Annotated in this window: 52 protein-coding genes and 1 tRNA gene; 23 read left to right on the forward strand and 30 right to left on the reverse strand. The window is 65.6% G+C overall.

Annotated elements, in window-relative coordinates; all coding sequences use genetic code 11:
• Positions 1 to 84: transfer RNA gene (locus tag QZ184_RS01520), tRNA-Ser, on the reverse strand.
• 127 nt (positions 85 to 211) lie between these two features.
• Between QZ184_RS01520 and QZ184_RS01525 the strand changes: the two genes are divergently transcribed.
• Positions 212 to 382, forward strand: coding sequence for a hypothetical protein (locus QZ184_RS01525; RefSeq protein WP_010317547.1), 171 nt, complete (start codon positions 212 to 214; stop codon positions 380 to 382).
• A gap of 5 nt (positions 383 to 387) precedes the next feature.
• Here QZ184_RS01525 and QZ184_RS01530 read toward each other — a convergent pair whose 3' ends face one another.
• Together QZ184_RS01530 and nrdJ are read right to left on the reverse strand one after the other, a co-directional pair.
• Positions 388 to 585 carry a hypothetical protein gene (locus QZ184_RS01530; RefSeq protein WP_010317545.1) on the reverse strand — a complete coding sequence of 66 codons (198 nt, stop codon included), beginning with the start codon at positions 583 to 585 and terminating at the stop codon, positions 388 to 390.
• A 106-nt stretch (positions 586 to 691) separates the two neighbouring features.
• The gene (nrdJ, locus tag QZ184_RS01535) at positions 692 to 3,028 is read right to left on the reverse strand and encodes a ribonucleoside-triphosphate reductase, adenosylcobalamin-dependent (RefSeq protein ID WP_296417864.1); all 2,337 of its coding nucleotides are present in this window, start codon (positions 3,026 to 3,028) and stop codon (positions 692 to 694) included.
• Positions 3,029 to 3,209: 181 nt separating this feature from the next.
• Between nrdJ and QZ184_RS01540 the strand changes: the two genes are divergently transcribed.
• The 5 genes from QZ184_RS01540 to QZ184_RS01560 all read left to right on the forward strand — a co-directional run bounded on the left by QZ184_RS01540 (position 3,210) and on the right by QZ184_RS01560 (position 8,735).
• Positions 3,210 to 5,396, forward strand: coding sequence for a mechanosensitive ion channel domain-containing protein (locus QZ184_RS01540; RefSeq protein ID WP_296417818.1), 2,187 nt, complete (start codon positions 3,210 to 3,212; stop codon positions 5,394 to 5,396).
• Complete coding sequence (locus QZ184_RS01545; protein ID WP_296416532.1) at positions 5,380 to 6,042, forward strand: class I SAM-dependent methyltransferase; 663 nt, start codon at positions 5,380 to 5,382, stop codon at positions 6,040 to 6,042. Before QZ184_RS01540 ends, QZ184_RS01545 begins: the two co-directional genes overlap by 17 nt.
• Before the next feature lie 22 nt (positions 6,043 to 6,064).
• Positions 6,065 to 7,708, forward strand: coding sequence for a peptide chain release factor 3 (locus QZ184_RS01550; protein WP_247478799.1), 1,644 nt, complete (start codon positions 6,065 to 6,067; stop codon positions 7,706 to 7,708).
• Between the two features lie 78 nt (positions 7,709 to 7,786).
• Positions 7,787 to 8,011, forward strand: coding sequence for a hypothetical protein (locus QZ184_RS01555; RefSeq protein WP_247478797.1), 225 nt, complete (start codon positions 7,787 to 7,789; stop codon positions 8,009 to 8,011).
• 37 nt (positions 8,012 to 8,048) lie between these two features.
• Positions 8,049 to 8,735 carry a CPP1-like family protein gene (locus QZ184_RS01560; RefSeq protein WP_296417821.1) on the forward strand — a complete coding sequence of 229 codons (687 nt, stop codon included), beginning with the start codon at positions 8,049 to 8,051 and terminating at the stop codon, positions 8,733 to 8,735.
• On the opposite strand, the gene QZ184_RS01565 is transcribed toward QZ184_RS01560, so the two are convergent.
• From QZ184_RS01565 to QZ184_RS01575, 3 genes are all read right to left on the reverse strand, one after another.
• On the reverse strand, positions 8,732 to 8,890 hold the full coding sequence (locus QZ184_RS01565) for a hypothetical protein (RefSeq protein WP_296417823.1): 159 nt from the start codon (positions 8,888 to 8,890) through the stop codon (positions 8,732 to 8,734). The two genes, QZ184_RS01560 and QZ184_RS01565, sit on opposite strands and share 4 nt — an antisense overlap.
• A gap of 79 nt (positions 8,891 to 8,969) precedes the next feature.
• Complete coding sequence (gene hslO / locus QZ184_RS01570; protein ID WP_010317531.1) at positions 8,970 to 9,887, reverse strand: Hsp33 family molecular chaperone HslO; 918 nt, start codon at positions 9,885 to 9,887, stop codon at positions 8,970 to 8,972.
• Between the two features lie 37 nt (positions 9,888 to 9,924).
• Positions 9,925 to 10,569, reverse strand: coding sequence for an ABC transporter ATP-binding protein (locus QZ184_RS01575; protein ID WP_043706045.1), 645 nt, complete (start codon positions 10,567 to 10,569; stop codon positions 9,925 to 9,927).
• 69 nt (positions 10,570 to 10,638) lie between these two features.
• Between QZ184_RS01575 and QZ184_RS01580 the strand changes: the two genes are divergently transcribed.
• Positions 10,639 to 11,097, forward strand: coding sequence for a DUF3531 family protein (locus QZ184_RS01580; RefSeq protein ID WP_296417825.1), 459 nt, complete (start codon positions 10,639 to 10,641; stop codon positions 11,095 to 11,097).
• A 3-nt stretch (positions 11,098 to 11,100) separates the two neighbouring features.
• On the forward strand, positions 11,101 to 11,847 hold the full coding sequence (locus QZ184_RS01585; RefSeq protein WP_247478789.1) for a 16S rRNA (uracil(1498)-N(3))-methyltransferase: 747 nt from the start codon (positions 11,101 to 11,103) through the stop codon (positions 11,845 to 11,847).
• A 15-nt stretch (positions 11,848 to 11,862) separates the two neighbouring features.
• On the opposite strand, the gene QZ184_RS01590 is transcribed toward QZ184_RS01585, so the two are convergent.
• The gene (locus tag QZ184_RS01590) at positions 11,863 to 12,246 is read right to left on the reverse strand and encodes a hypothetical protein (RefSeq protein WP_010317527.1); all 384 of its coding nucleotides are present in this window, start codon (positions 12,244 to 12,246) and stop codon (positions 11,863 to 11,865) included.
• A gap of 126 nt (positions 12,247 to 12,372) precedes the next feature.
• Between QZ184_RS01590 and QZ184_RS01595 the strand changes: the two genes are divergently transcribed.
• Entirely contained in the window at positions 12,373 to 13,137 is a 765-nt protein-coding gene (locus QZ184_RS01595; protein ID WP_247479713.1) for a DUF92 domain-containing protein, read from the forward strand.
• Here the strand turns inward: QZ184_RS01595 and QZ184_RS01600 are convergent.
• The 7 genes from QZ184_RS01600 to QZ184_RS01630 form a co-directional block, all read right to left on the reverse strand.
• A complete protein-coding gene (locus QZ184_RS01600; protein ID WP_296417827.1) occupies positions 13,134 to 13,895 on the reverse strand; it encodes a sigma-70 family RNA polymerase sigma factor in 762 nt (253 codons plus the stop codon). The two genes, QZ184_RS01595 and QZ184_RS01600, sit on opposite strands and share 4 nt — an antisense overlap.
• Positions 13,896 to 13,973: 78 nt before the next feature.
• Entirely contained in the window at positions 13,974 to 14,651 is a 678-nt protein-coding gene (locus QZ184_RS01605; RefSeq protein ID WP_296417829.1) for a GDSL-type esterase/lipase family protein, read from the reverse strand.
• Positions 14,652 to 14,659: 8 nt separating this feature from the next.
• A complete protein-coding gene (locus QZ184_RS01610) occupies positions 14,660 to 16,195 on the reverse strand; it encodes a phosphonate ABC transporter (protein ID WP_296417831.1) in 1,536 nt (511 codons plus the stop codon).
• Positions 16,192 to 16,941, reverse strand: a complete 750-nt coding sequence (locus QZ184_RS01615; protein ID WP_296416074.1) for an ATP-binding cassette domain-containing protein — start codon at positions 16,939 to 16,941, stop codon at positions 16,192 to 16,194. The genes QZ184_RS01610 and QZ184_RS01615 overlap by 4 nt, the downstream gene beginning before the upstream one ends.
• Before the next feature lie 90 nt (positions 16,942 to 17,031).
• On the reverse strand, positions 17,032 to 17,268 hold the full coding sequence (locus QZ184_RS01620) for a hypothetical protein (RefSeq protein WP_010317515.1): 237 nt from the start codon (positions 17,266 to 17,268) through the stop codon (positions 17,032 to 17,034).
• Positions 17,269 to 17,307: 39 nt separating this feature from the next.
• Positions 17,308 to 18,258: a putative selenate ABC transporter substrate-binding protein gene (locus QZ184_RS01625; RefSeq protein ID WP_296417832.1), complete on the reverse strand. Its 951-nt coding sequence runs from the start codon at positions 18,256 to 18,258 to the stop codon at positions 17,308 to 17,310.
• Between the two features lie 34 nt (positions 18,259 to 18,292).
• Positions 18,293 to 19,471: a pyridoxal phosphate-dependent aminotransferase gene (locus QZ184_RS01630; protein ID WP_296417834.1), complete on the reverse strand. Its 1,179-nt coding sequence runs from the start codon at positions 19,469 to 19,471 to the stop codon at positions 18,293 to 18,295.
• Positions 19,472 to 19,552: 81 nt separating this feature from the next.
• Between QZ184_RS01630 and QZ184_RS01635 the strand changes: the two genes are divergently transcribed.
• The 4 genes from QZ184_RS01635 to QZ184_RS01650 all read left to right on the forward strand — a co-directional run bounded on the left by QZ184_RS01635 (position 19,553) and on the right by QZ184_RS01650 (position 23,249).
• Entirely contained in the window at positions 19,553 to 19,942 is a 390-nt protein-coding gene (locus tag QZ184_RS01635; RefSeq protein ID WP_296417836.1) for a VOC family protein, read from the forward strand.
• A 10-nt stretch (positions 19,943 to 19,952) separates the two neighbouring features.
• Positions 19,953 to 20,552 (forward strand): uracil-DNA glycosylase, encoded by a 600-nt coding sequence (locus QZ184_RS01640; protein ID WP_247478771.1) that lies wholly within the window; start codon positions 19,953 to 19,955, stop codon positions 20,550 to 20,552.
• A 37-nt stretch (positions 20,553 to 20,589) separates the two neighbouring features.
• Positions 20,590 to 21,813, forward strand: a complete 1,224-nt coding sequence (gene ispG / locus QZ184_RS01645) for a (E)-4-hydroxy-3-methylbut-2-enyl-diphosphate synthase (protein ID WP_010317506.1) — start codon at positions 20,590 to 20,592, stop codon at positions 21,811 to 21,813.
• Positions 21,814 to 21,914: 101 nt separating this feature from the next.
• Positions 21,915 to 23,249: a S41 family peptidase gene (locus QZ184_RS01650; protein WP_029626349.1), complete on the forward strand. Its 1,335-nt coding sequence runs from the start codon at positions 21,915 to 21,917 to the stop codon at positions 23,247 to 23,249.
• A gap of 63 nt (positions 23,250 to 23,312) precedes the next feature.
• Here QZ184_RS01650 and QZ184_RS01655 read toward each other — a convergent pair whose 3' ends face one another.
• Both QZ184_RS01655 and mfd read right to left on the reverse strand, forming a co-directional pair.
• Entirely contained in the window at positions 23,313 to 23,501 is a 189-nt protein-coding gene (locus QZ184_RS01655; protein ID WP_296417839.1) for a hypothetical protein, read from the reverse strand.
• A 64-nt stretch (positions 23,502 to 23,565) separates the two neighbouring features.
• Positions 23,566 to 27,117: a transcription-repair coupling factor gene (mfd, locus tag QZ184_RS01660; RefSeq protein WP_296417840.1), complete on the reverse strand. Its 3,552-nt coding sequence runs from the start codon at positions 27,115 to 27,117 to the stop codon at positions 23,566 to 23,568.
• Between the two features lie 62 nt (positions 27,118 to 27,179).
• Between mfd and QZ184_RS01665 the strand changes: the two genes are divergently transcribed.
• Positions 27,180 to 27,938, forward strand: a complete 759-nt coding sequence (locus QZ184_RS01665; protein ID WP_296417842.1) for a hypothetical protein — start codon at positions 27,180 to 27,182, stop codon at positions 27,936 to 27,938.
• Here the strand turns inward: QZ184_RS01665 and QZ184_RS01670 are convergent.
• Positions 27,892 to 28,665, reverse strand: a complete 774-nt coding sequence (locus QZ184_RS01670; protein WP_296417844.1) for a hypothetical protein — start codon at positions 28,663 to 28,665, stop codon at positions 27,892 to 27,894. The genes QZ184_RS01665 and QZ184_RS01670 overlap by 47 nt on opposite strands.
• A gap of 62 nt (positions 28,666 to 28,727) precedes the next feature.
• Between QZ184_RS01670 and QZ184_RS01675 the strand changes: the two genes are divergently transcribed.
• The 5 genes from QZ184_RS01675 to QZ184_RS01695 all read left to right on the forward strand — a co-directional run bounded on the left by QZ184_RS01675 (position 28,728) and on the right by QZ184_RS01695 (position 32,662).
• The gene (locus QZ184_RS01675; protein ID WP_296416068.1) at positions 28,728 to 29,456 is read left to right on the forward strand and encodes a DUF475 domain-containing protein; all 729 of its coding nucleotides are present in this window, start codon (positions 28,728 to 28,730) and stop codon (positions 29,454 to 29,456) included.
• Positions 29,457 to 29,461: 5 nt separating this feature from the next.
• Positions 29,462 to 29,809 carry a DUF6464 family protein gene (locus QZ184_RS01680; RefSeq protein ID WP_296416067.1) on the forward strand — a complete coding sequence of 116 codons (348 nt, stop codon included), beginning with the start codon at positions 29,462 to 29,464 and terminating at the stop codon, positions 29,807 to 29,809.
• Positions 29,809 to 30,456: a hypothetical protein gene (locus tag QZ184_RS01685; RefSeq protein WP_296417848.1), complete on the forward strand. Its 648-nt coding sequence runs from the start codon at positions 29,809 to 29,811 to the stop codon at positions 30,454 to 30,456. Before QZ184_RS01680 ends, QZ184_RS01685 begins: the two co-directional genes overlap by 1 nt.
• Positions 30,457 to 30,610: 154 nt before the next feature.
• Positions 30,611 to 31,894 carry a DEAD/DEAH box helicase gene (locus QZ184_RS01690; RefSeq protein ID WP_296417866.1) on the forward strand — a complete coding sequence of 428 codons (1,284 nt, stop codon included), beginning with the start codon at positions 30,611 to 30,613 and terminating at the stop codon, positions 31,892 to 31,894.
• A gap of 6 nt (positions 31,895 to 31,900) precedes the next feature.
• Positions 31,901 to 32,662, forward strand: a complete 762-nt coding sequence (locus QZ184_RS01695; protein WP_296417849.1) for a J domain-containing protein — start codon at positions 31,901 to 31,903, stop codon at positions 32,660 to 32,662.
• Here QZ184_RS01695 and fmt read toward each other — a convergent pair.
• The 11 genes from fmt to QZ184_RS01750 all read right to left on the reverse strand — a co-directional run bounded on the left by fmt (position 32,659) and on the right by QZ184_RS01750 (position 42,941).
• The gene (gene fmt, locus QZ184_RS01700; RefSeq protein WP_296417852.1) at positions 32,659 to 33,690 is read right to left on the reverse strand and encodes a methionyl-tRNA formyltransferase; all 1,032 of its coding nucleotides are present in this window, start codon (positions 33,688 to 33,690) and stop codon (positions 32,659 to 32,661) included. The two genes, QZ184_RS01695 and fmt, sit on opposite strands and share 4 nt — an antisense overlap.
• A 9-nt stretch (positions 33,691 to 33,699) precedes the next feature.
• Positions 33,700 to 35,073: a TldD/PmbA family protein gene (locus tag QZ184_RS01705; protein WP_296416063.1), complete on the reverse strand. Its 1,374-nt coding sequence runs from the start codon at positions 35,071 to 35,073 to the stop codon at positions 33,700 to 33,702.
• Between the two features lies 1 nt (position 35,074).
• Positions 35,075 to 36,427: a TldD/PmbA family protein gene (locus tag QZ184_RS01710; RefSeq protein ID WP_083797941.1), complete on the reverse strand. Its 1,353-nt coding sequence runs from the start codon at positions 36,425 to 36,427 to the stop codon at positions 35,075 to 35,077.
• A gap of 204 nt (positions 36,428 to 36,631) precedes the next feature.
• Positions 36,632 to 37,729, reverse strand: a complete 1,098-nt coding sequence (gene acsF, locus QZ184_RS01715; RefSeq protein ID WP_010317488.1) for a magnesium-protoporphyrin IX monomethyl ester (oxidative) cyclase — start codon at positions 37,727 to 37,729, stop codon at positions 36,632 to 36,634.
• Positions 37,730 to 37,807: 78 nt separating this feature from the next.
• Complete coding sequence (locus QZ184_RS01720; protein ID WP_010317487.1) at positions 37,808 to 38,239, reverse strand: DUF2996 domain-containing protein; 432 nt, start codon at positions 38,237 to 38,239, stop codon at positions 37,808 to 37,810.
• A gap of 45 nt (positions 38,240 to 38,284) precedes the next feature.
• Entirely contained in the window at positions 38,285 to 38,806 is a 522-nt protein-coding gene (locus QZ184_RS01725) for a hypothetical protein (RefSeq protein WP_296417855.1), read from the reverse strand.
• Positions 38,807 to 38,826: 20 nt separating this feature from the next.
• On the reverse strand, positions 38,827 to 39,465 hold the full coding sequence (locus QZ184_RS01730; protein ID WP_247478755.1) for a flavin prenyltransferase UbiX: 639 nt from the start codon (positions 39,463 to 39,465) through the stop codon (positions 38,827 to 38,829).
• 3 nt (positions 39,466 to 39,468) lie between these two features.
• On the reverse strand, positions 39,469 to 41,751 hold the full coding sequence (locus QZ184_RS01735; RefSeq protein ID WP_296417857.1) for an RNB domain-containing ribonuclease: 2,283 nt from the start codon (positions 41,749 to 41,751) through the stop codon (positions 39,469 to 39,471).
• 118 nt (positions 41,752 to 41,869) lie between these two features.
• Entirely contained in the window at positions 41,870 to 42,181 is a 312-nt protein-coding gene (locus QZ184_RS01740) for a TMEM165/GDT1 family protein (protein WP_010317480.1), read from the reverse strand.
• Positions 42,182 to 42,186: 5 nt separating this feature from the next.
• On the reverse strand, positions 42,187 to 42,561 hold the full coding sequence (locus tag QZ184_RS01745) for a TMEM165/GDT1 family protein (RefSeq protein WP_010317478.1): 375 nt from the start codon (positions 42,559 to 42,561) through the stop codon (positions 42,187 to 42,189).
• On the reverse strand, positions 42,561 to 42,941 hold the full coding sequence (locus tag QZ184_RS01750) for a YkgJ family cysteine cluster protein (RefSeq protein WP_010317476.1): 381 nt from the start codon (positions 42,939 to 42,941) through the stop codon (positions 42,561 to 42,563). Before QZ184_RS01750 ends, QZ184_RS01745 begins: the two co-directional genes overlap by 1 nt.
• Positions 42,942 to 43,057: 116 nt before the next feature.
• Between QZ184_RS01750 and QZ184_RS01755 the strand changes: the two genes are divergently transcribed.
• The gene (locus QZ184_RS01755) at positions 43,058 to 43,165 is read left to right on the forward strand and encodes a photosystem II reaction center protein Ycf12 (RefSeq protein WP_010317475.1); all 108 of its coding nucleotides are present in this window, start codon (positions 43,058 to 43,060) and stop codon (positions 43,163 to 43,165) included.
• A 76-nt stretch (positions 43,166 to 43,241) separates the two neighbouring features.
• Here the strand turns inward: QZ184_RS01755 and recJ are convergent, their stop codons facing one another.
• Entirely contained in the window at positions 43,242 to 45,182 is a 1,941-nt protein-coding gene (recJ, locus tag QZ184_RS01760) for a single-stranded-DNA-specific exonuclease RecJ (RefSeq protein WP_296417859.1), read from the reverse strand.
• Between the two features lie 101 nt (positions 45,183 to 45,283).
• Between recJ and QZ184_RS01765 the strand changes: the two genes are divergently transcribed.
• Positions 45,284 to 46,045: an HAD-IA family hydrolase gene (locus tag QZ184_RS01765; protein WP_296416083.1), complete on the forward strand. Its 762-nt coding sequence runs from the start codon at positions 45,284 to 45,286 to the stop codon at positions 46,043 to 46,045.
• Between the two features lie 5 nt (positions 46,046 to 46,050).
• Positions 46,051 to 46,386, forward strand: coding sequence for a DUF565 domain-containing protein (locus QZ184_RS01770; protein WP_029626346.1), 336 nt, complete (start codon positions 46,051 to 46,053; stop codon positions 46,384 to 46,386).
• Between the two features lie 64 nt (positions 46,387 to 46,450).
• Here the strand turns inward: QZ184_RS01770 and rpmF are convergent, their stop codons facing one another.
• On the reverse strand, positions 46,451 to 46,627 hold the full coding sequence (gene rpmF / locus QZ184_RS01775) for a 50S ribosomal protein L32 (RefSeq protein WP_010317471.1): 177 nt from the start codon (positions 46,625 to 46,627) through the stop codon (positions 46,451 to 46,453).
• 193 nt (positions 46,628 to 46,820) lie between these two features.
• Here rpmF and QZ184_RS01780 point away from each other — a divergent pair.
• The coding region (locus QZ184_RS01780; protein WP_363159432.1) for an AAA family ATPase at positions 46,821 to 47,563 on the forward strand (743 nt) is incomplete at its 3' end.

Here is a 47,563-nt window from a genome sequence, read left to right on the forward strand (position 1 = left end):
GGAGGGGGTGGGATTCGAACCCACGGAAGCTTTCACTTCGCTGGTTTTCAAGACCAGAGCCATCAACCACTCGACCACCCCTCCAGGGACGACCTTGGGTCCTCCTCATTGTTCCATGGCCCCGCTCAACTCGCTGGTCTCAGGGCTGAGATGGCTGAGACGGATTGGCATGGTTGGTTTAGAGCGCGGCGACCGAGAGGTCGTCTGATCCATGGCCGTTCTGTCCACCAACCTGCTGGCCGTGCGCACCCGTGAGCTGGCCGACATGATTGAGACCCTGCCGGTCAGTCTCAGCCCGGATCACCAGTACGAGCGTTGCTGCGAGTTGCTTGAGCAGGTCGCCGTCGCCCTGGACCTGCTGTCGGCTGCGACTCCTGGCTGAGGGGCTCAGGCCTCGAAGCCGAAGCTTTGGCGCTGCCTGGGGTTCAGCAATTGTTTGGTGACGTGTTTTTGGGCGTGCATCATCTCGGCCATCTGCTTGGCGAGGTGCTTGAGCAGCTCGAGGTCGTCCATCGCATCGATCGAGCGCTTGATCCGCTCGAGTTCGAAGTTGGATTCCAGGGACAGAGAAGTGGGGGCTGTCACGCGGATCAAACTGTGTGAACGAATGTTAAGTAGCGCAGTGGCTTGCTGTGGCTGCCACAAAAAAGCCGCCCCCCAGCAGGAGGCGGCTCTAGGCGCTGGTGAGCGCCTAGTTCTCAGGTTTGGCCAGCGGCAGCAGGCACTTATCGGAGTCGCAGCCCGCGGGACCGGCCTCCATCAGTTCGCCACCGTCGTAGCGCTGCAGGGCTTCGAAGAAGTCGTTGGTGCTGCGGCGGCTGACCACGGCGGCCTGGAGTTCTTCGTAGGTGTCCTGGTTGATCGGCTCAAAGGGCAGACGCGGGAAGGTGGCGTTGGCGTCGAAGCGGGCCAGCAGCGCGGCTGAGATGTAGCCCTGGCCGTTGTCGATCGCGCCGTGGATCGCATCGGTCAGCGGTTCGATCTCGTTCTCGCGGAACTCCACCGTCGCTGAGGTGTTGTGGGCGGTGTAGTGCTGCTGCACCTGCATGTAGAAGTCGAACTGGGCCATGGCCGAGAAGTTGTTGATCTCGACGGCATCGGCGCCGGGGATGTTGGCCCAGCTCACCTCGGTGGGGATTTCCACCAGCCATTCGGTGCAGCGGGGATCGAAGGCGTCATCGAGCAGGCGACCCTCTTCGTCCTTGTCGGACTGGGACGGAACGATCGAGTAGCCGTAGTCCATGCAGGCCAGGGCGACCGGGTCGTTCTTGCGGAAGGTGATCCGGCGGATGAAGCGCTGGGCCTTGGGGGGGTGCCAGCCGGGGGAGGCACCGGTGAGCAGGCTCTTGGTGCCGGCGGGCTGGACCGTGGTGCAGCGGTTGGGACGGCGCAGGCCGTGGCGATCGCAGTAGTCCCAAACGGCCTTGTTGACGATCTCTTTCCAACGGCTGAGGTACTCCGCTTCCTTGGCCTTGAAGGCCCGGCCTTCCTCGCTGTCCGGGCGACCGGCTTCCCACCAGGTCAGCCAGGGGGTGCCGAAGGCATGCACGAAGAAGTCGAACAGGCCGGTGAAGCTCACGCCAACGATCGGATCCCAGGCGCGGCTTTGGCGGTAGCGCTCCACCTCAAAGCGGTGGTTGAGCAGGCAGGCCACGGCCAGGCCGCCGGCGGTGAAGGCTTCTTCCTGGGCCACCAGATCGTCGGGGTCGATCCGGTTGAGGTGAATCTCAGCGAGGTTGCAGTGGAAGTCGGCGCCCAGGATCTCGCCGCAGGGGTTCAGGCCGTAGCGCCCCAGGCGATGCTCGAGCTCTTCGGCGCTGATCTCGGGGTGGTTGGTGGTCAGCCAGCGGGCGGCCTCTTCCCGGCCTTGATCGCAGTAGACGTCGATGAACTCCTTGCGCAGCTCAGGGGTGGAGAGCAGGTCGGCGTTGGAGCGGGCGATGGCCTCAGGGGCGAACTGAATCGCACCTTCGCCGGAGTGGAACTGCTTGGTCACCGCCTCAAGAACGGTCTGGCGGTCCGGCCGGGTGTGGAAGACCCGGGTGTGGTTCGCCATGCGCAGGGCATCGCGCTCGGGGTCGATGCGCCAGTTGCCATCGCTGTCCTGCTGCCAGAGGTTGTCCTTGGCGTTTGAGGCGGCGCTGTCATCAGCGCTGAACTGGCGCATGCCGGCGCTGCGGCGGATGTTGCCCGCGACGATGGTGACCGCGGCCTCGTCAATCAGCAGGCAGCACTCGACCGAGGTGAGTCGACGGCCCTGGGCCTTGTTCAGGATTTGGGCAACGCGGCCGTAGAGGTCCTTGAGCTTGACCGGGTTGGCCATGCCGCCGAAGCCCTTCAGGGTTTCGCCGACGGGCCGCACGTCGGAGAGGTCAACGCTGACTTCGATCGGGGTGTTGGCATCGAAGCGCTCGTCGCTGCAGAGCTCGAGCAGGAGCTGATAGCTGTCGACCCAACCGCGTCGGGTGTCGCCAACCTTGACCTGAACGGTCTGACCGTTGATCTGGTGGGTCGTGTTGTCTTGGCGCTGGCCGGCCGGTGTGACACCGATGTCGCTGACGCCCGTCACCTTGATGGTGTTGCGGACGGCGGGGAGGCGATCAATCAGGTGGGGCTCAATGATGGCGCCGGTGCCGCAGCCCATCATCGCCAGGTCCATCATCAGACCGAAGGCTTCCCAATCCACCAGGTTGGTGGAGGTGCAGTTGTAGGAACCGGAGAAGTTGTTCTCCTGTTCAATCCAGGGAGTACCGCCGATCCACAGCCAGCGTCCGGAAGGCAGAGCTTTTTGCTCCTGCTGCATCCGGCGCAGCAGGGCGACTTCCTGATCATTGAGGTTGCCGAGTTTGCGCAGGCCAGAGAGGTTGCGCTCGGCTACTTCGTTCCAGCTCTCGCGGCCGCTCGGTGTTTTGCGGCTGTAGGTCCGGTAGAAGACGGGGTTGGCCGCCGGCGCAGTGGCCGGAAAGTCAGGTCTGGGGCTGTTCAGGGCGCTGGTGCTGCTTGCCGCACTGGCTCCAGGAACTGACACGGTCACGGGCGTCGATCTCTAAGCGTGCCGGCACCCTAACGCCACTGGTGGGGTCTGCAAGCAGCCGTTGCCACCAGTGGCGGTGCATCCCCCTCTGTGCCGTTCTGTGGCCTTTGTGGGACAGGGATGTGGCAAATCTGGAATTTTCGCCAGATTGCAGATTCCAGTCCCCATTGGCCTGATGCGCTGCCGCCGCTCCCCCTGGTGGATGACCCTGGTGATCGGGGTGCTTGTGGTGCTCCAGTCCTGGTTGCCGGCCCAGGCCGTCACCGGTAGGACCCGGGCGCTGCTGTTTGAGCCCAACGCCCGGCTGATTCCGATTGAGCAGCAACCCTTTTATGGGGAGCTGCTCCGAGATGCCGGCTCCTGGTCTGATGTGGTGCTGGGTCAGGTCGTGGGCAGCAGTCCGAGAGCGACCCTGCTCAATTTCTATGCGGTCATGGCCGAGGTGGGGGACCGCGCCGACCGCCTTGGTCGCTACAGCGCTCTGGTGGAGGCACGCCGCGATGGGGAGGACCGGCAGGAGCAGATCGATGACACCAACCTGCTGTTTGATCTGGCGGTGAGGGCCCTGGATGCCTCCGTCTTCCCCCAAAGCGTGCGGGGTGGCATGGCGGATGAGGCCGCCATCCAGCTGAAGCATGTTCTGGATTACGTCTTCACCCACAGCGTTGAACCCATCTCCATTCCGGACTCCGCAGGGATGAAGGCGCTGAACGATCAGCGGACCAAGCCGGTGGATGCCTGGCGCATCCCAGGTACGGCGATCACGTTGACCTCAGATCTTGTTGGCGATCCTGAGAACAACCTCTACGTCTTTTCCGCCGACACGGTGAGACAAATCCACGCGATGTACGAGGAGATCAGGGACTATCCCCCGATTCAGCAGCCGTTTGCGACACCTCATTTTTATCACGACTTTATTCTGACTCCCGGTTACTTGGTGCCACCGGATTGGTATCTCCGTTTCCCCAGATCTTGGCGCTCCGTTTTTGAAATCCCTGTTCTTGACCAAACGCTCTTTCAGGTCGTTTGTGCCATTGCTGTCATCAGCATTTATCTCCTGGCCGCAGGCTGGTTGATACGCCTTCTGGTCGATAGCTATCGCGATCGTCCCCTGGTTGATTCCCTCCCCGCAAAGCCAGGGCCGAGGGTTCAGGACGGAATTGCTTGGCGCCGATTCTTCTTCATTCTGCCGGTGCTGCCGTTGACACGCCTGGCTGAATATCTCATTGACGATAAGGTCAACTTCACGGGATTGCCGCTCGTTGTTGTCACCTATGCCTTCTACGTGATCTGGTTTGTCACCGCGGGATTGGTGGTCTTTTTGTTCTTTGAGGCGCTCGGACGAACCGGCTCGGAATTCTTGACCCGGGTGCGCGGCTCTGGCTCGGAGTGGCGGCTGCAGCGGGTCTCCAGTTTCTTGATGCCCCTCTGCCGGGCACTGGGTGGCTTAATCGCGGTAGCCATCTTCTATCGACTGTTGATCCTGCTGGGCTTGCCGGCCAGCACGGTGTTGGCCTTTTCGGCCGTTCCCGGTCTGGCGATTGGTTTGGGCGCTTCCAAGTTGCTGGGCAACCTGTTTGCTGGTCTTTCGATTCAGACCGACCGGCCCCTGCGGGTCGGTGAGTTCTGCCGGGTTGGCGACAGCCTTGGCTACATCACCAAGATCGGTTTGCGCTCGCTTGAGCTGCAAACCCTCGAGAGCCGGGTCACGATTCCGAACTCCATCGCCGATGAGGCGACCATCGTCAATTACTCCAGGAGGAGCCATCGGCCGGACCGACGGCCAATGCAATCGCTGGAGCTGCGGTTGGATCTCGATGGGGCTTTCTCTCCTTATCAACTCGAGGAGGTCTTGCATCAAACCCGTCGCTCCCTTGAGGCGCGCCAGGACCTGCATCACCCCTTGGTCACCCTGGAGCGCAGTGCAGATGGTGCGGCCCAGTCCCTGGTGGTGGTGGCCATGGTCGAGCTGCATGGCTGGCCCGCCTACCTGCGCCTGCGGGATCACCTGCTTCTCCAGCTGGAGGAACTGATCGAGCGGGCTCAGTTGTCGGAGATTGCCCTGGGGATTGCCTATGGCACGACGCCTGAGCAACTCCAACGGGTTCCGGCGTTAATGCAGAAGGCTGTCGAGGTGGATTCTGAACTGCGCTTCCTGGCCTGCCGGCTGGAGCGCATTGCCGCCTTCAGCTACGACCACGTTCTGGAGTTCAGCTCCCTCCACAGCGAGCACGATGCTTTCGAGGACAGCCTTCATGAGCTGAACCGCAGGATTATCGAAACCCTGGCGGCCGAGGGGATTGAGATCCCCTTCCCGACCCAAACCCTGATGCTCAACCCTTCCGATGCAGCGCACCCCTGAACCGGAATTGATGGATGCCCCCGAGCAGGCATCCGCCTACGCCGCTGCGGATTTCAGTGCTGGGGATCAGGCCCTGATCGAGCGGATCCAGGCGTTGTTCCCAAGCGGTCTGGGCCCGCGCGTTCTGGATCTGGGTTGCGGTCCGGGCAACATCAGCTTCCGCCTGGCCCGAGCGGATTCCGCGGCGGAGGTGATCGGTCTGGATGGGGCTCCGGCGATGCTCCAGCTCGCGCAGCAGAGTCTGGAGAAGGAGCCGGCTCTCGCCAAGCGGCTCTCGTTTGTTTGTCTCTGTCTGCCTTCGCTGGCCCTGCCCAAGGGCTGCAGTGGCTTGGTGAGCAACAGCCTGCTCCATCATCTGCACGACCCGCTGGTGCTCTGGCAGGCCATTGCCCAGGCCGCTGCCCCGGGTGCACGGGTCTATGTCAAGGATCTGCGGCGCCCCCCCAGTCCGGAGGCCGCAGAGCAGTTGCGTCAGCGCTACCTCGCCGATGCCCCGGCGGTGCTGCAGCACGACTACCTGGCGTCCCTGCATGCGGCCTTCACCGCCGCTGAGGTGGAGCAGCAACTGCACCGCTGCGGCCTGGACCAGCTGCAGGTGGCGGAGGTGGACGACCGTTACCTCGAGATCTGGGGGCAACTGCCGTGAGCTCACCTGTCAGGCTGGCGCCATGACCAGCAGCAGCGTGAGCACCACCCCCGAGCTCGAGGCCCTGGCGGAGGCCGTCTCTCGCCGCCGCAACTTCGCGATTATTTCCCACCCCGACGCGGGTAAGACCACCCTGACCGAGAAGTTGCTCCTTTACGGGGGTGCGATTCAACAGGCCGGTGCCGTGAAGGCCAAGGGGGAGCAGCGCAAGGTCACCTCCGACTGGATGGAGCTGGAGAAACAGCGGGGAATCTCGATCACCTCAACCGTGCTGCAGTTCGACTACAGCGGCAGCACGATCAACCTGCTGGATACCCCCGGCCACCAGGACTTCTCGGAGGACACCTACCGGACCCTGGCCGCTGCGGACAACGCGGTGATGTTGGAGGACGCGGCCAAGGGCCTCGAGCCCCAGACCCGCAAGTTGTTTGAGGTCTGCCGGATGCGTCGCATCCCGATCTTCACCTTCATCAACAAGATGGATCGCCCGGGCCGTGAGCCCCTGGAGCTGCTGGATGAGATCGAGCAGGATCTCGGCCTGGCCTGTTGGCCAGTGAATTGGCCGATTGGCAGTGGCGACCGCTTCCGGGGCGTGATCGATCGCCGCAGCAAGGAGGTGATCCTGTTTCAGCGGGCCGAGCGGGGCCGGGCCTCAGAAGAAAAGGTCCTCAGCGTCGATGAGGCCCGCGGCACTGGCGCGGTGGAAGACGAGCTGCTCGATGCGGCCCTGGAGGAACTGGAGCTGCTGGAGGCCGCTGGCAACGAACTGGATTTGGAGTTGGTCCATGCCGGCGAGCTCAGCCCTGTCTTCTTTGGCTCGGCCATGACCAACTTCGGGGTGCGTCCCTTCCTGGATGCCTTCCTGGAGCTGGCCCAGAAACCCACCCCCCGCTCCAGCAGCGCCGGTGAGATTGAACCGGTGCGCCCCGGGTTCAGCGGTTTCGTCTTCAAATTGCAGGCCAACATGGACCCCCGCCACCGCGACCGGGTCGCTTTTGTGCGGGTCTGCAGCGGCAAGTTTGAGAAGGACATGACGGTGCAGCACGCCCGCACCGGCAAGGCCATCCGTTTGTCCCGTCCCCAAAAACTGTTTGGACAGGACCGGGCTGTGGTGGAGGACGCCTACCCCGGTGACGTCATTGGTCTGAACAACCCGGGGATGTTCGCCATTGGCGACACCCTGTACCTCGGCTCCAAGGTCGAATACGAGGGGATTCCCTGCTTCAGCCCGGAGATCTTTGCCTGGCTGCGCAACCCCAACCCCTCGGCCTTCAAGAGCTTCCGCAAGGGGGTCAACGAGCTGCGGGAGGAGGGTGCCGTGCAGATCCTCTACGACACGGACCAGAGCAAGCGTGATCCGATCCTGGCGGCGGTGGGTCAACTCCAGCTGGAGGTGGTGCAGTACCGCCTGGAGAACGAGTACGGCGTGCAGACCCGCCTCGAGCCCCTGGGTTTCTCGGTGGCCCGCTGGGTCGTGGGCGGCTGGGCCGAGCTGGAGAAGGTCGGGCGGATCTTCAACTGCAAAACCGTCCGCGATGCCTGGGATCGTCCGGTGCTGCTGTTCAAGAACGACTGGAACCTCAATCAATTGGCGGAGGATCACCCGGACCTGGAGCTCAGCGCCGTCGCGCCCGTGGTGAGCGGTGTGGAGCCCATTGCGCTGTAGCCCCTCTGCAGGGCTCGCGGTTGCTTGTCTGGGAGCGCCAGAATCAGCTGCAACGAAATATCACAGGCTGATTGGCTGATGCCTGGTTCTCTTTGGCTGGTTCGCCCCAGGACCGATGGGGGCAACGATTACGTCAATTTTGTCCGTGGCGGCATGGGCATTGAGATGAGAGAAGGGAGTCACCTGCCGCCGCAGATGCCCCTGTTGAAACGTCGCTGTTGGCTTGAGCTCGATGAGGCTGCCCGCCAGCGCATCCTGCTGCTGCGCCAGCAAGGGTTCCAGTCCAGCGAGCCCCTGTTCTGACTACGCTCAGGAATGCAATCCTGCGGCGCGCGGTGGCATGAACCAGGGTCCTGATTCCTCCTCGACCGGTTCCCAGCCCAGTCCCTACGAGCGCCTGGGCATCGAGACCGGTGCGGGCTTTGAGGCGGTGCAGGCCGCCAAGCAGGCCAGGCTCGATGAGGTGGGTGAGAACCCCCAGGCCCGCGCCCAGATCGAGGCGGCCTACGACGCCGTACTGATGGATCGCCTGAAGGAGCGGCAGCAGGGCAAGGTCAGCTCCGCAGCTCTTAATGCTTCGGCCCGGGAGGCCAAGGCACCTCCAGCGGCTTCAGCCGCACGGCCCTCTCTGCCATCTCTGCCGAAACTCGCGGCACTGCCCAAGCCGTCCCTGCCGAAGCCTTCGCTGCCTGCGCTGGAGTTGGCCGAGGGTCAGCAGCGTTGGCTGCCCGTTGGTGGCTTCGCCCTGCTGACCCTGTTGCTGCTGCTCGCGCCGGCCTCCTCGGCCGAGCTGGTGCTGGCCCTTTCCACGTTGTTCAGCGTTGTGCTGCTGCAGCGACGCAGTCGGCGCCTGCTCCAGGCCGTCGGCTTCAGCATCCTGCTGCTGAGCCTGGGTCTTGGCATCGGTGCCTTACTGCTTCAACTGCTGGATCCGAGCTTGCCCCTGGGCCTTCCGCTCGATGCCCATCAGGTCCAGAGCCTGCCGGCCCTGCTGCTGCTGCTGCTGGGCGCCCTGCTGATCGCCTAGAGCTGCTTGCTGCCGGCCTGGTTCCAGCTGTGGCAGCGCAGGGTTCGGGCCGCTCCCCAGGGGATCTTGATGGCCCAGAAGCGGCAACAGCCGCTCTGGTTTGAGCTGTTCAGCGCAAAGTGACTGCAGTTCAGGCAGTGGGGAAACCAGGTCATCACCAGGGCCTGCAGTGCTTCCCCGTTACAGCTCCAGCTGGGGCCCGGTGGTGATCACCCCAGGACACTTTTTCAGCCGTTAGGCCGCAGGCGAAAGCTCGTCGATCAGCTCCTGCAGCTCGGCGGCCTTGATGTCATAGACCTCATTGCAGAAATGGCAGGTGAGTTCGGCCTTGCCGTCTTCGCTGAGCATCTGGGAGAGCTCATCGCGCCCCAGCAGTTTGAGGGCGTTGACGCTGCGCTTGCGGCTGCAGGGGCAGTGGAAGGTGATGTCCTGGCTGGCTTCGGCGTCCTCCAGCAGCTGGGGATCAAGGTCCGGAAAGATGTCCTGGAGCAGGGCCTCAAGGTTGCCTTCGCAGGCGGCCAGGCGGTCGCTGAAGTGCTCAATCTCGCGGCAACGCTCCTCCAAGAGCGCCACCAGGGCTGGCTCCCGCGCGGCCTTGGGCAGCACTTGCACCAACACCCCGCCGGCATGCCTTAAGCCGCTGCTGTCGATGCGCTCGCCCACGAAGACCGCCGAGGGGGTCTGCTCGGAGTGCAGCAGGTAGGAGGCCACGTCATCGCCGATGCCGCCGCTGACCAGCTCGACCGTTGAGCTGAACGGCTCCCCCTCGCCCAGGTCCCGAACCACGTGGAGGTACCCGGTGCCGGTGGCCTGTCTGAAGTCGAAGCTGTGGGCGCCATCGGCGCTGTCCAGCAGGTCGAGTTCGAGCTCGGGGGTCCCGACGTAGCCGCGCACGGTTCCATCGCGGCCGGCATCCACCATCAGTCCCTTGAGCGGGCCATCGGAGGAGATCCGCAGGTTGACTCGCCCGTGGGCGACCTTCATGGAGCTGGCCAGCAGCAGGCCGGCGGTCATTGCGCGTCCCAGCAGGGCGGTCGTCAAAAACGAGAGGTTGTGGCGGCGGCGGGCGTAGCGAACCGTGGTGCTGGTGCTGACAGCCACCAGGCGGATCCCTCCGCCTGCAGCCGTTGCGCGCACCAACCGATCCGACATGCCCTGCCCCTTGCTCGAGGCACTGTATTCAGCGGCCTCAGCAGGGGATGAGCGCGGGCTGGAGTTGCCCATCGATCAGGTTCCAGCGCTGTCCTGGTTCCGTCAGGGGCTCGAACAGTTCAGGCTCATGGGTGACGATCAGCACGATGCGCTCGCGGCTGAGCTGATCGATCAGCTCAATGATTTCCGAGCGCACGGACCAATCCAGTCCGGCGGTGGGTTCATCCATCAACAGCACCTTGGGGTCCCGCAGCAGCTGGACCGCCATGGCCAGGCGCCGCTGCTGTCCGCCGCTGAGTTCCTCCGGGGCCTGTTGGAAGGACAGGCCGCTAAGGCCGACCTGCTGCAGCACCGCCTCCGCCTTCTCGCTTGGCAGGCGCCGTTGCCCCAGTCGCAGTTCTTGGCCGACGGTGAGTCCGAGGAAATGGCGTTCGGGGAACTGAAAGACCAGGCCGCAGAGCCAACGGCGCTGGCGGGCATTGAGGGCTTTGCCGTGCCAGCGGATCTCCCCGTGGCTTGGATCGGCCAGTCCGCAGATCAACTCCAGCAGGGTGGACTTGCCGGAGCCACTGCGGCCGGCCACCAGCGCAATCCGCCCGGGCTCCAGGCCCATGCTGGCCCCCCGCAGGACAGGCTCCGGAGCCGTTGCGGCGTGGTAGCGGAGCGCGTCGAGCTCAAGCATCGCTGGCCGATGGCCGTCAGGTGCCCCCAGCATGTTTGATGGGAGCAAGCCCTGCTGCATCGCGCTGCAATGGAGATTCGTTTTCGAGAATTTGACCCCTTCAATTGCTGGCTGTGGTTGCGCTTCAGCAATCCCCCGGGCCAGGGGGAGCGGGGCTATATCGAGACCACCTTGGACAGTTGGTTCTTCTTGGGCAAGTTGGGTGGGTTCAACGCCGAGAACCTGCAGGTCCACGAGGAGGGCGCTGAGGTCAGCTGGATGGGCTACGACGCCGAGACGGCGGAGCGGGCCATGCCTGCACTGATGCACAACATGGGTGAAATCGAGTACCAGGGCTCCTGGGCTCGTTGCTGGGTGGATCTGGGCACCAGTGACGGCTTTGCCCTCGATGTCCTGATCAACACCCTGCGCCAGATCGATTCCGATGTGGTGCAGATCGAGGAGCTGCTTGTCGGTGGGGCCAATGAGGATTGGCCCGTGGAGGACCATCCCGAAAGCCTGTTCCCCGTCGGAGCCCCGGACGCGTAGTCCATGGCCCGGGAGCTGCGTCGGCTGTTGATTGCACCGGAGCGCCTGGCTTCGCAGATCGCGTTGACCCGTGAGGAGGAGCGCTATCTCACCCGCGTGCTGCGGTTCAGTGCCGGTGATCGCTTCGCCGTGGTCAACGGTCAGGGCGCGCTCTGGACGGCCGTGCTTCGGCAGTCCGCCTGCGCCGAGCTGGAGCAGAGCCTGGAGGCGCCCTTGGAGCAGCAGCCTGCACCGGCTCCCCAGCTGGTCTTGGCCGCTGCGGTGGTCAAGCGCGACTTTGAGGTGGTGCTGCGTATGGCCGTCGAGCTGGGGGTGGATCGCTTCATCCCGCTTCTCTGTGAGCGAACGGTCGTCCAGGGCAGCCTGCGGCTGGAGCGCTGGCGCAGCATTGCCGCTGAAGCGGCTGAGCAATGTGAACGGCTCTGGTCGCCGCGGATTGAGGAGCCGATGGACGTCCATCAGCTCCTGGGCCTGAGGGATTCAGCGGTTCCAGGGTTTTGGGCGACCACCCGTCAGCAAGAGCTGCCGCTGTTGGCTTCTGTGCTCGCCGATCAGCCCTTGGAGCGTCTCTCCAGCCTTTGGCTGGCCTGCGGCCCTGAGGGGGGCTGGTCCCCCAGCGAAGAACAGGCCGCCGAGGCGGCCGGATGGAAGCCCGTTGATCTGGGCCCTCGCATCCTGCGCAGCTCGACGGCCTGCGTGAGTGGCTTGAGCAGCCTGAGTAGTGCCCGCGTTGCGCGCTGCGGCAGCTAGCTCAGGGCCTCAGCCTTACTTCTTGCCAAACATGCCGCTGGCCATGCTGCGGAAGCCGGCGAGGTTGGCGCCACCGCGGCGGCGACGCATCGGCAGGGCGCCGCCGGCGGTCACACACTCGGGGGCGAAGGTGGCGTCGGTCTTGGCGGGAAGAGCGGCTTGCTCCGCGGCTAATTCAGCGGCGATCGCTTCAGCGGTGGTTTGCACCGAACCGGTCGCTGCAGGTGCGGTTTCAGCAGGTGCAGCGGCGGCGCTTGCCTTGAGTGCAACGGCAGCCTTGGCCTCGACAGGAGCCTTGGCCTTGGCAGGCTTCTCGGCAATGGGGGCCACAGTCACCGACTGTTCAGCTGCCTTCTCATCGAGGTTGAGGAAGAAGCTGCCTTTGCGGTTGAACACCATGGCGCCGGTAATAGACCGTTTGCAGGATTATCCGCTGCTGCCGGTGCTTCTGAACAGCGGCCGTAGGGCAGTGCAACAGAAGTTCCAGCTGCTGTGTTCTTCTGGAGCCAGTCGCTGATTCCAGGGATGCTCGATCTGCAGATCTTGCTCAGCCCAGAGCGCTTGCAGCACTGGCTGGCCGCCCTGGTGATTAATGGTGTGCTGATTGCCGCCGCCCAGCGGCTTCCCCTGTTGACGCGCTCCGGCTGGGTCCACGCGGGGATCCTCGGCACCCTGCTCCTCGGCAGCCTGGACTGGCCCGGTTGGTTGGCCGTGGCGCTTTACCTAGCCCTCGGCTCGCTGGTGACCCGTCTGGGCTACCGGCGTAAGCAGGAGCAGGGCTTGGCCGAGGGGCGAGGCGGCCGGCGCGGGCCTGAGAACGTCTGGGGATCGGCGGCGACTGGGGCCGCGTTGGCGGTGCTCAGCGTCTGGCCGATGGCGCCGGTGATCCTGCTCAAGATCGGCTTTGCCGCGAGCTTTGCCGCCAAGTTGGGCGACACCTGCGGCAGTGAGATCGGCAAGCGTTGGGGACGCCACACCGTTTCGATCACGAACTTCCAGCCCGTTCCCCCCGGCACCGAGGGAGCCATCAGCCTGGAGGGCACCGCCGCCAGTGCGGCGGGCAGCGCCTTGATGGCCCTGGTGATGCTCCAGTTGGGGTTGATTCAGGGCGGGCCGACCTGGTTGTTGGTGGCCCTGGTGGGGCTGGCGGCGACCTTGATGGAGAGCCTGATCGGCGCCACGGTCCAGGACCGCTTCCCCTGGCTGAGCAATGAGCTGGTCAATGCCCTGCAGACCCTGATTGCGGCCCTGCTGGCCATGGGGCTGGCGCTGCGCTTCGCCCTGGCCTAGCTCGCGCCCACCAGTTGCTGACGGACGATGCCGCAGGCCTGCTGGTAGCGCCGCTGGGCGGCACGGGCACTAATCCCTGCCATGGCGCCCAGGTCCTGCCAGGTCCGCTGCTGCAGTACCCGGGCTAGCACCAGTCGCCGTTGACTGGCCTGCAGGGTTTTCAGTCCCCTCCAGAGCTGACGGCGCAGTTCGCAGCGCTCGAGCCAGCCGTACTGACCTGGTGCCTGTTGATCGCTGAGTTGCTCCACCAGGGGGGTCTCGGGATCTGACCCGCCACCGGGTTGATCCAGGCTGGCCACCCGCAGGCAGGTTTGCAGGGCCTGGGCTTCCTGCCAGCGCTGCTGGGAGCAGCCGAGGGCCCGGGCCAGGGCGCTGTCGTTCATCGGGCTGAGTCCCTGCTGCTCGCGCCGGCGCTGCAGTGCTGCTCCCCGCTGCAGCAGCTCGATCACGCTGCGGGCGCCGCTGAAGACGCGGCAGCGGTCCCTGAGGTAGTGACGCATGGCGCCGCGAATCCAGGGAACGGCGGCCGTACTCAGGGTGTTGCCCAGGCTTGGATCAAAGCGCTCGACCGCCTTGATCAGACCGTGGACTCCCTCTTGGGCCAGGTCTTCAAAGCTGTGGCCGCTGCGCTCGCTTTCCCGCCGGGCCACCTTCCAGACCAGGGGCAGGTTGGCGGCGACGACGGCGTTGCGGTGCGCGTGGTTGGGGTCCTTGAGATAACGGCTCAAGAGCCATTGCTGTTGGTCCTGGACTGCCATAGCGGATGCCTTGCTCTGCCCTCAGCCTCAACCGCTTGAACCGCTCGTTGGCTCACCCCCTCGGGGGTCTGATTCCCCTCAGTAGAGGGGGGTCCCGGCGCTGGTGGGCTGAAGGTCCGCCCAGCTCAAGAGCGGACTCCAGTGACGTACCCGCTCGTAGATCTGACGATGTCCCTCGCTGTTGAAGTGAATCCCATCGGGGCAGAGCCACTGCAGCCAGCTCGGATCCGCCAGCAGGGAGTCCAGTAGCGGCAGGAAGGGCAGATCGGCCTCCATGCAGGCCTCCTTCAGCAGCACTTCGTACTGGCGGACGTGCTCATTGCTGTACCAGAGCAGATCCGCGAAGGGCATCACGTGCTCGTCCACGGGCGTCAGTCCCAGCACCAGGACCGGTGCGGCCGCTTTGAGCTGGTTGAGAAGTTGTTGGAGGCCGAAGAGAAAGGCCTCCGGATCGAGTTGGTGGCGCCCGTCGCGGCGACCGATTCGCGCGGTGTCGTTGAGGCCGACGGAGAGCAGGATCCCCTGGGGCTGCTGACGCCTGAGTTCCCCGCGGCAAGCGAACTCGCTGGCCCAGCGCGCCGCCACCCGCTCGAGACCATCGCCGCGAACGCCGAGGGGATAGAGCACCGGTCCGCCGGGCAGCCCCATCCAGTGCCGCCTGAGGCGCTCGCACCAGCCACCCTCTTCGGGGTCCCCCCAGCCGTAGACGCCGCTGTCCCCAAGCACGATCAATTTGCGGGGAACGGCCAACAGCATGGAGTCGCTTACAGCAGGCGCCGCCGGGCGCGGTCGCTCAGATCTTCACCCACCAGGGTGAGGGCCGCATAGGCCACAAGCAACAGGGCGATCTGATCCCAGGCAAATGAGCTGAGGCTTTCCTGCAACTGGGTTCCAAGCCCGGTCCCCGCCATCAGACCGACCACCACGGTCTCCCGCAGGATCACATCGCTGCGGTAGGCGCCATAGGCCAGATAGGAGCGCGCCAATGCACTGAAACGCCCGTAGAGCAGAGCCACCCGTGCCCCGACACCTTGGCCGTGTAAGGCGTCCTCGGCTGCGCCGCTGCAGGACTCTGCGCCCTCTAGCAACAGGCGACCCAAGATCCCGAGGTTGTGAAACCCCAAGGCCAGGGCTGCAGTCCAGATCCCCGGTTTGAAGACAAACAGCAGCAACAGTGCCGTGAGCGGCGGTGGCCAGAGTCGCCCCAGGGCCCAGAGCAGCCTGAGCAGCGGCTGAGCCAGGCGCCACGGCGCGACCAGCAGGAGCAGCAGCGGAGCACCGCCGACGGCTAAGCAGGCCGAGAGGACCGTGAGCAGCAGGGTGTTGCCGATCAGTCGCCCCCAGGGAAGGGCGAGGGCCTCCTGCCAGTGCTGGGAATGCAGCGGCGGCAGCGGTTGCCAATGCAGTAGGGCCGCTGGCTCAATCCCCAGGCTGTGGCTGATCGCCAGCATCAGGGGGAGCAGAAGCCCAAGCAGAAGCAGGATCTCCCGGCCTTGGCGTCCCACGCCGGGCTGGGCTTGACCAAAGCGGTTGGCCAGTCCCCAGCGCTGCCGCAGGGCGCGGATCAGGCTCTCCAGGCTCAGCATCACCGCTAGCAGCAGCCAGAGGCCACTCCAGAGCTCGCGAAATTCCAAGGACTGCAGGGTGAGCAGCAGTTCGTTGCCCAGGCCCCCAAGACCAAACACCCCCAGCAGCGTGGCGCTGCGCAGGGCGCATTCGAGCCTGTAGCCGCCGTAGCTGACCACTCCAGGCAGGAGGGGCGGTCCCATGGCCGTCAGCAGGGCCGCCGGGCCAGCACTGCCGGCACTCAAGAGGGCCTTCAGGGTCTGATCGGGCAAGGCATCGAGTTGATCGCTGATCACCCGGGCCACCAGGGCGCCATAGGGAATCACGATCGCCAGCACCGCCACGGCGGGCTGCAGCCCCAGCACCTGCAGCAGCAGTAGACCCCAGATCAACTCATGGATCGAGCGGGGGATCGCCAGGAGTCGGCGCAGCAGCTCCGCAGGCAGCGCAGTGCCACTCAGGGTGCTCCAGACCAGCCGCGAGCTGGCCAGCCCCAGCAGCAGTCCCAGCATCAGGCTCAGGGACCAGCTCAACAGCGCCACACCGACCGTGACGCCCAGTCCCCTGAGCAGGGAGTCGACCACGACTGGATCGAGCGACGGGTGCAGGGCTGCCTCGGCGAAGGCGCCAATCAATTCCCAGCCGCCGCCATGGCAGAGCCCTGGCAGCACCAGGGCCAGGGGCAGGATCACCCCAGCGGGGATCAGGACCTGGAGTGGCGGCGCGATCTTCAAGGGGTCGTGCTTCCGGCGTAGAGACGCTGCAGGGCCTGCGGCTCGAGTTGCTCCGGCGCGCAATCAAACAGGATGCGTCCCTCCCGCAGACCCACCACGCGGCTAAATCCCGCCAGCAGGTCCGGCCTGTGCAGGCTCATCACCAGCGCCCGTGGCGCCGCGGTCTGCTCCAGCAGGAGCTGGAGCAACTCCCCTGCCAAGCGGGGATCAAGGCTGGAGAGGGGTTCATCGGCGAGCCAGAGCAGAGGGTCCTGACGCAGCAGCCGAGCGATGGCAACCCGTTGGCGTTGTCCGCCGGAGAGCTGTCCCACCGATTGCGCCAACAGAGCGGGATCGAGATCGAGTTGCCGCAGGGCGGCTGCGCAGGCCTCGGTTTCTATGGGAAGGACCAGGTTCAGCAGGGCCTTCGGCCAGCCCCACTGCGCGAGTCGGCCGCAGTTCAGGTTCTGTTGAACGCTGAGCTCCTCAATCAGGCGCAGGTCCTGCCAAAGCGTTCCGATCTGTCGCTGTTGGCGCCGTTTGATTCGGGGGCGCCTGGACAGGGCCTCCCCGGCCCAGAGCACTTGACCTTGATCGGCCTGGAGTAGGCCATTGGCGACGCCCAGCAGGGTGCTTTTGCCCGCCCCGCTGGGGCCGAGCAGCGCCAGTCGTTCACCGGCGTGAAGGCTGAGCTGAACCTGATCCAGCCTGGGCTGTTGGCGTCCCTTGACGCTCACCCCCCGCAATTCCAGGACGGGCGCATCCATCGGGGCCTTAGCTCTGGGTGAAGCGGAAGACCATCAAGGCCAGGATTAACCCCACCAGGGTGAGTTCGATGACGTCGGGGCCGCGTGGGTTCATCCCCGCCCCTCACGCTTTTCCAGTTTGGCCACTGAGGGCAGGCCGAAGACCAGAACGAGCAGGGGGATCTCCAGCCAGAGAACCCCATTGCTCAGCAGGATCACCGCCAGGTCAATGGCGGCAATAGAGCGCAGAAACAGGACCCAGACCTCGTCGCCGTCGCTGCAGCTGCGCTGCCAGAGCAGCAGGCCAGCCACCAGCAGCAGCAGGTCCGTCAGCAGGGTCGTGGACAATGCGGAGAGGACAGGTCTCCCCGCATTCTGCTCCTGGAATCAGCGGATCTTGCCGATCTGCCGGCCGACCTGCTCGATCTTGGCGTAATCGCTGGCCTTCGCCCCGATAAAGCGCTGGGCCCCGAAGAGCTCCAGGATGGCCTTCTGCTCAGGGTTGCTGCTGCGCCAGCTCAAGATCGCCTGACGCAGCTTCGTGCTGAAGCCTGCTCCGAAGCGCTGGTTCAGGTCGGACTGGGCGATCCAGTGGTAGTCCGGGTAACCGGGGGTGGTCCAGATCGCATAGACCTTGGCCTTGTTGGCTTTGCCGCTGGCCAGGTTGGCTTCCCAGACCAGTTTGTTCAGGGCGCCGGCGTCATAGGCGCCGCTTTGCACCAGGGCCACGGTGGCGTCATGGCTGCCGCTGAAACCGGGGGCTCCACCGGCGAACTGGCTGGGCTTCACCCCGGCCTGCGCCAGGAAGTACTGGGGCATCAGCCGCCCTGAGGTGGAGCTCTGCGATCCGAAGGTGACGCGCTTGCCCTTGAGCTCCTTCAGGCCGTTGATGCTGCCGATGGGCTTGAGCTGGCTCTTGCGGTTGGCGATGAAGACCGATTGGAATTTGGCGTCGATGTCGCGCTGGGCGATCACCTGGGAGCCGGGCTTTTGCAGCCGGGCCTGGACACCGGTCAGGCCGCCAAACCAGACCAGATCCAAATTGCCGGTGCGGAAGGCACTGACCGCCGCGGCGTAGTTCGTGACGGGGACATATTTGACGTCGACATTCAGCTGCTTGCTGAGTTCATTGGCCACCAATCCGTAGAGCCGGTTCAGCTTCTCGGGCTTCTGATCGGGGATGGCGCCAATGCGCAGCACCGGCTTGTTGGTCTGGGCGACGGCTGCGGGGGTGAAGGCACTGCTCAAGGGCAGAGGTGTGGCCACCGGCAGCAGCGCAAGCGAAACGCCCACGGCCGCGGCGGCCCAACGTTCTCGGCCTGTCAAGCGGATGGTCATCGCAGGAGGTGCAGAAGAACCTGCGATTTTGCCTTTAGAGCTGTTCGATGAAGCGCTGCAACCGTGTCAGTCCGTCCTGGATGGTCGCGTCCGACGCGGCGCAGGAGAGGCGAATGCAGTCGTTGTCACCAAAGGCGCCACCGGGCACCACCGCCAGGCCCTGCTCATCGAGCAGCCGCTCACAGAAGCGCATTGAGTCCAGGCCGGTGCTGCTGATGTTGGGGAAGGCGTAGAACGCCCCCTGGGGCGGCAGCAGTTGCACACCGGCGATGGCCTGGAGGCCATCGCTGAGCAGCTGACGGCGGTGGGTGAATTGAGCCGCCATGGTTTGGACGCACTCGCGCGAGCCGGTCAACGCCGCCAGGGCTCCGTACTGGGCAAAGGTGCAGACGTTGCTGGTGCTCTGGCTCTGCAGGGCGCTGGCGGCCTTGAGAACGCTGCTGTTGCCGGCCAGCCAGCCGATCCGCCAGCCGGTCATCGCCCAGCCCTTGGCGAAGCCATTGACGGTGAAGACCCGATCCGCCAGGTCTGGGGCGACCGCCGCGAAGCTGTGGTGGCTATGTCCGGGTGCCAGCAGAAATTCGTAGATCTCATCGCAGACCACCGCCACCTGGGGATGGCGCCGGAGGACTGCGGCGATCGCCTCCAGGTCACTGCGGCTGAGCACCGCACCGGTGGGGTTGCCCGGGCTATTGAGCACGAGCAACTTGCTGGCCGGCGTGATCGCCGCCTCCAGCCGTTCGGGGTCGAGCCGGAATCCTTCTGTGGCTGAGCTGGGGATCAAGCGCACTGAGGCGCCAGCTAACCGCGCAATCTCCGGGTAGCTCAGCCAGTAGGGCGCAGGGAGCAGCAGTTCATCACCGGGCTCCAGCAGCACCTGAAACAGGTTGTAGAGGGCCTGTTTGCCGCCGTTGGTGACCAGCACCTGATCCGCGCTGGTGGGGACCTGGTTCTCCTGGGTCAGCTTCTGGGCAATGGCTTCCCGCAGGGGCGGCTCACCGGCGGCCGGGCCGTAGCGGGTCAGGCCACTCTCGAGGGCCTGGGCCGCGGCCTGGCGGATGAAGGCTGGGGTATCAAAGTCCGGCTCACCTGCGCTCAGGCTGCAGATGTCGCGTCCCTCGGCCTTCAGGGCCTTGGCGCGGGCCGCGATGGCCAGCGTCAACGAGGGCTGCAGCGCTTCGGCCCGGGCGGAGAGTTTCAACGGGCGCGGCATTCGAGCAGCGACGTCAGGGGGGCACGCCTTGCGGCGAACCGGTGATGCTGTGCATCCTGCCGCATGCCGGGCCCCGAAACGATGTCTCCACTGACCTCTCCGACCGTTGGCCTGGTGTTGGCGGCGGATGACCCCGAGGCCTTGGCCCGTTTCTACGGCTCCGTCTGCCTCGCGCCGCTGCAGGCTGGCTTGAGTGCCAGCCACTGGCGGCTGCCCTTGCCCGGTTCGGGCTGGCTGGAGATCTACGCCCCCAGTCGCTCCAGACCACTCGCTCGCCAACGGGGACGTCTCGCCCTGGCGATCCAGCTCAGCGGCGGCGCATCCGGCCTTCAGGCTGCGGTCGAGCGGGCTCAGGCCCAGGGGGCCGCCCTGCTGGAGCCCCTGCGTCAGGAGCCCTTCGGTTGGGAGGCCTGGTTGAACGATCCCGAAGGCAACGCCCTGCTGCTGATTGCTAGAGAGACTCGCGAGTGATTGCGGGGCGATGACGGCCACCTCCCTTGAACAGGACCTGGCGTCCTTGGCGGAGAGCTGCGATGCCTGTCGCCTCTGCAAGTTGGGCTCCAGCCGCAGCCAGGTCGTGGTCAGCCGCGGCAATCCCCAGGCGCGCCTGATGGTCATCGGCGAGGGTCCTGGTGCTCAGGAGGATGAGCAGGGACAGCCCTTTGTCGGCCGCTCTGGCCAGCTGCTGGATCGCATGCTCGAGAGCGTGGGCATCGACAGCAATCGCGACGCCTACGTCTGCAACATCGTCAAGTGCCGGCCACCGGAGAACCGCAAGCCCACGGCCTTGGAGATGGCCTCGTGCAAGCCCTGGTTGGATCGTCAGATCGCCCTGGTGGATCCCGCGGTCATCCTGTTGGCTGGGGCCACGGCCGTGGAGGGCCTACTGGGCATCAAGGGCGGGATGACCAAGATTCGCGGTCAGTGGCGCCAATGGGAAGGCCGTTGGTTGATGCCCGTCTTCCACCCCTCGTACCTGCTGCGCAATCCCTCCAAGGAGCGCGGTGCCCCGAAGTGGCTCACCTGGCAGGACCTGCAGGATGTGCAGCGCCGCCTGGCCCAATTGGACGCTCCGTTGTGACAGGCTTGCCCCAACCGGCCTGCCCAACGCTGCTGCCATGACTGCCTCTCTCACCGCAACGCCCGAGGCGGGGCAGCTGTCCTCCCGTTACGACACGGTGATCCGCCGCCGCCAGACCCGCAGCGTTCGGGTGGGCGACCTCTGGATCGGCAGCGAGCACCCCGTGGTGGTGCAGTCGATGATCAACGAGGACACCCTCGACATCGAGGGGGCCACCGCTGGGATCCGTCGCTTGCATGAGGCGGGCTGCGAGATCGTTCGCGTCACCGTTCCGTCCTTGGCCCACGCCAAGGCGATGGGGGAGATCCGCAAGCGCCTGGAAGACACCTATCAGCCCGTTCCCCTGGTGGCTGATGTGCACCACAACGGCATGAAGATCGCCCTGGAAGTGGCGAACCATGTCGACAAGGTCCGGATCAACCCGGGCTTGTTTGTCTTTGACAAGCCGGATCCGAATCGGACCGAGTTCACCCCCGAAGAGATCGCCCAGATCGGTGATCGCATCACCGAGACCTTTGAACCCCTGGTCAGCCTCCTGAAGGCCCAGGACAAGGCCCTGCGCATTGGCGTCAACCACGGCTCCCTGGCGGAGCGGATGCTGTTCACCTACGGCGACACCCCCCTGGGGATGGTGGAGAGCGCCCTGGAGTTCATCCGCATCTGCGACCGCCTCGACTTCCACAACATCGTGGTCTCGATGAAGGCTTCGCGGGCTCCAGTGATGCTGGCCGCCTACCGGATGATGGCCGACCGGATGGATGCCGAGGGCTTCAACTACCCCCTGCACCTCGGGGTGACAGAAGCCGGTGACGGTGATTACGGCCGGATCAAGAGCACCGCTGGCATTGCCACCCTGTTGGCCGATGGCCTGGGAGACACGATCCGGGTGTCGCTGACCGAGGCACCGGAGAAGGAAATCCCTGTCTGCTACTCGATCCTGCAGTCCCTGGGTCTGCGCAAGACCATGGTCGAGTACGTCAGCTGCCCCAGCTGCGGACGCACGTTGTTCAACCTGGAGGACGTGCTCAACAAGGTGCGCAACGCCACCTCCCACCTCACGGGTCTCGACATCGCTGTGATGGGCTGCATTGTCAACGGCCCCGGTGAGATGGCCGATGCCGATTACGGCTACGTCGGTAAAACCCCCGGTGTGATTTCGCTCTACCGCGGCCGCGACGAGATCCGCCGGGTTCCAGAGGCCGAGGGCGTGGAGGCTTTGATTGCCTTGATCAAGGACGACGGCCGTTGGGTCGATCCCTGAGGCCCTACGGCTAACCCTTAGATATCTCCGGTTTTCACGCCAACTGAGGTGTGTGAATTGCAGCTACGTTGAAGCAATCTCCCGGCCTCAGGAGCGCCTTGATGACTCAGCCACGCGGCCTGTTGCTTGTTCTGGCCGGTGCCGGCGCAGTCGGGGCGATCTGCTTGCCTCCCCTGCTGATGCCCAGTTCGGCATCGCTGGTGAGCGATAGCCCGAAGGAAGTCATTGATCAGACCTGGCAGATCGTCTTCCGGGACTATCTCGATACCAACGGCAAATACACCACCGACAAGTGGAAGGACTTGCGTCGTCAGGTTCTCTCCAAGAGTTACGGCAGCACCAAGGAGAGCTACGAGGCCATCCGTGGCATGTTGGCCACCCTGGATGACCCCTACACGCGCTTCCTCGATCCGCGTGAGTTCAAGGAGATGCAGATCGACACCTCTGGGGAACTCTCCGGGGTCGGCATCCAGCTGAGCCTTGATAAGGACAGCAAAGAACTCACCGTTGTCAGTCCGATTGAAGGATCTCCGGCCTCCCGCGCCGGGGTGATGCCCAAGGACGTCATCACCGCGATTGACGGCAAGAGCACCAAGGGGATGACGACCGAGGATGCGGTCAAGTTGATTCGCGGCAAGGCCGGCAGCACCGTGACCCTGCAGCTCCGCCGCAACGGCAAGCTGCTGGATACGCCCCTGGTGCGTGCACGCATTGAGCTCCATGCGGTCGACACCCAGGTCAACACCAGTGCCGATGGCACCAAGATTGGCTACATCCGCCTGAAGCAGTTCAACGCCAATGCCGCCAAGGACATGGCGCAGGCGTTGAAGGATCTGGAGAAGGAGCAGGTTCAGGGCTACGTGCTCGATCTGCGCAGTAACCCCGGTGGCCTGCTGGTGGCGAGCATCGCCATTGCCCGCCAATGGCTCAATGAGGGGGTCATCGTCTCCACCAAGACCCGCGATGGCATCCAGGACACCAAGCGGGCGGTGGGCCGCGCCCTGACCGAGCGTCCCTTGGTGGTGCTGGTGAATGAGGGTTCAGCCAGTGCCAGCGAAATCCTCTCCGGTGCTCTGCAGGACAACCACCGCGCTGTGTTGGTGGGGGAGACCACCTTCGGCAAGGGTCTGGTCCAATCGGTTCGCGGCCTGATCGATGGATCAGGAATGACCGTGACGATCGCCAAGTACCTCACCCCAAGCGGTCGCGATATCCATAAGCACGGCATTGATCCCGATGTGCGCGCCAAGCTCAGCGCTCGCGAGATCCAGAGCCTGCGGCTGGAGGATCTGGGCACCCAGAAGGACAGTCAATACCGTGTGGCTGAATCGACCCTGCTCAAGCAGGTCAAGGCCGCCGGCAGCCTGACGAAGTCACGTGCCTACAACCCCAGCAGTGCCAATGTCCCAGCGGCGCTGGCGGCTCCCGTTCAGTAATTAGGCCACAAAAAAGCCCGCGGTTGCTCCGCGGGCTGAGCTGATCACGCTTATGGGCTGACCTCAGGCGGCGCTGCCCACGGGTTGCATCAAGCCGCCGCCAGGGGTGGAGTCGTCGTCATCGTTGCCGGTGTCTGCTTGAAGCAGAGCGAAGACACCCAGGGCCACCAGGGAGATCAAGCCAGAGACAAAGCTCAGGCCTCCGCCGAAGCCGCTGCTGAGATCGATGACTTCGCCGAGGCCGGGACCCATGAGCGTCCGTTACATCACTTCACGGAATTGTAACGGACTTTTGCGCTGGTCGCTCATCTTTGGCCTAAACCGCCAGCACGGCTTCGTTCTTGGCCTTCAGCTGTTCAGCCCGTTGGGCATCGGTCAGGCCATCGGCACCCGGGATCTGCTCGGCCATTTGCTTGAGCCAGTTCATCAGCTCCTCCACCTGTTTCTCCATGGGCAGGACCCCCAGACCCCGTGCCAGGACCTTGGCGGTGCTGCCGGAACCGGCCTGGTAGACGAGCCTGCCGTGCAGGTGTTGGGGTAATCCCTGGCGCAGCAGCCGGAAGGCTGGCTCCTCCATCGGGGTCTCCAAGGCGATGTTGGGTTTCTCGGGTTTGATCCGTGAGAAGCCGCAGCGTTTGGCCAGCAGCTTCAGCTCCATCAGCTGCAGCAGCGAGATGACCGGCGCCGGGATGGCGCCATAGCGATCCACCCAGTCGGCCGCCAGTTGCAGCAGGCTGTCTGGGCTGACGCAGTCGGCCGCGGCGCGGTAGGCCGCCATCTTCTCGTCGTTGTCGCTGATCCAGTCGCCGGGGATGAAGGCGGTGAGCTGCAGATCGATCTGGGTGTCGTCCACGGCGGGGATGTCCTGGCCTTGGATCTCGGCGAGGGATTCCTGGAGCATCTCCATGTAGAGGTCAAAGCCGATGGTCTCCATCTGGCCGCTTTGCTCCACCCCGAGCAGGTTGCCGACGCCGCGGATCTCCATGTCGCGCATGGCCAGTTGGTAGCCACTCCCCAGTTGGGCAAATTCCTGAATCGCGCGCAGACGCTGACGTGCCGCATCGCTCAGGGAGGCGTCACCTGGATAGAACAACCAGGCGTGGGCCTGGATGCCGCTGCGGCCGACGCGACCGCGCAGTTGGTAGAGCTGGGCTAGGCCGAATTTATGGGCGTCCTCGATCAGGATCGTGTTGACCCGGGGAATGTCCAGGCCGCTCTCCACGATCGTCGTGCAGAGCATCAGGTCGGCCTCGCCGGCGTTGAAGGCCACCATGGCGCTCTCCAGTTCGCCTTCAGCCATCTGACCGTGGGCGACCAGGAGCCGTAGGCCGGGGATCATCTGCCGAAGCCCTTCGGCCACCTCTTCGATGCCCTCCACCCGGGGGACGACGTAGAAGATCTGGCCGCCGCGATCGAGTTCCTGGCGGATCGCACTGCGAACCGCTTCCTCATCGAGGGCCGCCAGGTGGGTTTTGATCGGCCGGCGCAACGGCGGTGGCGTGGTGATCAGGCTCATCTCCCGCACCCCTGAGAGGCTCATGTAGAGCGTCCGCGGGATCGGGGTTGCCGAGAGGGTCAGGACGTCGACGTCCTTGCGCAGGGCCTTGATCTTTTCCTTTTGGTTGACGCCAAAGCGCTGCTCCTCATCCACCACGAGCAGGCCCAGCTCCTTGAACTGGGTGCCCTTGCCCAGCAGTTGGTGGGTGCCGACGACCACGTCGACGGTGCCTTCGCCCAGGCCCTCTTGGATCACCTTGCGCTCGCTGCTGGTGCGGAAGCGGTTGAGCAGGCTGACCTTGATGGGATAAGGCGCAAAGCGCTCCGAGAGCGAGCGCCAGTGCTGCTGGGCCAGAACGGTTGTAGGGGCGAGCATTGCCACCTGCTTGCCGGCGGTGACGGCCTTGAAGATCGCGCGGATGGCGACTTCGGTTTTGCCGAAGCCCACATCACCGCAGACCAGGCGGTCCATCGGCTGGGGCTGCTCCATGTCCCGTTTGACATCGGCAATCGCCTTGACCTGATCAGGCGTGGGCTCGTAGGGGAAGGAGTCCTCGAGTTCGTTCTGCCAGGGGCCATCCACCGGGAAGGCGAAGCCCGGAGCCTTGTGCCGTTCGGCGTAGAGCTTGACCAGATCGAGGGCGACCTTGCGGACGGCCTTGCGCGCCCGCTCCTTGGCTTTGTTCCACGCGGTTCCGCCCATCCGGTTGAGGTCCGGGGGGCTGTCACTGGTGGCCCGGTAGCGCCCGAGGCTGCCCAGCTGGTCGGCGGCGACCCGCAGCAGGCCATCGGCGTACTGCACAACGAGGTAGTCGCGGGCTTCGCTGCCAATCGCGAGCTTCTCGAGCTTCAGGAATTTGCCGATGCCGTGGTTGCGGTGCACCACGAAGTCGCCCGGGCGCATCTTGTTGGGATCGACCGTGCGGCTAGCGGCCTTGCGCCGGCGGCGCACATAGCCGCTGGCCGCCAGGGAGTGCTGGCCGAAGAACTCCCGGTCGGTGATCAGGGCCAGCTTCCAGGCCGGCAACTGCAGACCCTCGAGTTCAGCGGTGCCCTTGGTCTTGAGGGCGACGGGGGTGTTCTGCTCGATCAGCCGATCAATCGCCGGGTGATCCGCCGGGTTGGGGACGAAGCGGCTGATGCAGTCGTGCTCCTCCAGCAGGGCCACGGCCCGGCTGGGCTGGGCCGAGAGCAACCAGACCCGCGCCTTCTCCTTTTGGAAGCCTTTGATCAGTTCGGCGAGCTTGCCGAATTGGTTGGGGTAGGCCGGCACGGGCCGGCTCGAGAGGTCGAAATTGTTGGGGTGGTTGTCGCTCTCCTGGAGCTCCGCCAGGTCAAAGCCCTGGAAGCGCTCAGCAGCGGCCAGGGCCTCTTCGGGCCTGCGGTGCAGCACGGCCGGTAGCGCGACGCCGAGTTCAGCGCAGACCTCAGCGTGGTGCTCGATGGCGTGGTCGAACCACTGCTGGCCGTGGGAGAGGCAGTGGCGCCGCTCATCGATGGCGATCAGCGTGCCTTCGGGCAGGTAATCCAGCAGGGAGGCCGGCTCGCTCCAGGCCAGACCCATCAGCCGCCGCATCCCCTCCGGCGTTCCGCCCTCCAGCAGTTGTTCGCTGGCCTCGGGGCTGAGCAGCTGATCGAGACCCTCGGGCATGCCCTCACGCAGGGCATCGGCAATCAGGGGGCCGTAGCCGCTGGGGGTGAGCCGCACCACCTCGATCGGATCGAGGGAGCGCTGGCTGGCGGGATCGAATTCCCGCAGCTTCTCCAGCTCCTCACCGAAAAACTCGAGACGAACGGGGAGTTCGGCGCTGACCGGGAAGACGTCGACGATGTCGCCGCGGCGGCTCCAGCTGCCCTCCTGCTCGATGCTGGTGACCCGCTCATAGCCCAGGCGGGTCAGGGTTTCTCCGAGGGCCTCGAGCTCAAATTCATCCCCTTTGCGCAGGCTGAGGCACTGGGCCTGCAGGGCCGGCGGCGGCGGCAGGTGGGGCTGCAGGGCGCGCTCGGTGGCGACGATGGCGCAGCGGCCCTTGGCATCCAGCAGCTCGCTGAGCACCTGCAGTTGTCCCCAGGTGATCTCGCTGGTGGGATCAAAGGGTTCGTAGGGGCTGCCCTCGCTGGTGGGGTAGAGCTGGGCGCTGCTCCAGCCCATCAGCTCCAGCAGGGCGGCCCAGCGTCCGGCCTCCTCCAGGGTGGGCACGACCACCAGCAGCGGCGCCTCGGCGCAGCCCGCCAGGACGCTGCTGATCAGGGCCCGGGCGCCGCGTCCCGCACCGGAGAGCCGCAGGCGCTCATCCCTGTTGCACCGCTGCAGAACCTCTCCACTGAGGGCCACCTGCTGCAGTTGGCGCACCAGGGCGGAGAGGGGCATGGGGCTCAAAGCACAGCTGACCATCTTGGCAAGAGAATGGTGGGCAGCTGAGGCGGGCTGCGGTGAGGCAAGGGAGGCGTCTGCTGCTGGCCCTGGCGCTTCTGTTGCTGGCCGGGGCGGGCCTGAGTCGGCTGGGGGAACCCGAGGGGGAGCTGGTTGCTGAGGAGGTCGCCCAAGCCAGTAGCTCAGCGCCTGCCCTGGCCCCGCCCTTGCCCCTGAACTGGCAACTGACGGCCTCTAGCCAGCGGGCCCTGTTTCAACGGCTGGATCAGGCGGATCAGCTCTGGCTGCCCCGGGTGGAGCGTCTGCCGGGCGGGGGGCAGCGGATCACCTATCGCCGTCGCCTGGGGGAGAAGCCCCTCACCGCATCAGCGCTGCGGCAGTTGATCGCCAATCCACCCAGCTACAGCCGTGAGCGGGAGGCGATCAGCTTGCTGCTGGAGCAGCTGGAGCGCAGCGGTGTGGTGCTGGTGGTGCGCCAGCCCAAACAGAAGGGAGCCGCCGGTGAGTGGAATCCGCGTCGCGGTGAGTTGCGCCTGCGGCCCGATGTCGCCTCCAAAGGGACGGTCAACTTCACGCGGGTCCTCAACCACGAGGCGATCCATGTGGCCCAGAGCTGCAAGGGCGGCTCTATCCATGCCCGGCCGCAGCTGCTGGGACTGAGCCGCAGCCTGAACGCCTCAGGGCGGCGCCATCTGCAGCAGCCGCTCTATGCCAAGGCCTCGAGCGAGCAAAGGGGGCTCGAGGAGGAGGCCTACGCCAACCAGGAGCAGCTCAACCTGGGCTGGGAGCTGCTGGCGCGCCACTGCCGGCGCCGATGAGTGTTGTCTCCAGCTGCATGTTGAACGCCAGCAGCTGTTCATCACTCAACTGTTGACGACTACTGAGGTTGAACTGCTGCTCCAGGGCCTGGCGGCCGCGGTTGGCATCCCATTGCAAGGAGGCGAGCAGCTGATCGCTCTGCTGGAGCAAATCGCGCCGTCTGAGGGGAATCGACGCGGAGGCGGGATCGCAGCCCGGCTCGAGCACCCTCAGGCTGCGGACGTAGGCGGCCAGATCGGCGTAGTTGGTGATGCGGTTGCGGCTGGGGTGGCCGAAGGCCCGTTGCAGATAGGTCCCCTCTTGGCTGCGCTCCCAGCCCAAGCGTTTGAGCTGAATGTCGATCTCAGCCAGTTCATCACTCCAGTCCTCGGGATCGGTCGCTGGCTCTTGGGCCTCGACGACTGGAGCCTGCGGCAGGGTTGGCTGCACCGCCTCGGGAGCGGCTGCCGGAGCGGGATCGCTGGTCTCCTCAGCGGGCGGCCGCCTGACCACGGCGTGGCGGACCGGTGGCTCAGCTGGTGCCGGTGCCGATGCCGGCGCAGGGACTTGGTGATTCAGTCGGCTTTGCAGCCGCTCCAGGGCTCGCTCCTCGGCAAGTTCGGCGTTCTCCGCTTCCCCCAGGGCACTACCGAGGCACTGGGATCCCCTCCAGGCACTGAGTTGGACCACGCGCTTGCCGGCTTCGGCGTGCACCAGACGCGCCCGAAACGACAGGCTGCTCTCCATGGTCGGCTCGTCGTTGTGGCGTTTCTACACTGGCGAGCCAAGGAAGGCTCTGCAGCAACGGCATGGAAGCGGAGTCAATTCCATCCCTATCGCCACTGATCCAATCGGCGGATCAGTGGGGTGAGCTGCTGTTGCTGCTGCCGTTGCTCGTGGCCCTTGAGGCGGTGCTCTCCGCCGATAACGCCATTGCCCTCGCGGCGATCTCAAGGCGGCTGCACGATCCGAAGCTCCAGGGTCAGGCCCTGAACCTGGGATTGGGGCTGGCCCTGGTCTTCCGGCTGATCTTGATTGCGGCGGCCCAATGGGTGCTGGACTTCTGGCCGCTGCAGCTGCTGGCGGCGGGCTATCTGCTGTGGCTCTGTGTCACCAACTTGAGGTCCAGCGAGGCTGAAACAGGGGATCCAGAGCCCAGCGATGACTCCGCAGCTGATGGAGCGGTCAAGGGGCTCTCGGGGGTGGTGGTCACCCTGGCCCTGACGGATTTGGCCTTCTCCCTCGACAGCGTGGCGGCGGCGGTGGCCGTGAGCGACAACCTGCTGTTGGTGATGATTGGCGGGGTGCTCGGGGTGGTGGCCCTGCGGCTGACCTCCGGGCTGTTTATCCGCTGGCTTGAGGTCTATCGCCACCTCGAAGCGGCTGGTTATCTGGCCGTTGGCCTGGTGGGGATCCGTTTGCTGCTGCGTCTGGTGGCGCCGCAAGTGGTTCCTCCGGAATGGGGGCTGTTGGCGGTCGTGGCCCTGCTCTTTGCCTGGGGCTTCTCCCAGCGCGTCCCTGAGGAGGCCGAGGGTTAGAGCCGATGCGCGTTGAACTGCGGCAGGCCGGCAGCAACCAACTGATCGACCGTCTCGAGCTCGAGGAGGTGCCCCAACCCGGGCGCTGGCTGGAGCTCCCCGAGCGGAGCTATCTGGTGCTGCAGCGCCACCACCGCTACCAGCTGCGCGGCGGGCGCTACGAGCTCAGCTCCATTGCCCTCCAGGTCAAGGCCCAGCGCCGCCCTGCGGATGCGCGCTGGTGGCAGGGGCAATGGGTCATCGGTGACCCCAGTTGTCAGTTCAATGCCCGCTCACCGCTGCTGCGTTGCGCGGTGCTGCCGGCGGGTCCCTGTGAGCGCTGCGCCCACCACAGCCTGCGCGGCGAGGGCTGATGGAGGGCCTCTGGCATCGGGGAATCGTGGCCAGAGGCCATGGCGTGGCCTCGGGGTCGGCCAGCGACAGTCCCTATCCCGCTGGAACGATTGCCCTGCAGTCGCCGTTTTTTCTGCAGGGCGGCTTGGACCTCTCGGACTGTGTCCAGGGGACGATCAACCTGGACTTCCCAGGCTGCCGTTGGGTCTTAAGCCACCCCGACCACTGCTTTGAGCAGTTGGCGTGGACACCGCTGCACCCGCCTGAGACCTTCTCGTTCTGGCGGGTGCTCCTGCGTCAGCCCTCGAGCGCCGCGGTCGAGGGCTGGATTTACTACCCGCATCCCGAGACCAAGGTTCGCCACTTTCAGCGGGACGGCCGCCTGGAGCTCCTGGCTCCCCGCTTGCCGGAGCTTGTGACGGGCGCAGCCCTGGAGTTGGCCGTCGATCCCGCGCGCTGCCGCCCCATCCCGGTTGCTCGTCTTCGGGCACGCCTGCTGGAGTTCCTGAAATTTCGGGTGCTGGCGGCACAAGAGACGTTTTTCCTGCAGGAGCTGCCCGTTCTGCGGCGCTGGCTTGATCAGTCCTGGCCAGAAGCCTCGGTGCTGAGCGATCAGGAAGTGCAGCTCACCCTGGATCAGGCCAGGCAGCTGTACACCGAGTCCTGAGCCGTAGGGTGAAGCTTCGCGAGGTTTGCTTATCTCCTCCCCCGATCGTTCTCCCCGGCAGCGTCGTCGGCCGGCTCCGGTGAAGCGGCTGTCGACCAGCGCTTCTGCAACAGCGGAGGCCCCCGCGGTGTTGCCGCCTGTCGATGAGGAGCAGCTGGCGGAGTCCCCGTTTACGGCCCTGGGGCTCGGGCGTCCGATCGTTGAGGCCGTGCTGCAGAAGGGCTATAGCCAGCCCTCCTCCATTCAGCAGCAGTGCATCCCGGCGGTTCTGGCGGGCCGCGATGTGATGGCAGCGGCCCAGACCGGCACCGGTAAAACCGCCGGTTTCACCCTGCCGATGCTGGAGCGCCTGCGCCATGGGCCCCACGCCCGCGGGCGAATTGTTCGTTCCTTGGTGCTGACCCCCACCCGCGAGCTGGCGGCCCAGGTGGCCGACAACGTCAAGGCCTACTCCCGGCACCTGGACCTGCGCAGCGATGTGGTCTTTGGCGGGGTCAAGATCAATCCGCAGATCACCCGGCTGCAGGCTGGCGCCGATGTGTTGGTGGCCACGCCGGGCCGCCTGATGGACCTGGTCCAGCAGGGGGCGATCAGCCTGGATCGCGTCGAGATCCTGGTGCTGGATGAAGCGGATCGGATGCTCGACATGGGCTTCATCCGCGACATCCAAAAAATCCTGCGGCTGCTGCCGGCGAAGCGCCAAAACCTGCTGTTCTCGGCCACCTTCGAGACCTCGATTCGTCGCTTGGCGACGGGTCTGCTCCATGAGCCCGTCCAGCTTCAGGTCACCCCCGAAAACCGCACGGCGGCAACGGTTGAGCACATCCTTCACCCTTGCGATATGGCGCGCAAGCCGGATTTGCTCTGCCATCTGATCGCCAGCAATGACTGGCAGCAGGTGCTGGTCTTCTCCCGCACCAAGCACGGCGCGAATCGCGTCGCCGACAGGCTCAGTGCCGAAGGCATGGCGGCGGCGGCGATCCATGGGAATAAGAGCCAAGGGGCCCGCACCCGTGCCCTGGCGGGGTTCAAGAGCGGCGAGCTGCGGGTGTTGGTCGCCACCGACATCGCCGCCCGCGGCATTGACATTCATCAGCTGCCCCATGTGGTGAATCTCGATCTGCCGAACCAGGCCGAGGACTACGTCCACCGCATCGGCCGCACCGGCCGGGCGGGCCACAGCGGCCATGCCGTCTCCCTGGTGGCCGCTGAAGAGCATGAGCTGCTGCGGGCGATTGAACGCCTGACGGGCAAAAAGCTGCCCAAGCAGGAGATCCCGGGCTTTGAGCCCACGGTGCTCTCGGCTCCTCCGCTGGACCTGAGCGGCGGCCGCGGTCGCTCGAGCCGTGGTGGTGGTGGCAACCGCGGTGTTGGCAATCGCGGCGGTGTCAGCCGCAGCGGACGTCCCGCGGCACGCTCCTCCTCGCGCCGCCCTTGAGCCGGCGTGGGCTTTGATCCCAGGCGCTGGTCCGCAGAGCCGCGCCCGCAGCAGCGGGTTACGAGCAATGTGGACGCGCTGCTTCAAGAGAACGAAGCACTGCGGCGTGAGGTGCGTCAGCTGCGCCGGCAGTTGGAGCTCCTCCGCCAGCGACCGGAACCCAGCCGCCAGCATTGGCGGCCACCCCAAGCGCTGGTGTCCTCTGCCCAGGTGGAGCGCTGGGGTGCAGCCCTGGCGGAGCAGAAGGGCTGGGCCGTTCTGCGCCAAAGCGGCCTGGAGGAGCTGATCGAGCAGCTGAACCGCAGCAGCTTCCTGCCGCAGTTGAACCTGCAGCAGCGCCTCGACCATCTGGTGCCGGGCCTGGGACGCGATCTCTATGCGGCGACGCCCAGCCCGATCAACAAAAAGCGCTGTGCCGTCCTGGCGGCCTTTGCCCTCTACGGCGTCAGCGCGATCGAATGGCTCGACGACGACCCCCAGCGGGTTGTGCTGGAACTGCGCCAGCGGCAGAGGACCAGCAACCACAACAACAACCGCAGGACGCGCAGCGATCAGCGCCGCACGGACCGCCAGCACCAGTCCACCGAACAGGGACGGGACCCCCGCCGCGTGGCGGCCCTCACGGTGCTGGGGTTGGAGTGGGGGGCCTCCAAACAGGCGATCAAGCAGGCCCACCGCCGGCTGGTGAAACAGCACCACCCCGATGTGGGCGGAACCGCGGAGGCGTTTCGGCGGGTGAACGACGCCTATCAGTTCCTGGTGGCCTAGTCCCCTAGGCGGTCGCCCGGCACCGCGCCGAGTTGTTGCAGCAGTTGGGTGCCGTGGCTGGCGCTCTTCCCCTCCAGCTGGGCCTCGCGAATCAGCAGGGGACAGCCGGAGCTGGCCACCACCAGTCCGGTGGAGTCGACGCACTCCAGCACGGTCCCGGGGGTGTGGCTGGACCCTTCGCCTGGATTCAGCCCCCAGCGTTCGGCCAAGGCTTGGGCCTCCGGGCTGAGTTCAGCGGTGAGACGTTTGACCAGGGGTTCAGAGGAGAGCACCTTCAGGCGTTTGCCCTTCCAGCTGCTGCTGGCGCCGGGGTAGAGCCCCATCACCTTGCGGTGGATGGCCAGGGCTGAGGCGGACCACTCGATCTGAAAATCCTCCTTGGCCAGCATCCGGGCGTAGGTCATGCCCTCCTCCGGCTGGACCCGCACACCCAGCCGCTGCAGGCGTTCCTGTTCCGGGCCGGGTCCAGCGGCTTCGATCTGGGGCAGGGCCTCGACCAGGAGCTCGCCGGTGAGCCGGGCCAGTCGTTCGGCCAGCTGGTGGGCGTTCTCCCGCAGGCCGATGGGAATGGCGCGCTCCAGAAGTACCGGTCCGGTGTCGAGCCCCTCCTCCATCGCCATGATCCCGACGCCGGTTTCAGCGTCGCCTTCGATCAGGCTCCATTGGATCGGGCCTGCGCCACGCCAGCGGGGCAGCAGTGAGCCATGGCCGTTCCAGCAGCCCAGGGGTGGTTGCTGCAGCACCTCACGCGGGAGGATTTGGCCAAAGGCAACCACGACGTAGACATCGGCCCCCAGTTCGGCGAGTTGTCGTTGGCATTCCGGATCCTTGCGGATCCGCTCCGGGGTGAATACAGGGATGCCCAGTTCAAGTGCGCGTGCCTTCACCGGGGAAGGCATCAGTGCCTTGCCGCGTCCGCGCCTGCGGTCCGGTTGGGTGACGACACCCACCAGCTCATGTCCGCCGTTGACCAACGCGTCGAGGCTGACGGCGGCGTAGGCCGGGGTACCCCAAAAGAGGATCCGCATCGCTTGCCCTTAGGCCTCGCCGGTTATCGAGAGACCCTCCACCCAGACCATCGGGCAGAGCCCGTCGGGGGTGACCTTGGCCTCGCCCTCGAAGCCGACAATCGCGTTAAGCACCTGGCGGATATCGCCGGCCACGGTGGCGGCATCGATGGAGCGGGCTTCGCCGCCCTTGATCAACCAACCGTCGAAGGGCAGGGAGAAGGAGCCTTGGCTGGCCTTGACCCCGGCATGCAGGGCAGAGAGGGAGTCAATCCAGATGATTGGCTGATCGGCCTTGAACCGATCGAGACCGCTCTGGCCGCCGCTTGTGCCGGGGGTGGGGCCAATCTCAAACCAGTCGGGACCGACAGACACCTTGGCCCCGAGACCGGCGTGGCCGGTGGGAGCCACCCCAAAGGCCCGGGCCGTGGCCTCGGAGTGCAGGAAGTTCTTCAGTACTCCCCCCTCCAGCAGCGACAGCTTGCGGGTGGGCGTTCCCTCTCCATCGAAGTTGGAGGCGCCAATGTTGCCGGGGTGCAGGCCGTTGTCGTCGATCGAGAGGAAGGGCACCGCCAGGCTCTGGCCGATGGAGTCCTTCTGGCTGAGGCTGACCCCGTCCAGCACCGAACGGGCATTGAAGAGGTTGCTGAAGGCGCCGATCAGATCGAGGAAGGCCTCGGGACTGAGCACACAGGTGTAACGGCCGGTCTCCACCGGGGCGTAATCCAGGTGGCTGATGGTGCGCTCGGCGGCCTCGTCAATGCAGCCGGCAATGTCGAGGTCTGAGGCGCCGTAGGCCAGGCGTACGGCACCGGAACTGCGCGGTTTGCGGCCGCTCTCCTCGGCCCGGGCGTAGAGGTAGATGCTGGCGGTGGTCAGCTGCTGCTGACGGCAGGCCCCATCGCTGTTGAGGTAAATCCGTTCGCTGCTGCGCTCGGCCAGTCCGTTGTAGGGAACGGTGCTGATCGCCTGGTGGCGTCCGAGCAGATCATGCTCTGCGGCCTTGAGCTGCTCGAGCAACTTGAGGATGCCCTGGGGCTGATGCAGCGGTTGATCCAGGGCCGTCAGCGGTGCTGTGGCCAGGGGTGAGAAGGCAGGCGTCTCTTCGGCGTTCCCGAATGCCGCGGCATCCCGGGCACCGGAGAGGGCTCGCTCCAGTCCGCTTTGGGAGAGGTCCGAGGTGCTGGTGGTGCCGACCAGCCCTTCACTGTTCCAGACACGGATCGTGATCGAACTGCGCTGGGCCCCCTTGAGTTGCTTGGGTTCGCCGCGGTCGACCTGCACGGAGGTGTCGGTGCTGCAGGCTGCGCCGAGGTCCCACTGGCGGATGCCGTGCTGCTGGGCGATTCCCTCGAGCTGGCTGCGCAGCTGCTCGGCGTTGAGGCTTTGGTTGGTTTGGCTCATCTCAGCGGCCCCCCACGGTGATGGAGTCGACCTTGATGTGGGGTTGTCCGACGGTGACAAAGATGCTGCCGCTGACAGAACCGCAGAAGCCTGCGGCTAGCTCGAGGTCGTTGGCGCACATCGAGATGCGCGGCATCACTTCCTTGGCCTCGCCGATCAAGGTGGCGCCCTTCACGGGTTTGGTGAGCTTGCCGTCTTCGATCAGGTAGCCCTCCTCCACGGCGAAGTTGAACTGACCGGTGGGTCCGACACTGCCACCGCCCATGGACTTGCAGTAGAGGCCGCGGTCCACCGAGGCGATCAGGTCCTCCGGTTGATGGGGCCCCGCCGCGATGTAGGTGTTGCGCATGCGGCTGGCGGCGGCAAAGGTGTGGCTTTGGCGCCGTCCGCTGCCGGTGCGGGCATGGCCCGTGCGCAGTTCTCCAGCGCGGTCACTGAGGAAACGCTTGAGGACACCGTTCTCGATCAGCACGGTGCGTTGGGCCTCCAGTCCCTCGTCATCCATCGAGAGGGAGCCAAAGGCGCCGCCCGTCAGCCCTTCATCGATGGCGGTGACGGCTTCATGGGCGATCGTCTCGCCGACCTTCTCGGCAAAGGGGGTGGTGCCGCGCTCCACCTGGGTGGTTTCCAAGAGGTGGCCGCAGGCCTCGTGGAAGATCACTCCACCGAAGCGGTTGGCCAGCACCGCTGGCATCTGGCCGGCCTCGACGTAGTCGGCGTAGAGCATGTTGCCGGCACTCGTACAGACCTCATCGGCGGCCTGGGCGACATCCCACTGGCGCAGATCGTCTGGGCTGTCGGAGGTGCCGTAGCGGCGTCCGACGCCGGCCCGGTGATCACCATCGGCGGCCAGGACATTGAGGCCAACGGATTGATGCAGACGGATGTCCCGGCCAAAGGTGCCGTCACTGGCGGCCACCATCACTTCCTGCCAGTCCCGGGCATAGCTGCCCCGGCGGGCCTGGAGATGCTTGCCCTTCTGCTGCAGCTGGGCCGTTCCCTCCAGAAGCTTCTGGGTGCTCTCGGTCAGCTCAGGGCAGCTGCTGAGCCAGAGGTTTTTCTCCAGGGCGAAATCCCTGAGGGCCGGTAGACCTTCGAAGCCGCTGAGCCCCGTTCCGTCCAGGTCCAGTCCCAACATCCCGAGGGCTTGGGTCAGCGCCGTCGTCAGTCCGGCCTCGCTGAGGTCGTTGGTGCTGACAAAGCCGTCCCGCTGGTCCCGAAACACCCGGATGCCAGCTCCCATGCCGAAGGCCGGCGTCACGCTCGTGATGGTGTCCTGTTCGGCCAGGACACCGAGGTGATCGGTCCGCTCCAGGAAGATCTCAACGAGATCGGCGCCGGCGGCTTTGCCCATCGCCAGGAGTGATTCCAGGCGCGGGCTCCAGCGCTGATCAAAGGGGCCGAGTAACAGCTCAGCGTGGGACGGGATGGAGGCAATCACGCGGGTTGTTGACGGTTGGGCATGGATGGCAGCGGGCCATCACGGTCCTAGCAAGAAGGCCCTGGCCAAAGCGACCAGGGCCTAACCCCCTACGGGGAACTGCGAATGACGCAGGAATCAGCGAACGGCGGGCTGGTAGTTCTCGCTGCGGATGGGGTTCGTGAAGAACAGCTTGGCCATCTCGGCACCGTTGGCGACCCAGTAGGGCAGCTTGCGCAGAACCTTGAGGGGAGCTGGGGCGTTGCCTTCATCAGCAGCGCTGAGTTTGTCGTTGTTGCGCACCAGGCGCTCAAGACGCGTATAGAACTTCGGATGGTCGACGTTCAGGACCACGGGGAAGACCCGCGCGGTGGTCTCGTTGGTCTTGGCGATGACGTACTTGTCGTACTCGCGGGCATCGAGGCCGAGGGCTTCGTAGAACTCCTTGCGAGCCACGTCCCGGACGTACATCGTCGCGAACACGGCCAGCAGGAAGAAGCGACACCAGAGGCGAGCACGCAGGCCGGTGACGCTCTTGGGCTGCGCCTTCATCAGGGCATCGAAGAAGTCGCCGTGGCGGTTCTCGTCTTGGCACCAGTTCTCGAAGAAGTTGAAGATCGGGAAGATCTTGCTGTCGGGGTTCTTCTCGAGGTGGCGGAAGATGGCGATGTAGCGCCAGTAGCCGATCTTCTCGCTCAGGTAGGTGGCGTAGAAGATGTATTCGGGCTTGAAGTACGTGTAGGCCTTGTTGGCGGTGAGGAAGCCGAGGTCGAGCTGCAGACCGAAGTCGCTCATCGACTTGTTGAGGAAGCCAGCGTGGCGGGCCTCATCGCGGGCCATGTGAGCGAAGCACTCGGCCAGCAGGGGGTTGCGCTCTTTGATCCGACGGCTCAGTTCCTTGTAGAGCAGGAATCCGGAGAACTCGGAGGTGCAGCTCTGCTCGAGGAACTCGACGAAGACCTTGCGGGTCTCGGGATCGAGTTTGTCGGCGGCGCCTTCGAACTCCTCGTTGCGAACGAAGTGATGGCGGTTGTAGTCCTTGCGGAACTCCTCGCAGATGGCTTCCAGCTCATCGGCGTTGGGGCTGAGGTCCATGGCAGCCATGGCCTCGAAATCCGTGGTGTAGAACCGCGGAGTCAAGATTGTGTCCTTCACCGGATCCTTCGTGGCCGGTGCATTGGGCGTGCCGATGGCTGTTGCGGCGTCAGATGAGGCAACGGCGGTGGGAGGCACCATCGGGCGGCTTGAACGGAGCAAAACCCATCGTAGGCGGCTTTGGTGCCAGCCCGTTGAAGGGCTTCATCACTCGCAGGTTTAGTTGGCCCCGAGCCATTTCTGACCGTTCAGACGCTGCACCAGCCGTGAGACCAGCAGCGCCTGGGTCATTTTTTTCTCGTCAATCAAAAATGACTCCAGCAGGCTCGGTTCGCTGCCGGCTTCAGCCAGGGCGATGGTTTTGGCCGAGCTGATGGAGTCGCTGGTGAAGCAGAGCCAGAAGCGCCGTCCATTGGGGAGGCTGCCCTTCACCTGCCAACAGCTGCTGCCGACCACGGGCATGGGCCCCTGCTCAAAGCTCAGGTTGCAGTCGCTGGGGCCGCCGTAGGCCTCGATTTCCTTGGCCAGAGCCGGAATCAGCAGATTCGGGACAAACTCCGCGAAGGGCTTGTCTTCCGGGGCCGGAGGTTTCGCCGCCTTGGCTGGTTTGGCGTCTGCGGCGCTTGCTGCGGGTTGGGCGGAATCGGTCACCGGTGCAGGCCTCAATCCAGACGTTGGCTGAACTTTAGGGAGTGCTCACCACTCCTCTGAGCTGCTGCTTCCCCAATCGTCAGGATCGGGGCTGCTTGCCGCAGGTGGGGGTGTCGCGCTGGCGCTGCTTTGGCCGCGCCGGATGACGCGAAAGGGAACGGACACCGTTGGGGCGGGATCGGCGGCCCCGCGGCTGGGGCCAGCCCAGGCGCTTTGCGGGCGCTCTGGCTCAGTTTCGGCCCCCCAGTCCTCCCGCTCGGGCGCTGCTCGCCGCGGGCGCTCTTCAGCTGGCGGGCTGAATCCCGCCCAGGACTCGGGCTCAGGGCGGCGGCGAACGGAGCGGCGGGGCAGGATTTGCGGTCCTCCGCCCTGCAGAGCCAAGGCTGCCCCGGCCGCGCTGAGGCCAGCCCCCAGGCTGGATGCCCCGGCGATCCAGAGGCCCAGGGGCAGGGCGGGTGAGGTCCAGGTGAGGACGCGCACGGCCACCGCTGGCTTGGGGTTCACCGCTCCCACGACCAGGGTCGCCAGCAGTGGCGAGAGCAGCGGCAGCAGCAGGATGCGTTTCAACACAGGGGCGATGGAGTGCCTCAGGGCTGGATCGGACCGGTCCAGCGCTGCAGCTGACCGAGCTCATAACCGAGGCAATCGAACACGCGGATCACCAAAAAGTCCACCATCTCCTCCAGGGATGTCGGCTGGTGATACCAGGCGGGGGCGGGGGGGGCGATCCGCGCTCCCGCCTCCGCCAACGTGGTGAGGTTGCGCAGGTGGATCAGGTTCCAGGGGGTTTCCCGCGGGCAGATCACCAGCGGCCGGCCTTCCTTGAGATGGACATCCGCGCAGCGCTCCATCAGATCGGTGGCGACCCCTGAGGCGATTCGCCCGACGGTTCCCATGGAGCAGGGAAGGATCACCATCCCGCGGGTGCGATGGCTGCCACTGGCGATGGCCACGGATTGATCATTCCAGCGGTGGCAACGCAGTTCCCCGCTGCTGCAGCCGAGGCGTTCGCGCCAGAAGGCTTCCTGGGCGGATGGCTCGCTGGGGACCCGCACACCAAGTTCGGCTTGCCAGACGCCGATCGCTCCGCGACTGACAATGAGATCCACGGATTCCCCCGCCAGAAGCAACAGCTGGAGGGCCCGCTCGGCCAGGGGTTGAGCACTGGCTCCGGAGACGGCCAGAACGATGGGCAGCGGCGCTGCCTGGGCGCTGCTGTCGCTCAACGCTCAGTCCTCGCCGTCCGCGTCAGTGTCGCTGGAGTCGTCGGGGCTGAACTCCTCGTAACCCTCGGGCAGGACCACGGCCAGATCGATCTGATGCCGCAGGACATCGACCTTTTGGATGGTGACTTCCACCTGGTCGCCCAGCATGTAGGCGCGGCGGTTCTTGCGACCCACCAGCTTGTTCTGACGGGAGCGGTACTCGTACCAGTCGTCCTTCAGGGAGCTGACGTGCACCAGGCCCTCGACGTGGGACGGGGGCACTTCCACGAAGAAGCCATAGCTCTGCACGCCGCTGATGGTTCCGGTCAGGGTTTGGCCCACAAGCGGTTCGGCTTGACGGGCCTGGGCCATGGCCAGGGCGTCGCCCTGGAGTTCGCTCACAAAGCGGCCGCGCTCGTTTAAGCGATGCAGCAGTGCTCCTGTGAGGGCCTCCTCGACGGGGGAGAGCTGGCTGGCGGTCAGCAGGGGCCAGTCGATCACCCCATGGCTTTCATCGGAGGTGATGTCGACGCGGGTTTTGTGCCGCACGGAGGGACGATCTTTCCCCTCACTCATCAACAGCACCAACAGGTGCTGGTTCCAGAGGTCGGCGTAGTGCAGGGCCGCACAGCACCAAGGGGCGTAGGCCTTGTCCTCTGCGGCCAGGGTGTTGCTGCCGGGCTCTGCACTGAGGCTGACGGGTTTCAGGGGGTCCCGCAGTTGCTGTTGCAGCACCCGGGCGCGGTCGCTGGCGGCGAAGGCCACGGCCAGCTCCTGGGCGCTGGCGTTGCCATCGGCCGAGAGTTCCAGGGGGATCTCGAGGGCCAGAGCGGCTTTGGCCACGTCGTTGAGGGCCTCGGCATCGGGCGCACCATTGAGGGCATAGATCGCCGGGAGCTCCAGAGCGGCCATGTGGCGTCCCAAGGCCCGGTGAGCCTGGAGGACCATCTCCCGCAGCAAGCCGGCGGTGGAGAGGGCTGGATCCAGCTGAACCATCCAGCCCTGGCGGCGCTCATCCGGTTCGGGAATCGCTAGCTCCGCGAGCCCCTCCAGGTTGGGGATGCCCAGGTCCAGATCAATCGAGCCCTGGCTCAGGCGGTTCTGCCGGAGGGTCTGGGCCAGGGCGATCAGCTGCTCCAGCAGGGGCAGTTGATCCTTGAGCCCCTTCAGGGCGGCAGGGGTCGTGCGCGCCTTCGGTTTGCGATCGGCCAGGGCCTGCAGGGCTTTGGTGTCAACCAGCCCGTCGGCCGAGATGGTGCTCCGGCAGAAGCGGAAGTGCTCCAGCTGCCCTTCGGCGTTGAGATCGAGGGCCACCGAGAGGGCCGCAGCGGGCGTTCCGGTTTTGAAGGCCGCTGCTTTGGTGGTGGCGCTGGGCAGGTAGGGCAGCCAGCTTTCACCGACGCAGAGCGCTTCACTCCGCTCCCGCAGGAAGAGGTCCAGGGCGCTGCCAAAACCCACCCGTTCAGCAATGGCAGGGGCGTGCACCCAGAGCCGCTGGCCGTTCTCCAGGGATTCCAGGGAGACCGCTGGCAGGAGTGGCGCTTCAGCACTGCCCCAGAGCTGCAGAACAAGCGTGGGTAGAGCGGTCAGGTCATCCCGGGATTTGAGCTCGAGGGCCTTGGCCGTGCTCTTCGGTGCGGCGGGCAGCTCCCGCAGACCGTGTTTGGTCAGCAGCAGATCTAGATCAGCCTCCGGTCCGGCATTGACCGCAAGGCTGCGGGCGACGTGGCCCTCGGGGGCGAGTTGCCCGACGGGGTAGCGATCGACCTTGACCTCCACCACGGCTTCGGTGGCGGGTTTGAGGTGCTCGCTATCCCCGGCGGGCAGGTTGATGGCTGTCAACAGACGGTCGTCCAGGGGGACCGCCACCAGGAGGTCGTTTTGCTGCTCCACCTGGGCCAGGAGGCTGGTGGTGTTGCGCTGCAGGATGCATTGCACCCCGCCCTCCGGTGAGCGCCGACGCCCGCCCTCACGGGTAACCCGAACCAGGACCCGGTCACCGTTCCAGGCGTGGTTGAGCTGGTTGTCGCGGATGTAGATGTCTTCTCCGCCGTCCTCGCGCAGGGCGAAGCAGAACCCTTTGCTGCTGCAGCGAAGCCGGGCTTCGATCAGGCCCTCGTCCTCGACGCGACTGATGCCCTCGTCGGCTTCCTCGAGCACCCCAGCGCGGGCGAGGGCGGTGAGGGCGATGCGCAGCTGTTCCTTGTCGGCCTTGGTGCTCAGGCCCAGTCCTTTCTCAAGCTTGCTGAGGCTGAGGGGCTCCTGCTGCGGGAGCTGCTCGATGAGGTCCGCGACCGTGAACTTCATGGCTGTTGGGGTGGGCTTCTGCGGAGCGGACAAGCCCAAATGAGGTGGTGGTTCTGCGTGCCCCAGGCATCACTTGAAGACGGCCAACGCCTTCGAGTGCTGCTGAAGCCTCACCATCCTACTCAGCGTCCTGGGCGATTTCCTCGGTTTCGTCGTCCTGGCCGGCTTTTAAGAGCAGACGGCCGCCGATCACGAGAAATCCCACTGAGGCGGCCAGCTGCAGGGCATCGGTCGGGATGACGGCGGAGAGGGACCCCCCGGCGCCTGCCCCCAGCAGGCTGGCGAGAACCAGAGCGCTGGCACTGCCGGCGAAGACGGCGCCGCTGCGGCTCGAGGTGCCGCTGATGGTGACGATCGCCAGTTGGGTCTTGTCGCCCAACTCGGCCAGGAAGACCGTCAGGAAGGTTGAGGCCAGGAGAGGGAGCTGCATGGCAATCAGGCCAGGGGGAACATGCTGACGGCGGCCTGCCGGCCGAGCCAAAGACCGAGGGCGATCATCAAGATCCCGGCCAGGCGTTCGAGTTGACCGGGGGGCAGGACCCGCGAGAGCCAGCGCCCGAGGACGACCCCCACCAGGCTGGAGCTGATCAGGGCTAGGGAGGCGCCAATAAAGACCAAGACCGGACGGCCTGATTCCGCCGAGAGCAACAGCGCAGCCAGTTGGGTCTTGTCGCCCAACTCGGCGAGGAAGACGGTGGTGAAGGTCGTCAGGAAGACCGCGCCAAAGCTGGCGGCCTTCTCCTCTTTTTTGGATTGCTGTTGCGTGGATTCCGGTTGAGGCGTGTCGCTGCTCGGGGCGGACTCAGGCATTAGGGCTGGCGATCGTTGTCTTCAGCGGGCTGGCGGATCGCCTGCTCGAAACGCTTCATCACGATGCCACGACCGCCGTGTTCGCAGCGGATCTGCTGCCGGCAACAGGCGATGGCGAAGTCGTTGGCCTCCTCGGAGGGCACGTCGAATAGCTGGGCCAGGTTTTCGACGCGGCAGAAGACCGGCCGTTCGTCGTAGATGCGGCAGGTACTGGAGCCGGTGTCGAAGTGGATGCACCAGCCGTCGGGCCCCACCATCGAGAGATAGAGCTGCTGCTGCTCCTCGTCCAGCGCGTCGAGGGCTTCATTGCGCTCCCCGGGGTCCAGGCGGCAGCAGGAGCCGCAGCCGCTGATGCAGCGCCATTGAAGGGTCTCAGCCATGGTTCATCCCCCAGGCGCTGTGACAACCCGTCACAGGAGCGATCCCTGCGGGGGCGGCGTCGGCCCGTCTGCTTTTAGGCTGCTGCAAACACGTGCAGCTCCCGAGCCGTTCTCCCATGGGAATCGACTTCCACCTGATCGCCAACTTCGCTGCCCTGTTCCTGATCACCCTGGTCGGCCCGGCCGTGATCTTCATCCTCTTCTACCGCCGCGGCGCCCTCTGATCGGAAGGGTCTTAGGCCTCCGCCTCATCGACACGCTTGGCCCCCTGGAGGTTCTCTTCAGGGGGCTTTGTTGTCTCTAGGCCGCCAGTCCCATCGCCCTGGCTGCGTCTTGAACCAGGGCTTTCACATAGGGGTGTTCCGCCTTCGGGTGATCGATCTGAAGGGCTTCCAGCCGGCCCTGCTGGGCTTCGCCCCGGAGTTCCTCCCCATCGGCGTTGCGGATCACCACGGCGTTGCCCTCCCGCCGCACCCAGTAACTGCGCTCCTGGCGTTGGAGCACCAGCGCTTCTCCGCTGCTGGGGCGGATGCCCACCACCTCGAGTTGAAGGCTCTCTTCGCCGTTCCAACGGTTGAGCCTGAGGTGATAGGCCACATCCACCTGCTTCGGCAGCAGATGGCCAACCGCTCCCCAGCGCCAGGCCATGGCCCGCACCCGCGCTTCGCCCTGGCGCAGGCTGAGCTGAAGGTGACCACCCCGCAGCTCCCGCTGTTGGCTGATCGTGCAGCCACAGCTCCAGAAGAGTGGGGTGGGATTGCCAATGCCGAAGGGCTCCAGCCGTTGCAGCTCTCGCCAGAGGGGCCGGTTGATCTGCTCCAGCTTCAGCAGGGCCTCGGGCATGACCAGCTGCAGGCCCTCCCGCTCGCGCCAGACCTGCGCCAGGTCGTTGAGCCGTTCATGCAGGGCCGTGACCCGCTCGGCCTTGACGGTGAAGCCCCCGGCGGCGGGGTGGCCACCAAACCGCTCCAGCAGATCACCGCAGGCCTGGAGGGCGGCATCGACGGCAAAGCCCTTGGGTGCCCGCACCGAGGCCCGCATCCGGCCATCCCCCTCGGCGGCCAGCAGGGCGACGGGGGCGCCGTAGTGCTCGACCAAACGGGCCGCCACGATGCCAATCACGCCGTGATGCCAATGGCTTTGGGCCAGCAGTAGGAACGGACTGCGCTGGTCTCCATCCGCTTCGGCCAGGGCCCGTGCCTCCGCCTCGATGGCATCACAGAGCTCCCGGCGTTGGCGGTTCAAGCTCTCGCATTCCCGGGCCAGTTCCAGGGCCTGCTCCGGGTCATCGGTGGTCAGCAGATCCACCACCAAGCGCGGATCCCCCAGCCGTCCGACGGCGTTGATCCGGGGGGCGAGTTGGAAGCCAACGGCACCGGCGTCGATCGGCACATCGTCGAGACCGGCCACCTGCTGAAGGGCCTGGAGCCCCGGCAGCGGACTGTCCTTGAGCCGTGGCAAGCCGTCCATCAACCAGCGGCGATTGACCCCATGCAGCGGAGCCATGTCGGCGATGGTGCCGATGCAGAAGAGGTCCAGGGCCATGGCCAGAGCCTTGGCTGAGCGGTTGGCCTTGGCCAGGGCGCCGGCGAGGACGTAGGCCATGCCCACCCCGGCCAGGCCCCGGTAGGGGGAGTCCTCCGGGGTGCACTGCGGGTGCAGTAGGGCGCTGAGGGGCGGACGTTCCTCGGGAATGGTGTGGTGGTCGGTGACGATGACCTCGAGGCCAAGCGTGTGGGCGCGCTCGAGGGCTTCCCGTGCGGAGACCCCGTTGTCCACGGTGACCAGCAGTCGAATGCCCTCAGCGGCCAGCTCCTCCACCATCGAGACATTCAGCCCATAGCCATCGGACTGGCGGCTGGGGATGGCCGCTTGCGGTTGCGCCCCTAACTGCTGCAGGACACCGATCAGGAGCGCCGTGCTGGTCATGCCATCGGCGTCGTAGTCGCCGCAGATCGCCAGGCGTTCGTTGGTTTTGCAGGCCTGCTTCAGGCGCTTGACCGCCAGGCCTAAGTCGGGGAAGTGGTGCTTGGGATCGGGGGCATCCGCGGGGTTCAGCAGTGCTTCGATCGCGGCAGCACTGCCAAAGCCGCGTCGGCTGAGCAGGGCAAGAATGGGTTCTGAGAGTCCCAGGGCCTGCACGTCGCCGGGGAGCTCCTCGAGGGCCACCGCAGCGGGAAGCTGCCAGTTCTGCTGCAGGCGCTGGTCGAACAAGCGTTGCTCTGGAGACTCGAGGAGCACGCTTGCGATTCGTCAGCTTGCATTCTGAGCCGTGAGCAGGCTCTGTCCAGGCCCTGGCGTCCAGCTCCCTTAGCCTCACCCCAGCATTCGGCAGCCCCTTGGTGCGACTGGCCCCCGAGGCTCTTCTTTGGGACGTGGATGGCACCCTCGCCGAGACGGAGCTGGATGGCCACCGCCTGGCCTTCAACCGCGCCATGGCCGAGGCGGGACTGCCCTTTCACTGGGACCCATCCACCTATCTCCCGTTGCTGCGGGTCACCGGTGGCCGGGAGCGGATGGCTGTGTTTTTGGAGCAGCAGGAGGGCTGTCGCCCAAGCGATGAACGGCTGGATGCCCTGCAACGCTCCAAGCAAGCCCACTACAGCCAACTGGTCGCAGCGGGTGAGATTCAGCTCAGGCCCGGTGTCCTGCGGTTGATGGCCGCTGCCGCGGCAGCGGGTCTGCCCCAGGCCATCGTGACCACCAGTGGTCGATCGGCGGTGCAGGCCCTGCTGGAGCGTCAGCTGCCGGACCACCGGGACTGGCTGGCCTTCTGGGTGTGCGGGGAGGATGTCAGCGCCAAGAAACCGGACCCCCAGGGCTATCAACTGGCCTTGGAACGCCTGGGCTGTGCCGCCGAGGGCGTCCTGGCCCTGGAGGATTCCGGCCACGGGGTGACGGCCGCCCATCGGGCCGGTTTGACGGTTCTGGCCACCCGCAGCGCCTCCAGTTCCCATGAACCGGCGTCCCATTTCGCGGCGGCAGCGGCGCTGCTGGATGGGCTGGGGGATCCCGATGTGCCCTGTCAGGTCCTGCGCGGCCCGGCTTGCCCTGAGGGCCAGATCACGCTGTCCTATCTGCAGCGACTGTTTCCAGGCGGATGACCCGGATGCCCATTCAGGCCACCCGCTTTGATCGCCTGCAGCGCCAGGGAGCGCAGTTGCTCTGGGGCTCGTTCCAGGGCAGCTGGCGTCGCCGCAGTGCTGGCCTCCTCGCCCTGCTGTTCGGCTTCTATGCCGGCCAGAACGTCACCAGCTGGTGGCTGCAGACCATTGGTCAGCGCCCCTTGGTGGTGCTCTCGGTGGTCGTGCTGCTGGAGATGGTCGTGCGTCTGCGCACCCGAATCGTCCAGGGACGTCCGCCGTTGGGATGGCTCGTGCTCGACAACCTGAGGATCGGCCTGGTCTATGCCGTGGTCCTGGAGGCGTTCAAGCTGGGATCGTAACGATCGAATCAGTGGAGCTCTGCCGCTTCAAGTGAGGCGGCAGAGCCCGATTTGAGGCCTGCGATCAGGCGTCGTCGCCGTCTTCTTCAGCCACGGGATAGACGAAGCCCTGGGCGCGGCCGCTCAGCACAGCCTTGCCGATGGAGAGAGCCTTCTGTGCTGCCACAGCAGCCTTGCCTTTCCAGGTGGCGTGGCGCTGGTTCCGCTTGCCCTTGGACGTTTTCTTCTTGGGAACAGCCATCCCGCTTACCTAGTCAGCCAAACCAAGATCTTCCCTTGTCGTCTTTCCTTTCGTCAAATCGCTAAGCTCCAGCCAACGACAGATTGATGTGAGCAGCGGCGCGTCTCCGAGTCAGCTAGCGCAGCAGGTGCCCTCATCCCAAGCGTCCCCCGCCCCTGAGTCCAGGCGTTCAGAGCTTTGGCGCGATCTCGGCATCAGCCGCCCGGCGCCCCCCAGCTACAGCCAACTGCTGACCCAACTGCGCAGCGGCAAGGTCAAGGAACTGTTGCTCTCCCCAGGCCGCCGGGAGGTCCAGGTGACCTACGCCGATGGCAGCCGTGCAGAGGTGCCGGTCTTCAGTAACGACCAGGTGTTGCTGCGAACGGCCCAGGAAGCCCAGGTGCCGCTCACGGTTCGCGACGACCGTCAGGATCGGGCCACCGCCAGCCTGGTCTCCAACGGTCTGCTGCTGCTGCTGCTCTTCGCGGGCTTGGCTCTTTTGATTCGTCGCTCCAGCCAGGTGGCGAACCGAGCGATGGGGTTTGGCCGCAGCAAGGCGCGCATGGCCGAACCGGAAGCTGCGGTGGCTGTGCGCTTTGAGGATGTCGCCGGCATCAACGAAGCCAAGGAAGAGCTGCAAGAGGTGGTGGCCTTCCTGAAGGAGCCAGAGCGCTTTACGGCCGTCGGGGCCCGCATTCCCAAGGGGGTGCTGTTGGTGGGGCCCCCCGGCACGGGCAAAACCCTGCTGGCCAAGGCCATTGCCGGTGAAGCCGGTGTGCCCTTCTTCTCGATGGCCGCCTCGGAATTTGTCGAACTCTTTGTGGGTGTTGGCGCCAGCCGGGTGCGCGATCTGTTCCGGCAGGCCAAGGAGAAGGCTCCCTGCATCATCTTTATCGATGAGATCGATGCCGTTGGACGCCAGCGGGGCGCCGGGATCGGTGGAGGCAATGACGAGCG

Source organism: Vulcanococcus sp. DEBay_Sum22DG08_74 (genome assembly GCF_017852955.1).
Classification (GTDB): domain Bacteria; phylum Cyanobacteriota; class Cyanobacteriia; order PCC-6307; family Cyanobiaceae; genus Vulcanococcus.

Excerpts from the sequence above, each read along its gene's own strand:
- QZ184_RS01635 (WP_296417836.1), top strand. The coding sequence starts at position 19,553 with ATGTCTCCACTGACCTCTCCGACCGTTGGCCTGGTGTTGGCGGCGGAT.
- mfd (WP_296417840.1), bottom strand. The coding sequence starts at position 27,117 with ATGCCCCTCTCCGCCCTGGTGCGCCAACTGCAGCAGGTGGCCCTCAGT.
- QZ184_RS01640 (WP_247478771.1), top strand. The coding sequence starts at position 19,953 with ATGACGGCCACCTCCCTTGAACAGGACCTGGCGTCCTTGGCGGAGAGC.
- QZ184_RS01750 (WP_010317476.1), bottom strand. The coding sequence starts at position 42,941 with ATGGCTGAGACCCTTCAATGGCGCTGCATCAGCGGCTGCGGCTCCTGC.
- QZ184_RS01540 (WP_296417818.1), top strand. The coding sequence starts at position 3,210 with ATGCGCTGCCGCCGCTCCCCCTGGTGGATGACCCTGGTGATCGGGGTG.
- QZ184_RS01680 (WP_296416067.1), top strand. The coding sequence starts at position 29,462 with ATGCGCGTTGAACTGCGGCAGGCCGGCAGCAACCAACTGATCGACCGT.
- ispG (WP_010317506.1), top strand. The coding sequence starts at position 20,590 with ATGACTGCCTCTCTCACCGCAACGCCCGAGGCGGGGCAGCTGTCCTCC.
- QZ184_RS01705 (WP_296416063.1), bottom strand. The coding sequence starts at position 35,073 with ATGAGCCAAACCAACCAAAGCCTCAACGCCGAGCAGCTGCGCAGCCAG.
- QZ184_RS01670 (WP_296417844.1), bottom strand. The coding sequence starts at position 28,665 with ATGGAGAGCAGCCTGTCGTTTCGGGCGCGTCTGGTGCACGCCGAAGCC.
- QZ184_RS01745 (WP_010317478.1), bottom strand. The coding sequence starts at position 42,561 with ATGCCTGAGTCCGCCCCGAGCAGCGACACGCCTCAACCGGAATCCACG.
- QZ184_RS01770 (WP_029626346.1), top strand. The coding sequence starts at position 46,051 with ATGCCCATTCAGGCCACCCGCTTTGATCGCCTGCAGCGCCAGGGAGCG.
- QZ184_RS01735 (WP_296417857.1), bottom strand. The coding sequence starts at position 41,751 with ATGAAGTTCACGGTCGCGGACCTCATCGAGCAGCTCCCGCAGCAGGAG.
- QZ184_RS01580 (WP_296417825.1), top strand. The coding sequence starts at position 10,639 with ATGGAGATTCGTTTTCGAGAATTTGACCCCTTCAATTGCTGGCTGTGG.
- QZ184_RS01710 (WP_083797941.1), bottom strand. The coding sequence starts at position 36,427 with ATGGGCAAAGCCGCCGGCGCCGATCTCGTTGAGATCTTCCTGGAGCGG.
- QZ184_RS01630 (WP_296417834.1), bottom strand. The coding sequence starts at position 19,471 with ATGCCGCGCCCGTTGAAACTCTCCGCCCGGGCCGAAGCGCTGCAGCCC.
- hslO (WP_010317531.1), bottom strand. The coding sequence starts at position 9,887 with ATGTCGGATCGGTTGGTGCGCGCAACGGCTGCAGGCGGAGGGATCCGC.
- QZ184_RS01590 (WP_010317527.1), bottom strand. The coding sequence starts at position 12,246 with ATGGTGTTCAACCGCAAAGGCAGCTTCTTCCTCAACCTCGATGAGAAG.
- QZ184_RS01560 (WP_296417821.1), top strand. The coding sequence starts at position 8,049 with ATGAACCAGGGTCCTGATTCCTCCTCGACCGGTTCCCAGCCCAGTCCC.
- QZ184_RS01675 (WP_296416068.1), top strand. The coding sequence starts at position 28,728 with ATGGAAGCGGAGTCAATTCCATCCCTATCGCCACTGATCCAATCGGCG.
- QZ184_RS01600 (WP_296417827.1), bottom strand. The coding sequence starts at position 13,895 with ATGGCAGTCCAGGACCAACAGCAATGGCTCTTGAGCCGTTATCTCAAG.
- QZ184_RS01565 (WP_296417823.1), bottom strand. The coding sequence starts at position 8,890 with ATGACCTGGTTTCCCCACTGCCTGAACTGCAGTCACTTTGCGCTGAAC.
- QZ184_RS01615 (WP_296416074.1), bottom strand. The coding sequence starts at position 16,941 with ATGGATGCGCCCGTCCTGGAATTGCGGGGGGTGAGCGTCAAGGGACGC.
- QZ184_RS01545 (WP_296416532.1), top strand. The coding sequence starts at position 5,380 with ATGCAGCGCACCCCTGAACCGGAATTGATGGATGCCCCCGAGCAGGCA.
- fmt (WP_296417852.1), bottom strand. The coding sequence starts at position 33,690 with ATGCGGATCCTCTTTTGGGGTACCCCGGCCTACGCCGCCGTCAGCCTC.
- QZ184_RS01755 (WP_010317475.1), top strand. The coding sequence starts at position 43,058 with ATGGGAATCGACTTCCACCTGATCGCCAACTTCGCTGCCCTGTTCCTG.
- QZ184_RS01585 (WP_247478789.1), top strand. The coding sequence starts at position 11,101 with ATGGCCCGGGAGCTGCGTCGGCTGTTGATTGCACCGGAGCGCCTGGCT.
- QZ184_RS01685 (WP_296417848.1), top strand. The coding sequence starts at position 29,809 with ATGGAGGGCCTCTGGCATCGGGGAATCGTGGCCAGAGGCCATGGCGTG.
- QZ184_RS01655 (WP_296417839.1), bottom strand. The coding sequence starts at position 23,501 with ATGGGTCCCGGCCTCGGCGAAGTCATCGATCTCAGCAGCGGCTTCGGC.
- QZ184_RS01595 (WP_247479713.1), top strand. The coding sequence starts at position 12,373 with ATGCTCGATCTGCAGATCTTGCTCAGCCCAGAGCGCTTGCAGCACTGG.
- QZ184_RS01625 (WP_296417832.1), bottom strand. The coding sequence starts at position 18,258 with ATGACCATCCGCTTGACAGGCCGAGAACGTTGGGCCGCCGCGGCCGTG.
- QZ184_RS01525 (WP_010317547.1), top strand. The coding sequence starts at position 212 with ATGGCCGTTCTGTCCACCAACCTGCTGGCCGTGCGCACCCGTGAGCTG.
- QZ184_RS01550 (WP_247478799.1), top strand. The coding sequence starts at position 6,065 with ATGACCAGCAGCAGCGTGAGCACCACCCCCGAGCTCGAGGCCCTGGCG.
- QZ184_RS01650 (WP_029626349.1), top strand. The coding sequence starts at position 21,915 with ATGACTCAGCCACGCGGCCTGTTGCTTGTTCTGGCCGGTGCCGGCGCA.
- rpmF (WP_010317471.1), bottom strand. The coding sequence starts at position 46,627 with ATGGCTGTTCCCAAGAAGAAAACGTCCAAGGGCAAGCGGAACCAGCGC.
- QZ184_RS01555 (WP_247478797.1), top strand. The coding sequence starts at position 7,787 with ATGCCTGGTTCTCTTTGGCTGGTTCGCCCCAGGACCGATGGGGGCAAC.
- QZ184_RS01605 (WP_296417829.1), bottom strand. The coding sequence starts at position 14,651 with ATGCTGTTGGCCGTTCCCCGCAAATTGATCGTGCTTGGGGACAGCGGC.
- acsF (WP_010317488.1), bottom strand. The coding sequence starts at position 37,729 with ATGGTGCCTCCCACCGCCGTTGCCTCATCTGACGCCGCAACAGCCATC.
- QZ184_RS01740 (WP_010317480.1), bottom strand. The coding sequence starts at position 42,181 with ATGCAGCTCCCTCTCCTGGCCTCAACCTTCCTGACGGTCTTCCTGGCC.
- QZ184_RS01575 (WP_043706045.1), bottom strand. The coding sequence starts at position 10,569 with ATGCTTGAGCTCGACGCGCTCCGCTACCACGCCGCAACGGCTCCGGAG.